This window comes from Microbacterium sp. BG28 (assembly GCF_034044005.1).
GTDB lineage: Bacteria > Actinomycetota > Actinomycetes > Actinomycetales > Microbacteriaceae > Microbacterium.
On record NZ_JAXCHA010000003.1, the window covers coordinates 112,278 to 168,716 of the forward strand.

General features: G+C 70.6%; 55 protein-coding genes (2 of these 55 running past the window's edge). 25 read left to right on the forward strand and 30 right to left on the reverse strand.

Going from position 1 to position 56,439, the window contains the following annotated elements:
* The 9 genes from SK224_RS11695 to SK224_RS11735 all read left to right on the forward strand — a co-directional run.
* On the forward strand, positions 1–401 hold the final stretch of the coding sequence (locus SK224_RS11695) for a transketolase (RefSeq protein WP_320434854.1). Its footprint begins 475 nt before the window's first position; only the last 401 of its 876 coding nucleotides appear in the window; the start codon falls outside the window, past its left edge; the stop codon is at positions 399–401.
* The gene (locus tag SK224_RS11700; protein WP_320434855.1) at positions 401–1,366 is read left to right on the forward strand and encodes a transketolase family protein; all 966 of its coding nucleotides are present in this window, start codon (positions 401–403) and stop codon (positions 1,364–1,366) included. The genes SK224_RS11695 and SK224_RS11700 overlap by 1 nt, the downstream gene beginning before the upstream one ends.
* A complete protein-coding gene (locus SK224_RS11705) occupies positions 1,363–2,445 on the forward strand; it encodes a zinc-dependent alcohol dehydrogenase (protein WP_320434856.1) in 1,083 nt (360 codons plus the stop codon). The genes SK224_RS11700 and SK224_RS11705 overlap by 4 nt, the downstream gene beginning before the upstream one ends.
* Positions 2,442–3,971: a sugar ABC transporter ATP-binding protein gene (locus SK224_RS11710; RefSeq protein ID WP_320434857.1), complete on the forward strand. Its 1,530-nt coding sequence runs from the start codon at positions 2,442–2,444 to the stop codon at positions 3,969–3,971. The genes SK224_RS11705 and SK224_RS11710 overlap by 4 nt, the downstream gene beginning before the upstream one ends.
* A 1-nt stretch (position 3,972) precedes the next feature.
* Positions 3,973–4,965, forward strand: a complete 993-nt coding sequence (locus tag SK224_RS11715) for an ABC transporter permease (protein ID WP_309733723.1) — start codon at positions 3,973–3,975, stop codon at positions 4,963–4,965.
* A gap of 79 nt (positions 4,966–5,044) precedes the next feature.
* Positions 5,045–6,025, forward strand: a complete 981-nt coding sequence (locus SK224_RS11720) for a sugar ABC transporter substrate-binding protein (protein WP_320434858.1) — start codon at positions 5,045–5,047, stop codon at positions 6,023–6,025.
* A 61-nt stretch (positions 6,026–6,086) separates the two neighbouring features.
* Entirely contained in the window at positions 6,087–6,869 is a 783-nt protein-coding gene (locus SK224_RS11725; protein ID WP_320434859.1) for an SDR family NAD(P)-dependent oxidoreductase, read from the forward strand.
* A gap of 8 nt (positions 6,870–6,877) precedes the next feature.
* A complete protein-coding gene (locus SK224_RS11730; RefSeq protein ID WP_320434860.1) occupies positions 6,878–7,774 on the forward strand; it encodes a sugar phosphate isomerase/epimerase family protein in 897 nt (298 codons plus the stop codon).
* A 91-nt stretch (positions 7,775–7,865) separates the two neighbouring features.
* Positions 7,866–9,353 carry a benzaldehyde dehydrogenase gene (locus SK224_RS11735; protein ID WP_320434861.1) on the forward strand — a complete coding sequence of 496 codons (1,488 nt, stop codon included), beginning with the start codon at positions 7,866–7,868 and terminating at the stop codon, positions 9,351–9,353.
* 51 nt (positions 9,354–9,404) lie between these two features.
* Here SK224_RS11735 and SK224_RS11740 read toward each other — a convergent pair whose 3' ends face one another.
* The 12 genes from SK224_RS11740 to SK224_RS11795 all read right to left on the reverse strand — a co-directional run bounded on the left by SK224_RS11740 (position 9,405) and on the right by SK224_RS11795 (position 24,320).
* Positions 9,405–10,457 carry an amidohydrolase family protein gene (locus tag SK224_RS11740; RefSeq protein ID WP_309733707.1) on the reverse strand — a complete coding sequence of 351 codons (1,053 nt, stop codon included), beginning with the start codon at positions 10,455–10,457 and terminating at the stop codon, positions 9,405–9,407.
* Entirely contained in the window at positions 10,454–12,208 is a 1,755-nt protein-coding gene (locus SK224_RS11745; RefSeq protein ID WP_320434862.1) for a thiamine pyrophosphate-requiring protein, read from the reverse strand. Before SK224_RS11745 ends, SK224_RS11740 begins: the two co-directional genes overlap by 4 nt.
* A complete protein-coding gene (locus SK224_RS11750) occupies positions 12,205–13,716 on the reverse strand; it encodes an aldehyde dehydrogenase family protein (RefSeq protein ID WP_320434863.1) in 1,512 nt (503 codons plus the stop codon). The genes SK224_RS11745 and SK224_RS11750 overlap by 4 nt, the downstream gene beginning before the upstream one ends.
* On the reverse strand, positions 13,713–14,519 hold the full coding sequence (locus SK224_RS11755) for an ABC transporter ATP-binding protein (RefSeq protein WP_320434864.1): 807 nt from the start codon (positions 14,517–14,519) through the stop codon (positions 13,713–13,715). Before SK224_RS11755 ends, SK224_RS11750 begins: the two co-directional genes overlap by 4 nt.
* Before the next feature lie 9 nt (positions 14,520–14,528).
* Positions 14,529–15,356, reverse strand: a complete 828-nt coding sequence (locus SK224_RS11760) for an ABC transporter permease (RefSeq protein ID WP_309733700.1) — start codon at positions 15,354–15,356, stop codon at positions 14,529–14,531.
* Positions 15,353–16,168, reverse strand: coding sequence for an ABC transporter permease (locus SK224_RS11765; protein ID WP_320434865.1), 816 nt, complete (start codon positions 16,166–16,168; stop codon positions 15,353–15,355). Before SK224_RS11765 ends, SK224_RS11760 begins: the two co-directional genes overlap by 4 nt.
* 42 nt (positions 16,169–16,210) lie before the next feature.
* Positions 16,211–17,230 (reverse strand): ABC transporter substrate-binding protein, encoded by a 1,020-nt coding sequence (locus SK224_RS11770; RefSeq protein ID WP_320434866.1) that lies wholly within the window; start codon positions 17,228–17,230, stop codon positions 16,211–16,213.
* A gap of 49 nt (positions 17,231–17,279) precedes the next feature.
* Positions 17,280–18,302 carry an amidohydrolase family protein gene (locus SK224_RS11775; protein WP_320434867.1) on the reverse strand — a complete coding sequence of 341 codons (1,023 nt, stop codon included), beginning with the start codon at positions 18,300–18,302 and terminating at the stop codon, positions 17,280–17,282.
* 133 nt (positions 18,303–18,435) lie between these two features.
* Complete coding sequence (locus SK224_RS11780; RefSeq protein ID WP_320434868.1) at positions 18,436–19,209, reverse strand: IclR family transcriptional regulator; 774 nt, start codon at positions 19,207–19,209, stop codon at positions 18,436–18,438.
* Positions 19,210–19,282: 73 nt separating this feature from the next.
* Entirely contained in the window at positions 19,283–20,380 is a 1,098-nt protein-coding gene (locus tag SK224_RS11785) for an NAD(P)-dependent alcohol dehydrogenase (RefSeq protein ID WP_320434869.1), read from the reverse strand.
* The gene (locus SK224_RS11790; protein ID WP_320434870.1) at positions 20,377–21,876 is read right to left on the reverse strand and encodes an aldehyde dehydrogenase family protein; all 1,500 of its coding nucleotides are present in this window, start codon (positions 21,874–21,876) and stop codon (positions 20,377–20,379) included. Before SK224_RS11790 ends, SK224_RS11785 begins: the two co-directional genes overlap by 4 nt.
* Positions 21,877–22,073: 197 nt before the next feature.
* Positions 22,074–24,320 (reverse strand): ATP-binding protein, encoded by a 2,247-nt coding sequence (locus tag SK224_RS11795; RefSeq protein ID WP_320434871.1) that lies wholly within the window; start codon positions 24,318–24,320, stop codon positions 22,074–22,076.
* A gap of 256 nt (positions 24,321–24,576) precedes the next feature.
* Between SK224_RS11795 and SK224_RS11800 the strand changes: the two genes are divergently transcribed.
* The 7 genes from SK224_RS11800 (at position 24,577) to SK224_RS11830 (ending at position 30,632) form a co-directional block, all read left to right on the forward strand.
* Positions 24,577–25,563 (forward strand): ABC transporter substrate-binding protein, encoded by a 987-nt coding sequence (locus tag SK224_RS11800; protein WP_320434872.1) that lies wholly within the window; start codon positions 24,577–24,579, stop codon positions 25,561–25,563.
* Between the two features lie 59 nt (positions 25,564–25,622).
* Positions 25,623–26,462 carry an ABC transporter permease gene (locus SK224_RS11805; RefSeq protein WP_320434873.1) on the forward strand — a complete coding sequence of 280 codons (840 nt, stop codon included), beginning with the start codon at positions 25,623–25,625 and terminating at the stop codon, positions 26,460–26,462.
* Positions 26,459–27,283, forward strand: coding sequence for an ABC transporter permease (locus SK224_RS11810; RefSeq protein WP_320434874.1), 825 nt, complete (start codon positions 26,459–26,461; stop codon positions 27,281–27,283). The genes SK224_RS11805 and SK224_RS11810 overlap by 4 nt, the downstream gene beginning before the upstream one ends.
* Positions 27,276–28,076, forward strand: a complete 801-nt coding sequence (locus tag SK224_RS11815) for an ABC transporter ATP-binding protein (RefSeq protein ID WP_320434875.1) — start codon at positions 27,276–27,278, stop codon at positions 28,074–28,076. The genes SK224_RS11810 and SK224_RS11815 overlap by 8 nt, the downstream gene beginning before the upstream one ends.
* A gap of 7 nt (positions 28,077–28,083) precedes the next feature.
* Positions 28,084–28,920, forward strand: coding sequence for a PaaX family transcriptional regulator C-terminal domain-containing protein (locus SK224_RS11820; protein ID WP_320434876.1), 837 nt, complete (start codon positions 28,084–28,086; stop codon positions 28,918–28,920).
* A gap of 930 nt (positions 28,921–29,850) precedes the next feature.
* Positions 29,851–30,234, forward strand: coding sequence for a hypothetical protein (locus SK224_RS11825; protein ID WP_320434877.1), 384 nt, complete (start codon positions 29,851–29,853; stop codon positions 30,232–30,234).
* A 44-nt stretch (positions 30,235–30,278) separates the two neighbouring features.
* Entirely contained in the window at positions 30,279–30,632 is a 354-nt protein-coding gene (locus SK224_RS11830; protein WP_320434878.1) for a hypothetical protein, read from the forward strand.
* 10 nt (positions 30,633–30,642) lie between these two features.
* Here SK224_RS11830 and SK224_RS11835 read toward each other — a convergent pair whose 3' ends face one another.
* The 8 genes from SK224_RS11835 to SK224_RS11870 form a co-directional block, all read right to left on the reverse strand.
* A complete protein-coding gene (locus SK224_RS11835; RefSeq protein ID WP_320434879.1) occupies positions 30,643–31,761 on the reverse strand; it encodes a DUF4232 domain-containing protein in 1,119 nt (372 codons plus the stop codon).
* Between the two features lie 41 nt (positions 31,762–31,802).
* The gene (locus tag SK224_RS11840) at positions 31,803–32,846 is read right to left on the reverse strand and encodes a hypothetical protein (RefSeq protein WP_320434880.1); all 1,044 of its coding nucleotides are present in this window, start codon (positions 32,844–32,846) and stop codon (positions 31,803–31,805) included.
* A 36-nt stretch (positions 32,847–32,882) separates the two neighbouring features.
* Positions 32,883–33,800 (reverse strand): alpha/beta hydrolase fold domain-containing protein, encoded by a 918-nt coding sequence (locus SK224_RS11845; protein WP_320434881.1) that lies wholly within the window; start codon positions 33,798–33,800, stop codon positions 32,883–32,885.
* Positions 33,801–33,802: 2 nt separating this feature from the next.
* Positions 33,803–35,335 (reverse strand): o-succinylbenzoate--CoA ligase, encoded by a 1,533-nt coding sequence (gene menE, locus SK224_RS11850; RefSeq protein ID WP_320434882.1) that lies wholly within the window; start codon positions 35,333–35,335, stop codon positions 33,803–33,805.
* Between the two features lie 50 nt (positions 35,336–35,385).
* The gene (locus SK224_RS11855; RefSeq protein ID WP_320434883.1) at positions 35,386–35,838 is read right to left on the reverse strand and encodes a MaoC family dehydratase; all 453 of its coding nucleotides are present in this window, start codon (positions 35,836–35,838) and stop codon (positions 35,386–35,388) included.
* 23 nt (positions 35,839–35,861) lie between these two features.
* The gene (locus SK224_RS11860) at positions 35,862–37,055 is read right to left on the reverse strand and encodes an acyl-CoA dehydrogenase family protein (RefSeq protein ID WP_320434884.1); all 1,194 of its coding nucleotides are present in this window, start codon (positions 37,053–37,055) and stop codon (positions 35,862–35,864) included.
* 3 nt (positions 37,056–37,058) lie between these two features.
* On the reverse strand, positions 37,059–37,946 hold the full coding sequence (locus SK224_RS11865) for an amidohydrolase family protein (RefSeq protein WP_320434885.1): 888 nt from the start codon (positions 37,944–37,946) through the stop codon (positions 37,059–37,061).
* 62 nt (positions 37,947–38,008) lie between these two features.
* Positions 38,009–38,935, reverse strand: a complete 927-nt coding sequence (locus tag SK224_RS11870) for an SDR family NAD(P)-dependent oxidoreductase (RefSeq protein ID WP_320434886.1) — start codon at positions 38,933–38,935, stop codon at positions 38,009–38,011.
* Between the two features lie 89 nt (positions 38,936–39,024).
* Here SK224_RS11870 and SK224_RS11875 point away from each other — a divergent pair, with 89 nt between their 5' ends.
* Positions 39,025–39,483, forward strand: a complete 459-nt coding sequence (locus tag SK224_RS11875) for a MarR family winged helix-turn-helix transcriptional regulator (RefSeq protein ID WP_320434887.1) — start codon at positions 39,025–39,027, stop codon at positions 39,481–39,483.
* A gap of 13 nt (positions 39,484–39,496) precedes the next feature.
* On the opposite strand, the gene SK224_RS11880 is transcribed toward SK224_RS11875, so the two are convergent.
* The 4 genes from SK224_RS11880 to SK224_RS11895 all read right to left on the reverse strand — a co-directional run bounded on the left by SK224_RS11880 (position 39,497) and on the right by SK224_RS11895 (position 43,477).
* Entirely contained in the window at positions 39,497–39,835 is a 339-nt protein-coding gene (locus SK224_RS11880) for an SH3 domain-containing protein (RefSeq protein ID WP_320434888.1), read from the reverse strand.
* A gap of 33 nt (positions 39,836–39,868) precedes the next feature.
* Entirely contained in the window at positions 39,869–41,092 is a 1,224-nt protein-coding gene (locus tag SK224_RS11885; protein WP_320434889.1) for an MFS transporter, read from the reverse strand.
* Positions 41,093–41,278: 186 nt separating this feature from the next.
* Positions 41,279–42,463: a 4-hydroxybenzoate 3-monooxygenase gene (locus tag SK224_RS11890; protein WP_320434890.1), complete on the reverse strand. Its 1,185-nt coding sequence runs from the start codon at positions 42,461–42,463 to the stop codon at positions 41,279–41,281.
* A gap of 261 nt (positions 42,464–42,724) precedes the next feature.
* On the reverse strand, positions 42,725–43,477 hold the full coding sequence (locus SK224_RS11895; protein WP_320434891.1) for an IclR family transcriptional regulator: 753 nt from the start codon (positions 43,475–43,477) through the stop codon (positions 42,725–42,727).
* Positions 43,478–43,650: 173 nt separating this feature from the next.
* Between SK224_RS11895 and SK224_RS11900 the strand changes: the two genes are divergently transcribed.
* The 6 genes from SK224_RS11900 (at position 43,651) to pcaC (ending at position 48,471) form a co-directional block, all read left to right on the forward strand.
* The gene (locus SK224_RS11900; RefSeq protein ID WP_320434892.1) at positions 43,651–44,412 is read left to right on the forward strand and encodes an IclR family transcriptional regulator; all 762 of its coding nucleotides are present in this window, start codon (positions 43,651–43,653) and stop codon (positions 44,410–44,412) included.
* A gap of 81 nt (positions 44,413–44,493) precedes the next feature.
* A complete protein-coding gene (pcaH, locus tag SK224_RS11905) occupies positions 44,494–45,312 on the forward strand; it encodes a protocatechuate 3,4-dioxygenase subunit beta (RefSeq protein ID WP_320434893.1) in 819 nt (272 codons plus the stop codon).
* A gap of 1 nt (position 45,313) precedes the next feature.
* Entirely contained in the window at positions 45,314–45,871 is a 558-nt protein-coding gene (gene pcaG / locus SK224_RS11910; protein WP_320434894.1) for a protocatechuate 3,4-dioxygenase subunit alpha, read from the forward strand.
* The gene (locus SK224_RS11915; RefSeq protein WP_320434895.1) at positions 45,861–47,300 is read left to right on the forward strand and encodes a lyase family protein; all 1,440 of its coding nucleotides are present in this window, start codon (positions 45,861–45,863) and stop codon (positions 47,298–47,300) included. The genes pcaG and SK224_RS11915 overlap by 11 nt, the downstream gene beginning before the upstream one ends.
* Complete coding sequence (locus SK224_RS11920; protein ID WP_320434896.1) at positions 47,297–48,076, forward strand: alpha/beta fold hydrolase; 780 nt, start codon at positions 47,297–47,299, stop codon at positions 48,074–48,076. Before SK224_RS11915 ends, SK224_RS11920 begins: the two co-directional genes overlap by 4 nt.
* On the forward strand, positions 48,073–48,471 hold the full coding sequence (pcaC, locus tag SK224_RS11925) for a 4-carboxymuconolactone decarboxylase (RefSeq protein WP_320434897.1): 399 nt from the start codon (positions 48,073–48,075) through the stop codon (positions 48,469–48,471). The genes SK224_RS11920 and pcaC overlap by 4 nt, the downstream gene beginning before the upstream one ends.
* Here pcaC and SK224_RS11930 read toward each other — a convergent pair whose 3' ends face one another.
* The 6 genes from SK224_RS11930 to SK224_RS11955 are packed head-to-tail and all read right to left on the reverse strand — an operon-like array spanning position 48,472 to position 55,341.
* Positions 48,472–49,440, reverse strand: coding sequence for a helix-turn-helix domain-containing protein (locus SK224_RS11930; protein WP_320434898.1), 969 nt, complete (start codon positions 49,438–49,440; stop codon positions 48,472–48,474).
* Between the two features lie 31 nt (positions 49,441–49,471).
* A complete protein-coding gene (locus SK224_RS11935; protein WP_320434899.1) occupies positions 49,472–50,128 on the reverse strand; it encodes a CatA-like O-acetyltransferase in 657 nt (218 codons plus the stop codon).
* A gap of 38 nt (positions 50,129–50,166) precedes the next feature.
* Positions 50,167–50,997: a DUF6671 family protein gene (locus SK224_RS11940; protein WP_320434900.1), complete on the reverse strand. Its 831-nt coding sequence runs from the start codon at positions 50,995–50,997 to the stop codon at positions 50,167–50,169.
* Positions 50,997–51,320: a DUF190 domain-containing protein gene (locus SK224_RS11945; RefSeq protein WP_320434901.1), complete on the reverse strand. Its 324-nt coding sequence runs from the start codon at positions 51,318–51,320 to the stop codon at positions 50,997–50,999. The genes SK224_RS11940 and SK224_RS11945 overlap by 1 nt, the downstream gene beginning before the upstream one ends.
* Positions 51,317–53,881: a DUF2309 domain-containing protein gene (locus SK224_RS11950; RefSeq protein WP_320434902.1), complete on the reverse strand. Its 2,565-nt coding sequence runs from the start codon at positions 53,879–53,881 to the stop codon at positions 51,317–51,319. The genes SK224_RS11945 and SK224_RS11950 overlap by 4 nt, the downstream gene beginning before the upstream one ends.
* Positions 53,881–55,341, reverse strand: a complete 1,461-nt coding sequence (locus tag SK224_RS11955; RefSeq protein ID WP_320434903.1) for a proton-conducting transporter membrane subunit — start codon at positions 55,339–55,341, stop codon at positions 53,881–53,883. The genes SK224_RS11950 and SK224_RS11955 overlap by 1 nt, the downstream gene beginning before the upstream one ends.
* A 78-nt stretch (positions 55,342–55,419) precedes the next feature.
* On the opposite strand from SK224_RS11955, the gene SK224_RS11960 reads away from it, so the two are divergent.
* Both SK224_RS11960 and SK224_RS11965 read left to right on the forward strand, forming a co-directional pair.
* The gene (locus SK224_RS11960; protein WP_320434904.1) at positions 55,420–55,728 is read left to right on the forward strand and encodes a helix-turn-helix transcriptional regulator; all 309 of its coding nucleotides are present in this window, start codon (positions 55,420–55,422) and stop codon (positions 55,726–55,728) included.
* A 313-nt stretch (positions 55,729–56,041) separates the two neighbouring features.
* A protein-coding gene (locus SK224_RS11965; RefSeq protein ID WP_320434905.1) for an alpha/beta hydrolase family protein crosses the window boundary here: on the forward strand, positions 56,042–56,439 show its 5' end (the start). It continues 1,501 nt past the right edge of the window; the window shows 398 of its 1,899 coding nt (coding positions 1–398); it begins with the start codon at positions 56,042–56,044; its stop codon lies off the right edge, out of view.

A 56,439-nucleotide genomic window follows, 5' to 3' on the forward strand; every position in this document is an offset into this window, starting at 1 on the left:
ACGGGGAGACCGGTGAAGGCTCGGTCTGGGAGGCGGTCATGGCCGCTCGCAGCAACCGCCTCGGCAACCTCGTCGCCTTCGTCGACCGCAACCGCCAGCTCATGACGAGCTTCGCGGAGGAGCGTGTCGCGTTCGAGCCCTACCCGGACAAGTGGCGAGCCTTCGGGTGGAACGTCGTGCACATCGACGGCCACGACATGGGTCAGCTGGTCGAGGCGCTCGACGCCCTGCCCGAGCCCGACAGTGAGACGCCCACCGTCATCGTCGCCGAGACCATCAAGGGCAAGGGCGTCGACTTCATGGAGCGCAACCTCGCCTGGCACGCCGGATCGCTCGGCGCCGCCGACCTCGAACGCGCCCTCGCGGCGCTCACCGCCTCGCGTGAGAAGGAGTCCGTCTGATGCCTGTGACCTTCACTTTCGGAGAGTTCTTGGGAGCGCGATCGGTGATCGGCTCGACGCTCGCGGAGCTCGGCGCCGAGTACGAGAACCTGTGGGTGCTCACGCCCGACATCGGGGCGACCCTCGTGGAGTTCCGCGACACGTTCCCCGACCGATTCATCGATGTCGGACTCGCCGAGCAGGCCTGCGTCGGGATCGCAGCCGGACTCGCCTACGACGGCAACATCCCCGTCGTGTCCGGCATGCTCCCCTTCCTCAGCATGCGCGCCCTCGAGCAGGTGCGCACCGACGTCTGCTATCCGAACCTTCCGGTCAAGATCATCGGCACGCACGGCGGGCTCGTCGGCAACGGCGGATCGACGCACTACGCGGTCGAGGACCTCGCGCTCATGTGCGCCTTGACCAACATGACCGTCACCTCGATCGGCGACCCGCTCATGGTCGGCGAGATCATCCGGCAGTCGATGACGATGCAGGGCCCCATCTACATCCGCCTCGCTGTCGGCAAGAAGGACAAGGTGCTCTATGAGCCGGGCCAGCACGATGTGCGCATCGGCAAGGGCATCGTTGCGCGCGAGGGCACCGACGCGACGATCTTCACGCACGGCACGACCGTCGCCCAGGCGCTGGACGCCGCGGACGAGCTGGCTGCGGACGGCCGCTCGGTGCGCGTGGTCGACATGTTCACGCTGAAGCCGATCGACGAGGAGCTCATCGTGCGCTCCGCGGCCGAGACGGGCGGCCGCTTCGTCGTGCTCGAGGACCACCTCGCTTACGGCGGCCTCGCCACCCGCATCGCCGATGTCGTGGCCGATCGCGGCATCCGTCTGACGGCGTTCGAGCGACTCGGTATCCCGCAGGTGTACGCCGGCTTCGGCGAGGACGAGCAGCTGCGCGACAAGTACGGCTACGGGCTGTCGGCGACGACCGCTGCGCTGCGTCGCGTGATCGCGGCCGAGGGGTGAGCGCCACCATGCGCACCGTCGCCGTCACGCGCATCGGCAACCTGCGCGATCCCGATGAGACCACCCGCGGCCGCATCGGCGTCGTCGACATGCCGCAGCCCGAGCTGGGCCCGGAGGATGTCCGCATCCGCGTCGCCTACGCCGCCATCTGCGGATCCGACCCGCACCTGGCCGAGGGCTTCTTCGGCACCGACGTCCCGATCGGACTCGGGCACGAGGTCTCCGGCGTCATCGAAGCATTGGGGGAGCGCGCCGGACGGGGCGGCCTCCGCGTCGGCGACAGGGTCGCCGGCAACTTCCTCCGCTTCTGCGGCTCGTGCCGACCGTGTCAGGACGGACGTCAGCAGTTCTGCGAGCACATCCAGGACTACAACCGCCCGGGAATGGCCGAGACGGTCACCTGGCACGAGTCGCAGGTCTACCGTCTGCCCGACGGCGTGAGCCTGCTCGAAGGATGCCTGCTGGAGCCCACCTCTGTCGCCGTGCGCATCGCCGACAAGACCCGCATCCGCGTCGGCGACCGCGTCGTCGTCTGCGGCGGCGGACCGATCGGGCAGCTCACGGTGCAGGTCATGGCCCGCTACGGTGCGACCGCGCTCACGATGATCGAGCCGATCGCCGACCGACGCGGGATGGCCAGACGGCACGGCGCGCAGTACACGATCGACCCGACGAGTGAGAACCAGGCCGCCATCGCGGACGAGCTCACCGAGGGCCGCGGCTACGACGTCGTCATCGACGCGTCGGGATCGACACGGGCCACCCGCGGCCTGCTCGATCTGGCCGCCAAGGGCGGCACGGTCATCTACGGAGCGATGTACCCGAGCGACTACGAGCTGCCGTTGAACATCTCGGACTACCTCTATCTGAAGGAACTCACGCTCACGGGCCTCTTCGTCTCGCCGTACGCGTTCCCTCGAGCGTTGAACCTGCTGCCCCACCTCGATCTGGCCGAGTTCACCCAGGCCGTCTTCCCGCTCGAGCAGGCCGCGGAGGCCTTCGAGGCGCACCTCACCGGGCGCTATCCGAAGGTCATCATCGCCTGCAACGACGAGGCCCGGCTCGGAGGACTGTCATGACCACCGCATTGGAACGGGAAGCGGCACAGGTGGAGACGGCTCCCGCGCTCGAAGCGCGCGACATCGTCAAACGCTTCGACGGGGTCCACGCCCTGAAGGGCGCGCGCCTGTCCGTGCTCCCCGGCGAGATCCACGCCCTGCTCGGCGAGAACGGCGCGGGCAAGTCGACGCTGATCAAGGTCGTGACCGGACTGTACGCCCCCGACGGCGGCACTATCCTGCGCTCGGGTGCGGAGGTCGAGTTCCAGAGCGTGCGCACCGCCCGCGGCGAGGGGATCGTCGCGCTCTACCAGGAGCTGTCCATCATCCCGTCGCTGACGGTGGCGGAGAACATCCTGCTGGGTGAGCAGACGCCGCGCCGTGGGGGCGTCGTGAACTGGCGCGAGCTGCGCCGGCGTGCGAAGGAGCAGCTGGACAGCATCAACCAGCGCATCCCGCTGGGCAAGCTCGCGGGCGACCTGTCGCCCGTGCAGCAGACGATGGTGGCGTTCGCCCGTGCCCTCGCCACCGACGCGCGCGTGCTCATCCTGGACGAGCCGACCGCGTCGCTCACGGACACCGAGATCACCGACCTGTTCGCGGTGCTGCGATCCCTGCGCGAGCGGGGCGTCGCCATCGTCTACGTCTCGCACCGCCTCGAAGAGGTCTTCGAGCTGTGCGACCGGCTGACGATCATGCGCAACGGCGAGACCATCATCACGAAGGATGTGGCCGACTCGCACATCGACGAGGTCATCTCCCTCATGGTCGGCCGTGAGGCGGGTCAGCTTTATCCCGAGCGCGGCTCGGGCGGCGGAGACGTCGTGCTGCGCGTCGAGGGACTGACCGGCCGTCGCGTGCAGGATGTGTCGTTCGAGGTGCGTGCCGGCGAAGTCCTCGGCATCGGCGGGCTGGCCGGCGCCGGACGCAGCGAGCTGCTGCGCATCCTCGCCGGAGCGCAGAAGCACCAGGCCGGCACGATCACGGTGGGGGAGAAGACGCTGCCGCGTTCGCCGGGGGTGGGCCGTGCGCTCGCCGCAGGCATCGCGCTCGTTCCCGAGGAGCGTCGCAGCCAGGGCGTGATCCTGGGTGCGTCGATCCAGGACAACATCACGATCGCGAACCTCTCCTCGGTGAGCTCCGTCGGCGTCGTCTCCCAGGCCCGCATCGCCGACATCGCCCGTCGCGGCATGTCGGACCTGCAGATCAAGGCCCGTAGCCCCCGCCAGAGCGTGGGGGAGCTCTCGGGCGGCAACCAGCAGAAGGTCGTCCTGGCCAAGATGCTCGAGCGTCAGCCCGCCGTCCTGCTCATGGACGAGCCCACGCGCGGGATCGACGTCGGCACCAAGGCCGAGATCTACCGCCTCATCCGCCGCCTGGCGGCGACCGGCACCGCCGTGATCGCCGTCAGCTCCGAACTCCCCGAGCTCATCGGCATGAGTGACCGTGTCGTCATCATGCACGAGGGCCGAATCTCCGGACAGGTCGCCGCGGCAGAGGCCGACGACGAGCTGCTCCTCTCCTACTGCTACGGAAAGTCAGAGTGACATGGCCACCACCACGGACCCCACGCTCACCACGCGCAGCATCGTGACCGCGCGCGCCGAGTCGTTCGGGCGCATCTTCCTCCACGGCGGCACCGTCGTCGCCCTCATCGTGCTCGTCATCTTCTTCTTCGCGATGCGACCCGATGTGTTCCTGACCTTCACGAACGTGAAGAACATCCTGTACCAGGTCTCGATCCTCGCGATCATCGCCGGGGCGCAGACCATCGTCATGGTCGTCGGCGACTTCGACCTGTCGGTGGGCGCCACATCGGCGCTCGCCGGCGCGGTCGCCGCATCCATGATGATCAACGGCGTCCCCGTGACCGTCGCTGTCGCGGTCGCGATCCTGGTGGGCCTGCTCGTCGGGCTCGTCAACGGCTTGCTGATCGCGTACGTGAATCTCTCCGCCTTCGTCGCGACACTCGCCACGATGACGTCCGTGGTGGGTCTCGCCTACCTCGTGACCGCGGGGACGACACTGTTCAACCTGCCGCCGGAGTTCAACTCCATGGGGCAGGGGAAGCTGTTCGAGATCCCGATCCCGGTCTACATCGCGATCGTCATCTCGCTGCTGCTGTGGTTCGTCCTGCGCTTCACCACGATGGGCCGGCGCTGGTACGCGACCGGCGGCAACGTCGAGGTCTCGCGCCTGTCCGGCATCAACGTGCGTCGGGCCCGGCTCATCGCGTTCACGGCGGCCGGAGCGATCTCGGCGCTCGGCGGCGTGCTGCTGGCGGCACGTCTCGGCAGTGCGAGCGCCGTGCAGGGCAGCGACAACATGATGTTCTCCGTCGCCGCCGTCTTCCTCGGCATGACGGTCGTCCGTTCGGGTGCCGCGAATCTCGGCGGCACCATGGTCGGCGTCGCGATCATCGGCGTCATGAGCAACGGTCTGAACATCCTGGGCGTCAACGCCTATGTCCAGCAGGTCGTGACAGGCCTCATCATCATCGCCGCGGTCACGCTGTCGTCGCTGCGTCACCGCGAGCGCTGACGCTCCGCATCCACTTTCCCGAAGCGGTCGCCCCACGACCGTGCACCATCACAACGCCACGAACACAAAGGAGTAACACGTGCGCACATCATTCAAGGCCCTCGCGGCCGTGGCCGCTGCAGCGGCCCTCGTCCTGACCGGATGCTCATCGGGCGGCTCGGGGGGCGGCGGTGACGACACCTTCAAGGTGATCGCCTTCACCTCGGGCAACCAGACGCCGGTGGGTGCCTGGTGGGTCAAGGCCGTGCAGGAGAAGGCCGACGAACTCGGCTGGGACCTCACGGTCATCCAGGGCGACTTCGACTTCCAGAAGATGAACCCCGCGGTCGAGAGCGCCATCGGGCAGGGCGCCGACGCGATCTTCGACGGTTACACCGACGTCGCCTCGATCGGCTCGATCGTCACCGCCGCCAAGGACGCGAACATCCCGATCTTCGCGATCGACTCCGCGACCGAGGAGAACGACGCGTTCGCGATCAACGTCACCGCCGATCAGCAGGGCATCGTCGATCAGACCGTCGGGGCGCTGGATAAGGCGCTCGGAGGCCTGAAGGGCAAGAACATCATGGTGATCGGGCACGACCCGCACCCGGGCATCCGGCTGCGGGCCAGCCTCGCCGAGAAGGCGCTGACCGCGGCGGGCGCGAACATCGCCGGCGGCGACATCCAGAAGGTCGCCTCCCCGGCGACGGGACGCACCGAGGCGCTGTCGCTCGTTGCGGACTACCTGTCGGCGAACCCCGGCGGCCTCGACGGCGTCTGGGTCGGTTGGGACGACGCGGCGCTCGGCGCCGCCCAGGCCGTCAGCGAGGCGGGCTCGAAGGCGAAGGTCACCGGCGTCGACGCGACGAGCGAGGCGATCGCCGCGATCAAGGCCGGTGGTCCGTTCCTCGCGACCATCGAGCAGCCCTGGCCCAGCATCCTCGACACGGTCGTGGGTGACATCGAGGCCTACCGCAAGGACGGCACGCTGCCCTCCTCCCGCTTCGACGCGGTCGCCACGACCCTCGTGACCGTCGACAACGCGGACAGCATCACCCCCTCCGACAAGCTCGGTTGACCCTTCGGGGCGGGGTGCTGAGAGCGCCCCGCCCCACCCCAGACATGGATGGAGGTCGCACATGCGACTGGAATCGAAGACCGCCCTCATCACGGGTGGCAGCAGCGGCATCGGTCGCGCGACCGTCGAGAAGTTCCTCCGCGAAGGCGCGAAGGTCATGATCGCCGACGTCGACCTGGCGCGCTCCGACCAGGTCGTCACGGAGCTCGAGGCCCTCGGCTTCACCGGCTCCGTCGCAGCCGTGCGCACCGATGTCTCCCGCTATGAGGATGTGGAAACCGCCGTCGCGCGGACCGTCGAAGTGTTCGGCTCGCTCGACGTGATCTTCAACAACGCGGGCATCGCGGGTGGCAAGCCGCTGCTCGAGCATGACCCCGCGGTCGACTACGAGCCGATGATCCGCATCGATCAGAACGGCGTCTACTACGGCATCCTCGCCGCGGGCCGGCAGTTCCGGAAGCAGGGGACGGGCGGCGTCATCATCAGCACGTCGTCGATCTACGGCCAGCAGGCGGCGGAGCTCTCGTTCTCGTACAGCGCCGCCAAGGCCGCGGTCATCTCGTTCACCCGTTCCGCGGCGTACGAGCTCGCGCAGTACGGCGTCCGCGCCGTGGCGATCACGCCGGGGCGGGTCGGAACCCCGATCATCAACCAGTTCAGCGAAGAGCTGCGGGCGACGTTCGCCGCCGAGCAGATGCGCAACACCCTGACGGCTCCCGAGGAGATCGCGGATGTCGTGGCGTTCCTGGCTTCGGACGAGGCGAACGCCATCAACGGCACCGTCGTGAGCGTTGACGACGGCTACTCGGTGTTCAAGCAGCGGCTCGACCTGCCGGTGTTCTGAGGCGCGTCGTGGACCTCGACCTCGCGTGCCACCTCTCGGCGATCACGCACGAGCTGGCCCCGGCGCAGCTCGTGCCGGTGCTGCATGATCTGCGGGAGATGGGTTACCGACGTGCCGTGCTGCCGCCGCTGGATGCCGCCTCGACCGACGCGGACGCCCTCGCGGATGCGTTCGTGCGCACCGGGATGCTGCCGATCGCCATGTGCGGGCAGACGCCGGACGCCGATGTCTCCTCGCCCGACGCCGACGTGCGTCGGGCGGGGGTCGAGCTGCTGCGTGCGAGCGTGCGGTTCGCCGAGCGGCTCGGAGCCGACCAGCTGAACGGGGTGCCGTACGGGCTCTTCGGGCGCCCGTCCGAACCCGCCGACCCGGCGCTTCTCGCCGAGAGCGCGCGGGCGGTGGGAGCCGTCGCCGATGAGGCGGCCCAACGCGGCGTCCAGATGACCTTCGAGGTGCTGAACCGCTACGAGGAGGCGGCGATCAACACGGCCGCCCAGGCCATGGACTACATCGCGGCGAGCGGCTCGGCCCACCTCGGGGTGCACCTGGACAGCTTCCACATGGCGATCGAGGAGGCGGATGCCGTGCAGGCGGTCCGCACCGCGATGCCGCGGCTGCGCTATCTCGAGCTCGGCCAGTCCGGCCGCGGTCCGTTGGAGAGCGGCGCGGTGGACGTGCCCGCCCTTGTGCGGGAGGCGCTGGATGCGGGCTACCGCGGCCGGTGGGGCGTGGAGGCGTTCTCGCGGCCGCTGGCCGGGGGCGCGGCCGACGTGCTCTCGATCTGGCGCACACCCTACGCGGACGGCCTCGCGCTCGCCCGAGACGCGATCGGCGTCATTCGCCGGGGATGGGCGGAGAGCATCCCCGGCCGCAGATCCCACCGCCTGGCCCGCGCGACGGGCTGAAGCGGGAGCACCCTCCCATTGCGCGCGGACCCCGCGTCGCTCAGGATGTATTCATACGTATAGGGCAGGGAAGCCCGGAAAGGTGACACCGATGTCGACCGCAACGCAGGACACCGCCACCCTGATCGATCCCGACGTCTTCGCCGGGCGCATCTACATCGACGGTGAGTGGGTCGAAGGCGGGGGAGGCGCCACCGCCTCCATCGAGCCCGCCACCGGTGCGACGCTCGTGCAGGTCGGCATGGCGGATGCCGCGGATGTCGCACGCGCCGCCGCATCCGCCGCACGTGCGCAGCAGGAGTGGGCGGCCATGCCGCATCCGGCCCGTGCGGCCGTGCTGCGTAAGGCCGCACAGCTGTGGGAGCAGCACGCGGAAGAGATCATGGGCTGGAACATCCGCGAGGTCGGTGCCATCCCGCCGCTGGCCGGTTTCGCCCTGCACGTGACCGCGGCCGAGTGCTACGAGGCGTCGTCGCTGCCCTCGGCGCCGCTGGGCACGATCCTCTCCAGCGAGGAGCCTCGTCTTTCGCTCGCGCAGCAGATTCCCGTGGGCGTCGTGGGCGTCATCTCGCCCTTCAACGTCCCGCTCATCCTCGGCATCCGCGCTGTCGCGCCGGCGCTCGCGCTCGGCAACGCCGTGCTGCTCAAGCCCGACCCCCGCACGGTCGTGACCGGCGGTGTCTCGATGGTGCGCATCTTCGAGGAGGCGGGCCTGCCCAAGGGCATCCTGCAGCTCGTCCCCGGCGGCGCCGAGGTCGGCGAGGCGATGGTGGCCGACCCGCACGTGCGCGTCGTCGCCTTCACGGGGTCGACGCGGGCGGGTCGCGCCGTCGGCGAGCTCGCCGGACGTCACCTCACTCGCGCGCACCTCGAGCTCGGCGGCAACTCGGCCTTCCTCGTGCGCGAGGACGCCGACGTCGACCAGGCGGTGAACCTCGCCACGTGGGGCGCCTTCCTGCACCAGGGGCAGATCTGTATGACCGTGGGTCGGCACATCGTGCACGAATCGCTTTTCGAGGAGTACGTCGCGAAGCTCGCGGCGAAGGCGGACTCGATGGTCGTCGGCGACCCGGCGGCGGGGCAGGTGCACCTCGGACCCCTCATCGATGAGACGCAGCGGGACCGCGTGCACACGCTCGTGCAGGACGCCGTGGCCCAAGGCGCCCGCCTCGCGGCCGGCGGTACCTACGAGCAGTTGTTCTACCGCCCGACCGTGCTGGCGAACCCGCCGAAGGATGCGGCCGCGTACTGCGACGAGGTGTTCGGTCCCGTCGCCTCGGTGGTCTCCTTCGCGACCGACGACGAGGCCGTCGAGCTGGCCGCCGCGACCGACTACGGTCTGTCGCTCGGCATCGTCAGCCGCGACGCCATGAAGGCGTACGACCTCGCCAAGCGCATCCCCACCGGCATCGTGCACATCAACGACCAGACGGTCAACGACGAGGCGAACGCGCCCTTCGGCGGCGTCGGCGCCTCCGGTACCGGATCCCGCCACGGCGGTGCACAGGCGAACATCGACGCCTTCACCGAGACCCGCTGGATCACGATGCGCCGCGAGCCGGGACAGTACCCGCTCTGATACCGACGGATGCGGGCGGTCCCTCCACCGGGGGCCGCCCGCATCCGCGTGTCAGAAGGTCAGGTTGAAGACCCTGCGTGCGGTGTTCTCGAAGAAGTCGGCCTTCTCCGCATCCGAGATCGGCAGAGCGTCCTGCGCCGCGACCTCGTCGGCCTCGAACTGATACGGATAGTCCATCGCGTACATCACACGGTCCGGACCCGTGACCTCGCGGGTGAACAGGATCGCCGGCTCCCAGGGCATCCCCGAGGTGGTCAGCCAGATGTGGGAGCGGAAGTACTCCGAGGGGCGCTGCGCGAGCGGCTTGATCGCCTCGTAGCGTCCGGAGGCGACCTGCTTGGCATGCATGTGATCGATGCGGTGCAGCCAGAACGGAAGCGCCTCGCCCAGGTGCCCGACCACGAGCCGCAGACGCGGATGGCGATCGAAGACGCCCGACGTGATGATCCGGAGCAGATGGAGCCCTGCGCTGGCACCGAAACCGAGGATCGCGCCGTCGAGCCCGGCCTCGCGATAGGGGGCGATCATGGCGTTCGGGGGTGTGCCGGGATGCAGATACAGCGGCACGTCGAGATCCTCCAGCTCACGCAGCAGCGGCGCGAAACGCGGATGGTCGAGGTGGTCGCCGCGCACGTGATCGTTCAGCATCAGGCCCTTCAGCCCGTGTTCCCCGACCGCGCGGCGCAGTGCCGCGACATCCGTCGCGGCATCCGTGAACGACACCGTCCCCAGCCCGGAGAAGCGCTCCGGCCGCGCCTGGCAGATCTCACCGAGCCGTGCGTTGGCGGTCTCGGCCAGCGCCACGGCCTCATCGGCGGGAAGCACCTGGGTTCCCGGCGAGGTGAGGGCGAGCACCTGGTGGTCGATGCCGGTCGCATCCATGTCGGCGATGCGTCGCTCGGCCGCGTCCTGCAGGCGCTCCACGACCGCGCGCGGCTGCGGGTGAGGGGAGTTCAGGAAGTAGCCCATCAGGCTGTTGAAGCCGACGTCGTCCAGGTCGCGGCGCGCGAGATGGTCGCGGTACAGCGCGATCGCCTCGGGCGGCGCCCAGGCCTCCTCCGTCGCGATGCGCAGATACGGCGGGCGGTGTGCGTCGGCGTTCATGGAAGGGAGATCCTCTCTGCGGCGGCAGCCGGCTCGTCGATGTCGTGCGTGGAGATGTCCGGCAGGCGGACGGCGACCGTCGCCGCCACGCCGCCGTCGACGTGGCCGAGCGCCGTGCGCAGGGTGTCCTCCAAGTCGTCGAAGTCGGTGACGGTGGCCGCCCAGCCGCCGCCCGCGGCGCGAGCGATACCGGGCAGGTCGGCCTCGCGGCCGAGCCCCACCCAGAATCGTTCATCGCGCTGGGCGACGCCGTCCGGATACTGACGCACGGCGTTGCGCCTGGTTGCGTTCCAGCCGCCGTTGTCGAGGATGACGGTGAGCGTCGCGAGTCCGTAGCGGGCGGCGACGGATGCGGCGGAGGAGGGTGCGCTGAAGTAGAACGTGCCGTCGCCCACGATGGTGACGACGCGTCGGCCGGGGTCGGCGAGCTTGACGCCGAGGGCCCCGCCGCCCGCCCAGCCGAGAGATGTCCCCCGGTTGCCGAACACCGTGCCTGGCAGGGTCCGAGGCAGGGACCGCCAGATGTCCGGCGCCGCCGTGATGGCCTCGTTGACGACGATCGTCTCCGCGTCGATCAGCCGCGACAGGGCGGCGCCGACGCTGCCCGCCGACAGGCGCCGCTCGGCGACGTCCGCCGCGATGCGTTCGTCCCGCTCGGCGCGGGCGCGGCGGGCCTCGGCCGCCACGCTCTCGCGGCGGGTCCGGGCGGCGTGCGCCTGAGCGGCATCGGGCGTGTGCTCCAGCAGCTGGTCGAGGAACGTGACCGCGTCGGCGCGGATGAGCGCCTCGGCCGGCAGGTACCAGAGGGGGATGCGCTCCTGGAGTGGGTCGTCGCCCACCACGAAGATGCGCGCGTCGGGGTCGGGGTGCACGGCGGCGGGGATCCACGGGACGTCCGCGTCCAGCGCGATCAGGACGTCGGATGCCTCCACCGCTGCGGCGGGGGTGTCGCCCAGGTGCAGGGGGTGATCGTGCGGGAAGCTCAGCACCTCCGCGTTGTACTCGACGACCCCGATGCCCCATCTCTCCGCGAGCGTCACGAGGCGGGCGACCGCATCCCGGTCCCGGCCCACGGAGGTCGTGACGATCGTCGCGCGGGAGGCGCCCGCGAGCGCGTCGACGACCGAACGGACGGCATCCGCGCCGGCGGCGGCGGGTGCGATGCGCGGCCAGCGCTCGACGGCGGTCGCCGGAGCCGTGGCTCTCTGGGCGAGCACTTCCCGCGCGGCCGTGAGATACACAGGGCCCGCCGGGCTGCTGCGCGTGAGCTGCAGGGCGCGGAGCACGACCTGCGGAACGTTCGCCGCGGTGCGCAGGTCGTACGACCATTTCGCATACGGCCGCACGAGCGCGTGCTGGTCGGGCACGTCCTGGAGGAAGGTCACGTGGGTGTCACGGCCCCCCTGCTCCTCGCCCTCGAGCGTGTAGGGCGTGAGTCCCGCGAAGATCAGGACCGGCACGCGAGCGCGGGCCGCGTTGTGCACCGCGCCGCCGAGATTCGCCGTTCCCACATCCGTGTGGACGAAGACCGCCTGCGGGCGTCCCGTGGCGAGGGCATAGCCATGGGCGGCGCTCAGCGCCGTGTATTCGTGCGGGCAGACGATGACCCGGGGGACACGCTCGCCGCGCGCGCGATCCGCGGCGAGCGCCTCGATGAGCGCCGGATGGTCGCTGCCGAGGTTGGCGAACACGTGCTCGACGCCGGCCGCGCGGAGGGTGTCCACCAGCATGGCGGCGGCGGTCGTCGTCATGAGCGACGTCCGGTGAGGACGTGACCGTCGACGCTGTGGAAGCGGAGATACTCGTCGATCCCGTGGGGCGAGCCCTCCCAGCCCATCCCGCTCTGCTTCCAGCCGCCGAAGGGGATCCAGCGCGAGCCTTCGGGCGAGAACAGGTGGCTGTTCACGAAGGTGACCCCGGCTTCGATGTCGCGGGCCACGGCCGCACTCGCGGCAGGATCGCTCGACCAGACGGATGAAGCCAGGCCGAAGGGGGTGTCGTTGGCCCAGGCGACCGCCTGCGCGACGTCGTCGTAGGCGACCACCGGCAGCACCGGTCCGAACTGCTCGTCCCGCACGAGCTCGTCCTCCTGGCGCGCGTCTGTCACGAGGTGGGGGAGCAGGAAGTGGCCGCCGTCCCAGTCGCCCTGCGACACCGGACGGCCCAGCTCACGTACCTCGCGGCCCGCCGCGCGGGTGCGTTCGACGATCCCGCGCACGCGCTCGAGCTGTGCGGCGTTGTTGAGTGGGCCCATCGTCGTCTCCGGATGCAGCGACTCGCCCACCCGCATCCCGTCGATCCGCTCCGCCAGAAGCGCGGAGAGCTCCGCGTGCTGCCCGCGCGCCACGTAGACGCGCTTGACCGCGAAGCACACCTGGCCGGCGCGTCGGTACGCGGAGGCGACGATCCCCTCCGCAGTGCGCGCCAGGTCCGCGTCCGCCAGCACGATGGCGGGATCGTTGCCGCCCAGCTCCAGGTGGACGGGCTTCAGCGCGGTCGCGGCCCGCGCCAGCACGTGGCGGGCGGTCTGTCCGCCCCCGGTGAACGACACCTTCCCGACCCGCGGGTCGTCTATCAGGGCCTCGACGGCGGCGGCCGTCCCGTTGACCACCGACACGACACCCGGGGGGAAGACGGCGCCGACGAGGCGCGCGAGCACCGTCACCCCCAGCGGAGATGTGGGCGACGGTTTGACGATGACGGCGTTGCCGGCGGCGATCGCGGGCGCGATCTTGTTGGCGGTGAGCACGAGCGGGGCGTTCCACGGCACGATGCAGCCGACCACCCCGAATCCTCGGCGCTCGACCCGCACGTAGGCGTCGTCGGCGCCGCGGCGATGCAGCTCTGGTTCGAGGCGCTCGGCGACGGCGTCGGCGATGGCACGGAACACGGTCGCGGCGGCGCCGGTCTCGGCGCGGACGGTCGCGAGCGGCGATCCGTTCTCCCTGGCCGTCAAGACCGCCAGGCGATCGGCGTGCTCGTCGATCACGTCTGCGGCGCGGCGCAGCAGGCGTTCGCGATCCGCGATGTCGGAGCGGGACCAGGATGCGGCCGCGTGCGCCGCCGCATCCACCGCCGCGGTCACCTCGGCCGCGCCGCCGTCGAAGACGACGCCGACGGTCTCTGCGACGCGTGCGGGGTTACGCACCTCGATGCGCGCACCGCCCGTGCGCTCCTCTGCGTCGATGAGGTGCCCGAGCTCGACGGGGCTGTGCGCGTCGACGACGGGGAACGCCGCGACGATGCCGGGGCCGCTCACGAGAGAGCCCCCGCGGACGCCGGCATGACGAGCGAGAGGAGATGCGCGCGAAGTTCCAGGAAGTCTTGACTGGCGCGGGTGCGCACCTGGTCGCGGGTGCGACCGAGGGGCACCGGAACGACCTCGCGAACCACGCTCGGATTCTTCGAGAGCACCACGATCCGGTCGCTCAGGTAGATGGCCTCGTCGATGTCGTGCGTGACGACGACGACCGTGATCCCGAGTTCGTTGCGCACCCGCAGGACGAGATCCTCGAGGTCGAACCGGGTCTGCGCGTCGACCGAGGCGAAAGGCTCGTCCATGAGGAGGAGCTCGGGACGGTACGACAGGGCGCGGGCGATGGCGACCCGCTGCTGCATGCCTCCCGACAGCTCCCACGGGTACTTCTTGCCCACGTGCGCGAGGCCCACGCTCTCCAACACCTCCTCCGCGCGTCGCTCGCGTTCTCGTCGCCCCACGCCGCGGGCGGCGAGAGGGATGGCGACGTTCTTCGCGTTCGTCATCCAGGGGTAGAGCGAGCGGCTGTAGTCCTGGAAGACGAGGCCGAGCTCGGCGGGCACGTCGGTGAGGCGGTCGCCCTCGAAGCGCACTTCGCCGCCGCTGGGAGAGGCGAGCCCGGAGATGCAGCGCAGCAGTGTCGTCTTGCCCGCGCCGCTGGGGCCGACGATGCAGACCAGCTCGCCCTTGGCGACCTCGAAGCTGACGTCGGCGACGGCGGTGTTGGCCTGATCGGTGCCCTCGTTGTAGGTCTTTCGTAGTCCTTCGACCTCGAGGACGGGCACGGGGGATGTGGGGTGGGACATCGATCCTCCTTAGGATCCGTTCGCCGCCCGCGAGCGGTAGTACCAGCGCAGCGCGCGGCGCTCGACGACGACGAAGAGGTAGTTCAGGACAGTGCCGAGCAGCGCGAGGACGAGGATGCCGGTCCACATCTTCACGATCGCGAACTCCGCCTGTGCCTGCAGGATGAAGTAGCCGATGCCCGAGCGGGCAGCGACCATCTCGCTCACGACCATCAGCACGATGGCGATCGTCAGGCTTGCCCGCATCCCTGCCGCGATCTGCGGTGCGGCGGCGGGCAGCACCACGCGGAAGAACGTGCGGATCCCGCCGAGGCGCAGCACGCGTGCGGTGTCGAACGCCGTGCCCGAGATCCCGCGCATGCCGTCCAGCGTGTTCAACAGCGTGGGCCAGATGGAGCCCAATGCGATGAGCGCGATCTGCCGCATCTCGCCGATCCCGAAGATCGCGATCATCGCCGGAAGCAGAGCCGGTGCGGGCAGGACGTAGAGGAAGTAGATGAGCGGGTTCGCCGCCTGGCGCACCCGTCGCCACCGCCACAGCACGGTGCCGCCGACCAGACCGATGACGACGCCCGCGAGGTAGCCCAGGACGAGGTTCCGCACGCTGGCGATGAGGTTCGTCCACGCCCCGTAGACGACCCACTGGTTCCAGGTCTCCTGCACGATCCGCGACAGCGGAGGAAAGAACGGCGACGTGCTGCCGGCCGAGACGAACCACCACACCGCGATCAGGACGACGGGCAGCCACAGCGCGAGCAGCACCCCGACGAGGCGGGAGGCGAACGGACCCGAGCGGCGGCGCGGCACGGGAACGGTGCTGGTGGTGAGCCGGCTCATGCGCGCGCCCCCTTCGCCTCGAGCCGCATGTTGCGCTGCGACTCGTGCCAGTGCATCAACCGCTTCTCGATGAGGAAGAACGCTCCGGTGAGGGCGATGCCCAGCAGTCCCGCGACGATGATGTACGCGTACATCGTGGGGTAGGCGCTCACCCCGGCGTTCTCGGCGAGCAGGATGTTGCGCCCGACGCCCGCGGCGCCGCCCACGATCTCCGCCACCACCGCCAGGATGAGCGCCTGCGCCGAGGCGATCCGCATCCCGGTGACGAGGTACGGCGACGCGCTCGGGATGCTGACCACGAGGAAACGCCGGATGCCGCGCACTCCGAGCGCCTTGGCGGTGTCCGCCACGACGGGATCCATCGAGCGCACGCCGTAGATCACCTGGATGACGAACGGCCAGAACGCGGCGAAGCAGATGAGGAAGACCTTCATCGGCAGCGTGGAGCCGGCGACGAGGATCACCAGCGGCAGTACGGCGATCGCGGGGATCGCCTTGAAGGTCTCGATCACGGGTGCTGCGCTCTGGCGGGCGATGTCGCTGTGTGCCAGCGCTGTGCCCACGACCAGGCCCAGGGTGATCGTGATGACCATGCCGAAGAACCAGCCGATGAGCGTCGCCCCCACGGCGGACCACAGCCGCGCCGTCGTGAGCTCCTGCAGGAGAGCTGCGATCGAGTCCGTCATGGACGGGAACTGCGTCGGACTCACCAGTGCCGTCGATGTCGCCAGCTGCCAGGCGGTGAGCACGATCGCCACGGCCAGCAGCGGCAGCACTACGGCGAGGCCGCGCTCGCGCGCTGCGCCCCTCATCCGCCGCCGCCCTCACGGGTGGGGAAGGAGTGCGACGTCACGTCAGTTCTCCAGCGCGCCGGGCCAGACCACCGAGTCGACGTCCAGGTTCTTCAGGGCGTCGGTCAGGGACTGGTCGGTGCCGAACTTGACGAGCAGGTCGCGCGCCGTCTCGAATCCGGTGACCGTCAGGTGCGGGTCGCCGCCGATGTTCCAGCGCGCGGCGGCCGCCTGCGCGGCGGTGACGCCCATCCCCTTCTCCAGCGCGGAGCGGGCCGCATCCTCGTTCGCCGATGCGCCTTCGATCGACTCGATCATCGCGTCCGAGAACGCTCGCACGGTCTTCGGGTTCTGGTCGATGAAGGACTGCGACGTGTTGAAGAGCGTCGTCGCCGCGCCGTTGAAGATCTCGCGGTTGTTGTAGCCGAGCGTCACGCCGCCCGCCGAGAGCGCATCGGCCGCGAACGGCCACTGCATGACCGCCGCGTCGACATCGCCGTTGGCGAGGGCTGCCGCCATCTGGCCGAAGGGCATCTGCACGAGCTCGATCGAGCCCGCATCCACGCCCTCGCGGCTCGCCAGCTCCCACAGCGTCAGCGTGTTGTGGGACGAGAGTCCCACGGTGGCCACGCGCTTGCCCTCGAGATCGCCGTAGTCGGTGATCCCGGAGGTGGGCGAGGCGATCGTGATCGTCCCCTCGTCGTCGGGCTGGATCTGCCCCTCGATCGTGGACACCGCGCGCAGCGGGATGCCGTTCGCGTTCGCGGTGAGCACGTGGACGACGGTGGCGAAACCGAAGTCGTAGGTTCCGCTGGCGACACCGGAGACGATGGATGCGACGTCCGTCTGCGGGGTGATCTCGAGCGTGAGCCCGTGCTTCTCGAAGATGCCCTCCTCGATTCCGTAGTACAGCGGTGCGAACTGCGAGGACGGGTTGATGGCGATGGTCAGATTCGCCTTCTCCGGAGCGCCTGTCTCGTCACCGCCCGCGGGTTCGGCGGCGCCCGCGCAGGCCGCGAGCGAGAGGGTCATGAGTGCGGCCGCGGCCAGGGCGGCGGTCCGGCGGAGGGTCAGGAACGTCATTGTCTGCCTCTTTCTGTGTGAGCGGAAGCTCGGTCGGGTGGTGCGGGTGTTACAGCCCCAGCAGACGCGACACGTTGCCGTGGTAGATCTCGGCCCGGTCGGCGTCGTCGATGATGTCCATCTCCTCGAGGTTGGCGATCGTGGAGCGGATGTATCCGGGACCCTTCTCGGGGTCGAACGGGGTGTCGCTGGCGAAGAGCGTGTGATCGACGCCGAAGAACTTGATGGCGGTGCGCATCGCGTCGCCGGCGCCGAAGTACGCGGTGTCGACGTAGAAGCGGCGGAACGCGTCGATGGGGCGCTCGGTGAGGGGATAGCCCGCGATGTCCTCCGCCTGATCGGCGGGGGTGCGCGAGCCCAGCTGGTCCCAGCCGGGCCCGATCCGGCCCGCGAAGTGGGGGATCATCGCGCCGCCGTGATGGATGAGGATCTTGATGTCGGGCAGGCGCTCGAAGACCCCGGAGAACACGAGCCGGGACATGAACGCCGACAGGTCGTACTCCCAACCCAGCGTCCACCAGATCTCGAACTTCGAGCGCGCCTCGGTCTTGTAGTCCGACCAGCTGGAGTCGCGGCAGGGGTGGACCTGGATCATCTTGTCGCCGCGTGCGGCGACCGCCTCGTAGAACGGGAAGAACCGCTCCTGGTCCATCGGGCCGCCGTTGACGTGCGTGTAGATCTGGACGCCCACAGCGCCCAGCTCGTCGAAGGCGCGCTCCGCCTCCGCGATCGCGGCGTCGACGTCGCTGAGCGACACCGCGGCGCAGAACCCGGCGAAGCGGTCGGGGTTGTCCCGGGTGAGCTCCGCCATCCCGTCGTTCGCGATCCGCGCGAGCTCCACCGTCCGCGCCGCGGGTCCGAGATCCTCCAGCGGCGGTGCCGCCGAGTTCACGATCTGCCGGTAGTCGGGGCCGAACTCGTCCATGATCCGGAACCGCTCGTCCATGTCCACGAGGGCAGGGACACCGCTCACCCGCTTCTGGATGTTGCGCGCCACGGGGCTGTCGTCGATGGCGAAGAGTCGCTTGGCGTACTCGGCCGGCAACAGGTGGCAGAAGGCGTCGATCTTCATCGGCTCGGATCCTCTCTCGCCGGCTCACCTCGTCGTGGCCGGAACGCGAGCAAGCCAATCCTCGTCGCCGGGAGCGGGCAAGGGCGCGCGGGGGCGGATTCCGTCCTGCGGAATCCGGGCAGGTGCGCGGGGCTCACCGGGCCAGGTCGCCGCGGATCGCCGACGCGCACGCGCGCAGCTCGACGACCAGCTCCCGCATCCGCTCCGCGCCCAGACGCGCACTGGGGGCGGACATCGCCACCGCGGCGATCGCGCGTCCGTCCCGAGCACGCAGCGGCACGGCGATCGCCGACAGCCCCTCGCTGCTCTCCTGATCGTTGACGGCGAAGCCGCGCATCATCACGAGCGGGAGCTCCGCCATGAGCTGGGTGAAGGTCCGCGTGTGCGGGGTCAGCCGGCGCAGGCCCCGCGGGTACAGGGCGCGCAGCTCCTCGCGGGACAGCTCGGCCAACAGCACCTTGCCTCCCGACGTGGCGTAGGCGGGCAGCAGGGCGCCGGTCAGCACCTGTGTGCGCACCTGCTGGTCCGCCTCGAAGCCCGCGACGAAGCGCACGGAGTCCCCCTGTCGGACCAGGAGATTGACCGTCTCGGAGATCCGCTGGCTGAGTGCCTTGAGGTGGGGCTCGCCGGCGGCGCGCAGGTCGATGGAGCTGGTGCTGTGCACCCCGATCTCGATCAGCGCCGGCCCCACGCGGTAGACCTTCGAGATCCGGTCCTGGGTGACGAAGCCACGGGCGGCGAGGGTCGTCAGCAGACGATGTGCCGTGGATGCGGCGACGCCCAGGCGCGCGGCGGCCTCGGTCACGCGAAGTTCAGGCCGGTCGCCGAGCAGCAGCAGCAGGCGCAGCGCATGGTCCACCGAGGCGAGGGCGGGTGGGGGAGGTGGTTCCGATGTCGTCATCGACATCGGAACATCGTATGCGCGCCAGCGGATGCGGGCGGGCTTGTCGGTTGCGCGCCCGCATCCGTGCGCTTGAGTGTCAGTAGACGATGACCGGCTTGACCGTCACGCCGCGGTGCATGTCGGCGACAGCCTGCGCGATCTCGTCGAGCGTGTACGTCTTCTCCAACAGCTCCAGCGGCAACCTGCCCGCGCCGTGCAGACGGGCGAGTTCCGGGATGAGCTGCTGCGGCAGCGTGTCGCCCATCGTCACGCCACGCAGCACCTTCCCGGTCAGGATCCCCTGAATATCCACCGGGATCTCCGTGCCGGGAGGGGGTGCACCGCACACGAGCACCGTGCCGCGGATGGCGGCGGCATCCAGCGCGCCTCGAGCCACACGGGGGTTCGCGGTCGTGTCGAAGCTCAGGTCGATACCGTGCCCGCCGGTGATCTCGGCGAGGCGGGCCGCGACGTCCTCGGTGCCGGCGTTGATCGTGTGGGTCGCGCCGAGCCGCCGGGCGAGCGCGAGTCGCTCGTCGACGAGGTCGATCGCGACGAGCGCGGCGGGTTCGCGGTGCACCGCCGCCATGATCGCCGACAGCCCGACCGCGCCGGAGCCGTAGACGGCGACCGTGTCGGCGGGGGTCGGATCCAGCACGTTCCACATCGACCCGAAGCCGGTCAGGATGCCGCAGCCGAGCGGTGCGAGCACGGTGAGGTCGGCGTCCGCATCCACCGCGACGAGGGAGCGTTCGTCGGCGATCGCGTACGTCCCGAACGAGGACTGCCCGAAGAAGTGGCCGGCCACCGGGACGCCGTCGTGGGTGATGGTGCCCGAGTCGTCGGGGCGCATCATGCCGAAGAGGTTCCGCACCTGCCAGGTCTCGCAGTAGGCGGGATGCCCGCCCGCGCATCCGCTGCACGCTCCGCACGAGGTGAAGCTCAGCAGCACCTTGTCGCCGGGTGCCACGGAGCCCACACCCGCCCCGACCTGTTCGACGACGCCCGCGCCCTCGTGCCCGATGACGCCGGGCGAGGGGAACGGGATGCCGCCGGCGATCACGCCGAGATCCGTATGGCACAACCCCGTCGCGACGAGCCGCACGAGTACCTCGCCGTGGCCCGGTGCCCCGTACTCCACATCCTCGACGCGCAGCGCGCCATCCTGGAGAACAGCCGCGCGGCCCGCGGTCACGCCGATGCTCCCGTCTCGAGGTTGAAGACGATCGAATGGGTGCGCTGGTACGAGGCCATCGCCTCGGGTCCGTTCTCGCGCCCCCAGCCGGAGGCCTTGACGCCGCCGAACGGTACGGAGGGATCGAGCAGCGCCCAGCCGTTGACCCACGTGATGCCCGCATCCAGGCGCGCGGCCACGCGGTGCGCCTTGGCGAGGTCGGCGGTCTGGATGCCGGAGGCCAGGCCGTACGGCGTCGAGTTGGCGAGGACGATGGCTTCATCCTCGGTGTCGAAGGGCTGGACGGTCAGGACGGGGCCGAAGACCTCCTCGGCCACGACCTCCGCGTCGTTCGGTACGTCGGCGATCACGGTCGGGCGGTAGAAGAAGCCGCCGCCGAGATCGGCGCGCTCGCCGCCCGTGACGATGCGCGCTCCCGCCCGGCGAGCGCGCTCCACCATCGCCGCCACCTTCTCGAGCTGGGTGGCGCTGGTGAGCGGACCGATGACGGTCCCCTCATCCGTCGGGTCGCCGAACGGCACATGGGGAAGAGCATCGGCGAGGATGCCCAGCACCGTGTCGTAGAGCGGGCGCTGAACGAGGAGCCTCGGGCCCGCCATGCAGAACTGTCCGGAGTTGAACACGAATGCCGAGATCACCGTGTTGATCGCGCTGTTCAGGTCCGCATCGGCGAACAGGATGTTGGCCGCGTTGCCGCCGAGCTCGGCCGTGAACGGCTTCAGCGTGCGCCCGGCGATCGCCGCCGCGTGGGCGCCGATCTCGGTGGATCCGGTGAAGGCGACTTTGTCGACCTCCGGGTGGCCGACCAAGTGGTCGCCGAGGGATGCGCCGGGACCCGTGACGACGTTGAAGACGCCGTCCGGCACGCCCGCCTCCTGCAGGATGTCGGCGATCATGAGGGCGGAGAGGGGGGTGTCGCTCGCGGGCTTGTGGACGATCGTGTTGCCGGCGATCAGGGCGGGAGCGATCTTGGAGCTGGAGAGGATGAGAGGGAAGTTGAACGGCGTGATGGCCGCGACCACTCCGATCGGCTCCCGCTTCACATAGGCGTGGGTGTTGCCGGTCGTCTCTCGTACGTCGCCGTCGAGATGGTGGCCGAGGCTCGCGTAGAACTCGTAGAGTTCCGCGGCGTTGTTGACGTCGATGATGCGCGCGAACGTGATGGGCTTACCGACATCCAGGCTCTCCGCCTGCGCGAGCTCCTCCGTTCGCTCGCGCATGAGCGCGTACGCGCGCTGCAGGATGCGGGCGCGTTCCCGACTCGACAGACGGGACCAGACGCCGGAATCGAAAGCGGCCCGCGCAGCGCCGACCGCGTCATCGACGTCGGCGGTGGTGGCCCGAGCGACTTCGCCCACCTTGCGGCCGGTGGCGGGGGAGACGACATCCATGACGGCGCCGTCGGAGGCGTCGCGCCAGACGCCGCCGATGAACAGCTGCCCCCGTGTGCGCTCGCCGGTGCCGGCGACGGTGGATGCGGGATGGGTGAGGGTCATGAGGTGCTCCTTCGGTGGGTGAGGTCAGGCACGTGCGTCGACGAAGCCCGGCGAGTCCTCCGGGGGGAGCGCACACGGGTTCTGGCTCATGTTCCGGTCTTCCTTGATCCGGGGAGTCGGCGCGCGGCGACGGCTCCGTGACGACGATGTCTGACGCTCAGTGTCGATCGGCGCTCGGAGTCGCGGTATCCGTAGAACTACGTAACCTCGCCCGTGACCGCCGCCCGGGTGGACTCGAACCACGCCGCGATCTGCGCACGGGAGCCGAAGCCGAGCTTGGTGAGGATGCGCTGCACGTGCGTATCGACGGTACGCACCGACAGCACGAGTCGATCGGCGATCTCGCGATTGCTGAGCCCCTCGTGGATGCCGGCGGCGACCTCTCGCTCCCGCTCGCTGAGTCCGCCCGCAGCGCCGCGGGCGGATGCCGCGAACGACACCGCCTCCGCCGGGGTCAGGCGCTCCCCGACGGCGGCGGCGCGCTCGAACGCGCGGCCGCCGAGGCGTGCGCGCACCTGGGCGACGCATCGCTCGTGGTGGGCCGCCATCTGCGGGCCGTGCACCGCGATGTCGGAGCCGACGCGGCGCCAGCGGCTGCGGGCCGCCCCGAGCAGCACGGCGGAGCGCTCGGTGGGCGAGCGTGCCGCGTCGATCCAGCTCAGCAACTCGAGCACGAGGCAGTCCCCGACCGGATCATCGATGCCGTCCTCCGCCCGCAGCGACTGCCGCGCCTGCGCCTCCGCGAGATCGAGCTCACCGTCGCAGAAAGCCGCCAGCGCCAGAGACCACAGCGCGAGTGAGCGCATCCACATCTCGCCGATCGCCTCGCTGTGTCGCACGGCCGCCTCGGCCGAGGTTCCCGCACCTCGCTCGCCGAGGTGGCTTCGTGCCGTCGTGAGCTGGAACTGTGCGAGCAGCGCCTCCTCGGCCAGACCCGCGCCGAGGGCGTCGCCGATCGAGCGCTCGAAGTCGATCACGGCCGCCGCCGGATCTCCCGAGAACAGGGCGTGGGTCCCACGCCACCGCTGGAACTCGACCGTGAACACGCCGCGGTCCGGTTCTGGAACGGACGCAAGCAGTGCCTCGGCGGCGCGGAGATGGATGTCGGCCTCGTCCAGATCTCCCTGCAGCAGGCACAGCCATGCCGCCGTGATGGAGCCCCGCATCCGCGGCACCGCGCCGGCGCCGGGCAGCGCCAGCACACGCGTCGCCCACGCGCGCCCCTCGGGCAGGAACCCTCCGACGCCCCAGTGGTAGCGCAGCGCGGCGAACAGCGCGAGCGCCGTGTCCGCCCCCACCGTCGTCGCGGTGCTGAGCGCCGCGTGCAGCTCGGCCCGGTCGGCGCGCTGGGCCGCGATGATGCGCGATTGGTCGGGGCCGTACCACCGTGCGTCGGCGGCGTCGGCGAGGCGGCGGTAGTGGGCCAGATGGCGGTGCAGCAGAAGCGGCCACACGCCGTTCTCTTCCGCGCGCTGGCGTCCGTAGGCGCGGATGGTCTCGAGCATGCGGAAGCGCCCGCTCTCGCGGTCGGCCTCGATGACCGATTGCGTGACCAGATCGTCGACCACATCCACGATCGCAGCTTCGGTGAGCTCCGCCACCGATGCCGCGGCCGCGAGATCGAAGGGGCCCCGGAAGACACTCAGGGCCTCCCACGCCCGGCGCTGCTCGGGCGTGCACAGTTCATAGCTCCAGTCGACGACCGCTCCGAGCGTGCGCTGACGAGCGACGGCGGAGCGGGAGGCGGCCCGCAGCAGTGTGAAGCGCGACGACAGGCGTCCGTTGAGCTCGGACAGCGGCAGCGAGCGCAACCGGGTCGCCGCCAGTTCGATCGCGAGCGGCAACCCGTCGAGCGCGCGGCAGAGCTCCTCCGCCACCGGGTGCTCCTGCTCGGACAGGGCGAAAGATGCATCCGCGGCGCGCGCACGCGCCAGCAGCAGGGCGAGGGCGTCGGAAGGGTGAGAGGCGTCGTCGGTGAGCGACAGCGGTGGCACGGCGAAGACCCGCTCGCCGTCGACGTCGAGCCGGCGCCGGCTCGTCGCGAGGATGGTCAGTCGCGCAACCGCATCCAGGAGTTCGTCGGCGAACGCCGCCACCGCGTCGATGAGGTGCTCGCAATTGTCGAGCACGACCAGAGACGGCGTGTCGGAGAGGACGTCTGCGAGGAAGTCGAGCGGGTCGCGGGCGGAGTGCTCACCGAGGGGTAGAGCCCGCGCGACGGCGAGGGGAACGCGCCGCGCATCCTGGAGACTGTCGAATCCGACGAACCAGGTGGTCACCCCGGCTGCGGCGGCGAACTCGTTGGCTGCCCGCGCCGCCAGACGCGTCTTCCCGACGCCGCCCACGCCCGTGAGCGTCACCAGACGGCCAGTGCGCAGCAGCGTGCCGATCGTGTCGAGCTCGACTCTGCGGCCCACGAACTCGCTGCGCGGCTCGGCGATCATCCAGACCCCTTCGTCTGCACCGATTATGCATCCCGCTGAATGGAGCGGGCTCGGGAAAACATGAACTGACGACCGACACGGATTCAACGAAACGCAAACGGGCGTCACGATTCTCTTGACTTTCACCCGCTGAACCCCGCACCATGAGGGGGTCAGCACGCTGCGGTGCCGACGCGTCGGGGGCTCGAGGTGCTGACTCCGCGTGACGGATGCTTCGCGTTGGCGTCCTGCTTACCCGTCACTGAGAGGCACTTCGATGAAGAAGACCCTTGCCGCCGTCGCTCTCGCAGCCGTGGCCGCTCTGACCCTGTCCGGTTGCACTGATTCCGCCGCGCCCGCCACGTCCCCCTCGGGCGACTCCACCGCAGGAGGGGGCGAGATGCGCCAGGTGCGCGTCGCAGCTCTCCCCATCGCCGAGACGGGCGCCCTGTGGGCGGCCATCGACGCGGGCATCTTCGAAGACCACGGCCTCGACGTCGAGGTCGTCCCCGCCCAGGGCGGCGCGCAGGCGATCCCCGCGCTGCTCAGCGGCGACATCGACTTCGCGATCGGGCAGCCCATGGGCCCGATCCGCGCCGCTCTGCAGGATCTCGGCGTCGTGATCTTCAGCAACTACGCCTCCAGCCACGCCGACGGCGCAGACGTCAACTCCGTCGTCGCCCTCGGCGACTCGGGCATCACGAGCCCTGCCGATCTCGCCGGCAAGCGCGTCTCGGTGAACAGCATCGGCGCCGCCGGTGACCTCACCATCCGCAAGGCCGTCGACGACGCCGGCGGCGACTCGTCCACCATCCAGTTCGTCGAGGTCGCCTTCCCGGACGTGAAGGCTCAGCTCGAAGCGGGCAACATCGATGCCGGCTGGGTGCCCGACCCCTTCCGCGGGCTCATCGTCTCCGGCGGTGGCGTCGACGTCGTCTCGCCCTACCAGGCCACCATCCCCGGACTGACGGTGCTGACCAACTTCACCACGCAGGAGAAGATCGACGCCGACCCGCAGCTCGTCGCCGACTACGCGGCGGCGATGGCCGAGGCGCAGCAGTACGCGACCGACAACGAGGACGCCGTGCGCGCCGCGATCGTAAAGAACCTCGAGATCCCGGAGGCCGCAGCGGCCAGCATCACCCTGCCGAACTTCACCTCCGACCTCGGCGACGCCGGCATCGAGAAGCTCGCAGCCCTCGCTGTGCAGTACAAGTACATCGACGCAGAGCCCGACTTCACGAAGCTGATCCAGCCGCAGTGATCCCGAGCGGGGGATGCGGCACGCGCCGCATCCCCCGCATCCCCTCCGGAAGGCCCCCCATGACCCTCGCTCCGCCTGCGCCGGTGCACACGTCGACGGTCGTCGTACCGCGTCGTCGACGCCGACGCTCGTTCCGGGCTCCGCTGCTCGGACTGCTCGGTGTCGTCATGTTCCTCGGCGCCTGGCAGCTCGTCTCCGCTGCCGGGCTCATCAACCCCTCGCAGCTGCCCTCGGCGGTCGACACCTTCACGCGCCTCGGCACGATGGCGGGCGACCTCGAGTTCTGGCGCAACGTCGGGCGCACTCTGACCGCATGGGCGATCGGTCTCGCGATCGCCTCAGTCCTCGGCATCCTCCTGGGCGGGCTCATCGGTCTCGTCCCGATGCTGCGGCGGGGAACCAACACCACGGTGGAGTTCTTGCGCCCCATCCCCTCGGTCGCCCTCATCCCGCTGGCGATCCTGACCTACGGCATCCAGATCCCGGCCGCGCTCGTGATCATCGTGTATGCCTGCTTCTGGCAGGTCTTCGTGCAGGTGCTCTACGGCGTCGCCGACATCGACACGGTCGCCCGCGACACCGCGCGCAGCTACGGCCTCACGCGCGCCGCGCAGCTGCGCTCGCTCGTGCTGCCCACCGCGCTCCCCTACATCTTCACCGGGCTGCGGCTCGCCGCATCCGTCGCCCTCATCCTGGCCATCACCGCCGAGATGACGATCAGCAACCCGGGTCTCGGTCAGGTGATCATCAAGGCGGCCAGCAACGGCAACATCGCCACGGTCTACGCCGTCGTGATCGTGACGGGTCTGCTCGGCCTCATCATCAATCTCGTCTTCCGTGTGCTCGAGCGCCGCGCGCTCGCCTGGCACCAGTCGGTGCGAGGGGAGGAAGTGCTGTGACTCTGTACACGAGCACCGTCCGCACGCCGCCGCGCGCGCCGCGCGTCTGGGCGCGGCTGGCCACGAGCACGGCGTACGCGCTCGCCCTCCCGATCGTCCTGCTGATCATCTGGGGAGTGTGGGGCACCGTGGCTCCGGGCAAGTTCTTCCCCGCGCCGGGGCGGATCGCCGAGGCCTTCGTCAAGACCTGGGTCGGGCCGGCGTTCCTCACGGACGTGGTGCCGAGCCTGACGCGCCTGGCCCTCGCGATCGTGCTGGCGATCGTGATCGGCGTCGCCGTCGGAACCCTCATCGGCCTCACGCGGTGGCTGCGCGAGCTGGCCGAGCCGATGCTGGAGTTCTTCCGCGCGATCCCACCGCCCGTGCTGATCCCGGTCTTCGTGGCTCTGCTGGGCGTGACCGACAACATGAAGATCGTCGTGATCGTCTTCGGATCGTTGTGGCCCGTCCTGCTGAACACCGTCGACGGCGTGCGCGGCACGGACTCGGTCATGACAGAGACGGCCAAGTCGTTCTCGCTTACTCCCGCGGAGCGTCTGTTCTCGCTGGTGCTGCCGGCGGCGAGCCCGCGCATCATGGCGGGGGTGCGTCAGACGCTGTCGGTCGCGCTGATCATGATGGTGATCTCCGAGATGTTCTTCTCCTCATCGGGCCTCGGGTTCCAGATCGCCTACTTCCAGCGCAACTACCTCATCGCGGAAATGTGGAGCGGCATCGTGCTGCTCGGCTTGGTCGGCATCGTCCTGTCGGTCATCTTCACCATCGTCGAGCGCAGGATCCTGCGCTGGTACCACGGAATCAAGGAGGTCGAGCGTGCCTGAGACGCTCCTGCAGGTCGAACACCTGAAGAAGGTCTACGAGTCCTCGACGGGCGTCGTGGAAGCGATCGGCGACATCGACTTCTCGATGCGCCGGGGCGAGCTGGTGTGCATCGTCGGCCCGTCGGGATGCGGCAAGACGACGCTGCTCAAGTGCATCTCGGGTCTGCTGCGCCCCACCGCGGGAAGCGTCGTGCTCGACGGCCAGCAGGTCACGGCGCCGCCGCCCAACATGGCACTCGTGTTCCAGGAGTACGGGCGCAGCCTGTATCCGTGGCTGACGGTGCGCGGCAACGTCGAGCTGCCGCTGAAGCACAAGAAGCTCTCGAAGAGCGAGCGCAACGCGCTCATCGACGACGCGCTGCTCGCTGTCGGTCTCGACCACGCCGCCGACAGCTACCCGTGGCAGCTGTCCGGCGGCATGCAGCAGCGCGTCGCGATCGCGCGCGCCGTCGCCTACCAGCCCGAGGTGCTCATCATGGACGAGCCGTTCGCGGCCGTCGATGCGCAGACGCGCGCCGACCTGGAGGACCTCGTGCGGCGCCTGCACCTGGAGCGCGGCATGTCGATCCTGTTCGTGACCCACGACATCGACGAGTCGGTCTACCTCGGCGAGCGCGTCGTCGTGCTCTCGAAGTCGCCGACATGGGTGCAGGAGGATCTCGTGATCGACCTCGCGCCCGAGCGCGACCAGATCACGACGCGCGCGCTGCCACGCTTCACCGAGCTGCGCACGCACGTGTACGAGCAGATCCAGCGTGCCAAGCGCGGCGAGGCCGTCCGTCCGGCCGCATGATATGTCGGTGACATCGGTGCAATCCCTCTCGCGGGAGGTCGAAGCGACCCAGCGTGCGCCGCAGCGCCTGCTGCTCGCCCTGCTGGGCGAACTCCTCGAGCGCGGGATCTCCCGACCCGTGCGCGCGAGCTTCTATCTCGACGTACTCGAGAGCGCGGGGGTCGCGGCTCCGACCACGCGGGCGGCCCTGGACCGGATGGCCGTGACCGGGCTGCTCTCCCGCGCGCGGGTCGGTCGGGGCGTCGAGTTCGCCCTCACGGATCAGGGGCGTGCGGTGCTGGAAGAGGCGTCCGAGCGCGTGCACTCGCCGCATCCGTTCGATCCGGTCGGCAGCGGATGGACGCTCGTGACCTTCACGGTGCCGGAGGACCAGCGCACGCTCCGCCACCGCCTGCGCGCCGCGCTCGCGTGGGAGGGGTTCGCCGCGGTGCGCGACGGACTGTGGATCGCCCCGGGAGAGGTCGATCTGGTCGCGGCCCTCGGTGGCCTCAAGGAGGAGCTGCCGGCCGGCGCGGTGATGGCGTTCCGCGCGCGGGACCTCGCCGCGTTCCCGGTGGCGGATGCCGCACGCACCGCGTGGGATCTTGCCCGCATCCGTGCCGCGCACGAGCGCTTCGCCATGGAGTGGAACACGGCCGAGACGATCGAGGCCCCGCCGCTGGCGGCGCTGACGATGCTCGTCGCCGACTGGCTGGAGCTGCTGCGCAGCGACCCGCGCCTGCCGTTCGACTACCTCGGTGAGGACTGGCCCGCCCAGCGCACCACGGAGATCTACCGCGCCCGCCGGGCCGCCTGGTCGGCGGCCGCCGCGGACGCGCTGACCGCCGCCCTCCCCGGCCACTGACGCCCGGCGTCGGTGCGGGCCGCGGGTCTGCCGGTCTGCAGCACAGCTCAGCCAGGACGGCCCGGGTCGGTGCGTGGTGCTGTCGACGGGGCTGGTTCTGGCTGAGTTGTGCCCGAACTCCTGCAGACCGCGGCCGGCTCGGGGTTCATCGGGGGTCGGTGGTCGGTTCTGCAGGAGTTTGGGTCGGGTGTGCGGTGGGCACAACGGGTCTGTGGCACGGCTCAGTCGGAACCGGTCGGGGCGGGATGGGGTGCTGTCGGTGGTGTCGGTTCTGGCTGCGTCTTGCCGGAACTCCTGCAGGGCCTGCCAGGTGGTGGGTTGCCCGGGTGCTGGTGGCCGGTTTTGCAGGAGTTGGGGCGCGGAGTGCGCCGTCGGATGCGGGAGAAGTGACACCATTGCGGCACCGGCATCCGCCCGGCTGTCGAACCAGGGGGCTTCTCGTGTGGTCGGAGAACTCGAAGATCGCCGCGATGATCGTTGTCCTTGTGCACAGCCTCACTCTCTGGGTACTGGTTCCGGTGGGCTTCGTCGCGTGGCTGGTCTTCGTTCCCTTCACGTTCCCGCGTCCCATTCGGCTGGGGGCGTTCTTGGGGTGGCTGGTCTTCAATGAGGGCGTCTTCTTTCAAAGGGTCCTGTTTCGTCCGTTGTTCAGGTCACCGCTGAGGTGGCTCGGACCGCGGGAGATGCGTGACGGGAAGCACCGCATCAGCTCTCATGATCTGTTCCTGATTCCACCGTTCTGAGGGCCGGCATCCGGCGCGCATCAGACGAATGCCCCGCCCGCCGCGTGAGTCCGGGGGCGGCCGGGCCGCGGGTCTGCTGCACAGCGCAGGCGGAGTCGGCCGGGTCGGTGCCCTGTGTTGCGGGTGGTGTCCGATGCGGCTGAGCCGCGCCCGAGGACAGTAGCCTGACCATGCGGGAGGAGGAGTGATGAGCGAGTCCGAGATCACGGTGACGCCACTGAACGCGCAGGTCGTGCTGTTCGCCTCGGAGGGTGCGGAGTTTCCGGAGTGGGTGACGGGTGAGGAGCCGGCCGTTGCAACCGACTCCGCGATCATGGTGGCGACTCGAGAGGACCTCGCCGGAGACGTCACAGTGCGTGTACTGGTCGACGAGGTGGCACCACAGGGCGAGAAGGTGTTCGAGCGCACTCTGTCCCTGCCGACGAGGTCGGTGCGTTTCGGAAGCTTCCTCTCGGGCGAGCTCGCCGAGATCCAGCTGCCGGATGCGGGGGCGTACGCCGCACAGGTCTATGTCGACGACCCGGCCGCAGCGTCGGCCGTGCTCGTGCTTCTAGATCGGCGCGAGGGCTGAGCAGACCCCCTGGTCACCTCGCCGATGGCGGGTTACCGTGGAACATGGCGCTCTATCGCTGGCGGCGGGCGCTCATCGCCGCGATCGTCCTCGGCGGCTTCGGCCTGTACTGGGCATCCATCGCCTTCGCGTGGCGGATCCCGCTGTGGGCGGTGATCCTCGGCGCGGTCCTTGCTCTGGGCGCGGTGTCACTCCTCTCGCTCCGACCCCGCCGTAGGAAGAAGGTCGAGAGCGAGGCTCTCTACGCATCCGACCCCTACAGCGACGCGTACCTGGGTCGCACCGCCCCGACGCACCCGCATCGCGACACGAAGCCCACGTCGCAGATCGGAGGCGCACTGCCCGTCGATCCGCTGGCAGACGCGATCGACCAGGAGCCTGGGCGAGAGCAGCGCTGAGTCCGAGCCGTCAGGGCGTCGCGCCGGGTGCCTGCCATGCGGTCACGGCGACGGCGGTACCGGCGACCACGTCGAGCTCGACCGGCCAGGAGCCGCGCGTCTCTCCCGCGACGACCGCCGCCCACAGCGTGCGCGCGATGGTTGCGCCGTGGGTGGACTGGGCATCCCAGCCGAGGTAGGCGACCGCGGAGGAACCCGCCGGAACGACGACGGATGCGGGGCCCGGATCGGTCGCCATGAAGGAACCGCCGTGCTCGATCGTGGTGTCGAGCAGATGACCGTTCTGGTCGCCGAACGCGATGTCGGGATACCCCTTGATCGTGCACGGCGCATCGGAGAAGTTCATGAGCTCGAGGCGGAGCCCGCGGTGCCCGGTCGCCGCGTCGGGCTCGCCCTTCAGAATCATCGCGCGATCCGGAGTGCAGCCGTCCGCGCCCGTCACCCCGGCGCCCGCGGCGCGCTCCGGAACCGGGTCGCCCTCCGCCTGTGGGTCGGGCGGAATCGAACCGTCCGCCGGAGCCGGCTCCGCGGCGGCCTGGTCGGCCCGCACCTGGGCCTGCGACGCCTCGTCGCCCAGCGTCTGCGTCGCGACGAGCAGGATGAGTGCCGCGACTGCAGCTGCCACGGCCAGTACCATGCGACGGCGCGACGGGCCCTGCGCTGCCGCGCCGACGGCATCCCGTCGCGACAGGTGGGACGTGAGCAGTGCCGGCAACCACCCGTAGAGCAGTCCCCAGTACGCACCGATCGCGGCTCGGCTCCCGAGATCCACGGCCCACAGGGCCCACCCGTGGGTGAAGAGGGTGCCGAAGACGAGCTGCGCGTCGATCGTCATTCCGGTGACGGCGCCGGCGCTGACGACGGCGAGCCAAGTCGCGGCGAACGACCCGTGGCGCACGACGTGCAGGATCGCCGCGACGCACGCGGCGACGGCGACGGCGGCGATGAGAGGGGAGAGCAGGGACCACGGGGCGGGCCACGACCAGACATACGGGCTCGGCGTCGGCAGCACCGCCTGCTGCACGCGCTGCAACGGCGTGAGCGACGCCGCCGCTGCCAGCCCGACGACGAGCAACCACAGGACGCCGGCAGCGCCGCCTACCAGCCAGATCCTGTGCGATGACCGCATCCGTCCTCCCCCTCGGTCGCGGCGCGACCCCCTCACGGAGCCTAGACCGACGAGCTCGGCGTCCACTCCGCACTGTTCACGGCGCGCTCCCACTGCTCGCGCGGGCCGTCCGTCTCGCGGGCGGAGCCGGTGAGCCAGATCGTGGAGTCCGGACCCCAGCCGGCGATGACCGAGGCGTACTCCTCATCGATCGGGATGAGAGTGGTCGCCGCGGACAGATACCCCAGTGCCGTCAGGTGCACCGCATCCCAGCGCTGAGCGACGCGCTCCCAATCGGGGATGAGCCAGCGCCCGTCGCGGTCGGTCACGCGGAACCAGTCGTGCCGTCGCGAGGCGGTGACCTCCATCGGGTACTCGCGACACAGCCGCGCCCAATCCTCCGCAGAGCGGATCTCGAGGACCTCGCCGCGGCCGGCGACGGGGATGACGGTGGCGACCGTCCACCCCATCGGGTCCTCGACCATGTCGAGCGCGGCGAGCGGAGTCCCTCGGCTCGAGAGCAGCTGTTGCGGCACCGACCACCACGTGCCCGACCAGTTCGCGCGCGGATCGGTCGGGCGCTCCCGCGAAGATCGCCGCTCGTCCTCGCGTTGCTCCATCGTCCACCGCTCGAGGATCTCGGCGGCGTGCGGTGCGATCGGCGCGCTCTCCGACGCCTGGCACCACTGCACCGTCCATTGGCGTACCGCGGCGGATGCGGTCAGCTCCGGCATCAGTGCGACCAGGCGTCTCGCCACGGTGGTCAGCGATGTACGCACGGAGGGCAGCGCCGCGACGACGTCGGTGCCGTCGGGCTCCTGCCAGTAGCGCGCGATGTCCACCGACGCGGCCAGCGCCGCCCGCGCGATCGCGGGGGTCACGGCGGTCACGTCGGCGCTCTCGATCGCATCGGCCACGTCGAGGTCGGTGAACGACGGATCCTCGGTCTCGTCGCTCCCGAAACGCAGCAGCGTCCCCGGATGCGGATCCCGCTCGCGAGCGAGCCAGAACACCTCGCTCGCGACCGACTCATCGACGCCGGTCATGCAGTTCAGGCACCATCGTCGACCCCGCGGGCCGCGGAGCAGCTCGTCGTGCACGTCCATGATGAAGCCAGCTTGCCCCACGCAGCGGTCGGGTGCTCAGCTCTGCGCGGCGCGGATGTGCTCGGCGATGCGCAGGTAGTTCTCCCGGGCGAGAGCGTCGTCGCCGCCGTCGTAACCGTGGTCGGCGCCCTGGACCTGCCAGAACTGCGCCAGCGCCCCCACGTGTTCGAGCCGCCGGGCGTAGCGCTCGTCCTCGTCGCGCAGGATGTCGTCGGATGCGGCGATGACGACGGCCGGGGCGATGCCCGTGAGATCGGCGGTGTCGGACGCGCTCGCCGGCGAGACGAGCGGATCAGCACGCGCTCGAGGATCGGGCACGTAGGAGCTGTCGAAGACCTCGGACATCCAGGGTCGCAGGAGGGGCTTCGCGAGGGGCGAGTGCTTCTCGGCCGCGGGGACGGTGAGATCGAGTGGCGGGTAGTGCAGCACCTGGAGACGGATGCGCGGACCGCCCGCATCCAGCACCTGCCGTGCGACCGCGGCGGCGATCGCTCCGCCCGCGCTCTGCCCGCCGACGGTGAGCCGTGTGGCGTCCCATCCCTGCGCGTCGGCGTTGTCGATCGCCCACTGCACGACTCGCATCGCCTGGTGGACCGCGGTCGGGAACGGATGCTGGGGCGCGACCGCGTAGTCGACGTCGATCACCACGACGCCCGCCCGGCTCGCGATCGCGCGGCAGAGCGCGTCGTCGCCGTGCAGCTGGCCCAGGATGTAACCGCCCCCGTGGAAGTTCACGTGCACGCCGGGGCTGGCCGCCGCATCCGCCGCGCGATAGATCACGGCGGGCGCGGGCGGGTCGGCAGGGATGATGAGCTCACGCCGGTCGGCCGCGAACTCCGGAAGTCGCTCGCGCGGGTCGACTCCGCCCGCCTGCGCCGCCATCATGCGCGGCATCGCCTTCTGCAGCCGACGCGCGACGAATCGTGCGACGGCGGGACGCGACAGGAGCGACACGATCAGTGCCGCCGGCCGAACAGCTCGCGCAGCGCGGCCTTGCGGACCTTGCCGGACGCGGTGCGCGGAAGATCTTCGACGACCACCACGTTCTTCGGCAGCTTGTACCGGGCGAGCACGCCGTCGAGCTGGGTGCGCACGGACTCGGTCGTGACCTCAGCGCCCTCCTTGACGGTCACCACGGCCCACGGGACTTCACCCCACCGCTCGTCGGGAACCCCGATCACGGCGACCCCGGAGATCCCGCGGATGTCGTTGATGAGGTTCTCGACCTCGGCGGGATAGATGTTCTCTCCGCCGGAGATGATCATGTCCTTCAGTCGGTCGGAGATGAAGAGGTAGCCGTCCTCATCCAGGTAGCCGAGGTCGCCGGAGCGGAACCAGCCGTTCTCGCGGAACGACGCCGCGGTCTCGTTCGGGAGTCCGTGGTACCCCGGGAACACATTGGGCCCCGCGATCTCGATCTCTCCCACGACGCCGGGGGGTACGGCATTGCCCGCGTCGTCGGTCACGCGCACGTCGGTGAAGAAGTGCGGCAGGCCGACGCTGCCTTGCTTCGCGCGGGTCATCGCCGGCGCCAGGGAGGTGGCGCCGGGGGAGGTCTCGGTCATCCCGTACCCCTGCGAGAACGAGAGGCCGCGCGCCTCGAAGGCGTTGAGGATGCGGGTGGGCACCGCCGAGCCGCCGCACGTCAGCTTCTGAAGGCTCGACAGATCCGTCGTGGGCCAATCGGCGTGATCGGCCATGAGCTGATACGTGGTGGGCACGCCGCTGAGCATCGTGATGCGGTGGCGTTCGATCAGCATCAGGGCACGACCGGCGTCGAACCCCTTCTCCAGCACGAGGGTCGCGCCCTTGAGGACGACCGGCAGCGCGCCCATGCCGAGCGAGGCCACATGGAACAGCGGTGAGATCATCAGCGCGATGTCGGTCGAGACCACGTCGTAGTCGACGATGCAGTTCAGCGCGACCCAGGTGAGGTTGCCGTGGGTGAGTACGGCGCCCTTCGATCGGCCGGTCGTGCCGGAGGTGTAGACGATCGCGGCCGGGTCTTCATGCGTGACCTCCGTCGTGCCGACGGAGGCGCCGTCGGCATCGCGTACCAGCGCGGCGAGACCCGGATGGTGCGAGATCCCCTCACCGGTCAGGATGACCTCGCCGATGGATGCGGCCTCGATCCCCGGGATGATGCGCTCTGCGAACTCCGGGTCATGAATGAGCACCCGGGCGCCGGAGTCGGTCAGCACGTGCTGGATCTCGGGTGCCGCCAGCCGCGTGTTGACCGGCACGAACACGGCGCCGAGCCGGGCGCACGCGAAGAGCACCTGCAGGAACGCCGGGCTGTTCTCGCCGAGGTAGGCCACCGCATCCGCCTTGCCGATGCCGCGCTCGCGCAGCACGGCCGCCGTGCGATCGACAGCGTCGGCGAACTCGCCGTACGACAGCGTGTCGCCGCCGTCGACGATGATCGCGGGCTTACCGGGGCTCTTCAGTCGTCTCTTGGTGATCCAGGATCCCAGTCCGTGATCATGCATCGTTGCATCCTCGTGATGGTGGGTTCGGGGCAGAGCCCCGTGGGGAGGGGTCAGGCGTAGAAGCGGTACAGCCCGCGAGCGACGACGGCGGGCTTGGCGGCGCCGTCGATCTCGATCGTCTGGTCGACGGCGAACTGGTATCCGCCGGGCACCTCGGTGACCTCGGCGATGACGGCACCGCCGCGGATGCGGGCGCCCACGGCGACGGGCGAGACGAAGCGCACCTTGTCGAGGCCGTAGTTCACCTTGGTGCTGACGCCCTCGAGATCGAACAGCTCGGACCAGAACTTCACGGTCAGCGAGAGCGACAGGAAGCCGTGCGCGATCGGACCGCCGAAGGGACCCCCCTCGGCGCGCTCCGGGTCGACGTGGATCCACTGGTGGTCGTCGGTCGCGTCCGCGAAGAGGTTCACCCGATCCTGGGTGACCTCGAGCCAGTCGGTGAAGCCGAGGTCGGTGCCCGCGAGGGACGCGGCGTCGGCGTAGGCGGCGGTCGTGGTCATGGTGGGTTCCTTTCGGTGGATGTTCAGACGAAGGCGGACGAGCCGGTGAGCCCGCGCCCGACGATCAGGGCGGTCATCTCGTGCGTGCCCTCGTAGGAGTAGACGGCCTCCGCGTCGGCGAAGAATCGTGCGGCGCCGTGCGCGAGGAGGATGCCGTTGCCGCCCTGCACCTCGCGGGCGAGCGCGACGCTCTCACGCGCGAGGCGCGCGGTCTGCATCTTGGCCAGCGCCGAGTCCTCGTCGCGCAGCACGCCCGCATCCTGCCGGGCGGACAGGCGCGTCACGATGCCGAGGGATGCGGTGAGGTTGCCGAGGATGCGGGCGAGCTTCTCCTGCACGAGCTGGAAGCCGCCCAGCGGTGAGCCGAACTGCTCGCGTTCGCGCACGTATCCGACCGCGGCGTCCAGGGCGCCGGCTTGGAGGCCCGTCGCGATCCAGGCCACATCCGAGCGCAGCGACCGCAGGATCTCGGCCACGTCGCGCCAGCTGTCGACCCGCTGGAGCCGAGCGCTCTCCTCCACGCGCACGCCCTCGAGGCGGATGTCGAAGTTCTGCATGGGCCGCAGCGACACCTTGCCCTCGATACGGGTCAGCGTGACGCCGGGCGCATCCCGGGGCACGAGGAACGCCTTGACCTCGCCGTCGTCGGCGGCGCGCGCGAACACGACGAGCACGTCGGCGGTGTCGGCGCCCCCGATCCATCGCTTCGCACCGTCGATGACCCAGCCGTCGCCCTCGCGGGTCGCGGTCGTGGCGAGACCGCCGGCGATGTCGGAGCCGTGGTCGGGTTCGGTCAGGGCGAAGACGCCCCGCAGTGCGAAGCTGCGGATGGCGTCGTCGAGCGCGGCGACCTGTTCGGGCGAACCCCCGCGCCGCACAGCGGTGCGGAACAGGCCGGACTGCGCGTTGTACGCCGTCGCCACCGACACGTCGGTGCGGGCGAGCACGAACGCACGGTAGCCGGAGAAGACGGAGGATGCGGCCTCGGCGGGTTCCACTCCGACCGGTTGCATGAGATCGAGAGGTGCGAGGGCGTCGAGGACGGCGGCGGGCAGCGTCGCGCTCTCCCACGCGGCGGGCAGCAGCGGGGCGATCCGGGTGCGCAACGTGTCATCGAGGCGTGCGAGGGCGGCGCGGGCACCCTCGCTGAGCATCGCCTCGGCGTACCCGAGCGGATCGTGGCCGAAAGGCGCTTCGCTGCGCAATCTCGGGTTCATGGGCTATCCGAGTCCGAGCAGACGCACGGCGTTGTCCTTGAGGATGCCGGGCATGACGGCGGGCTTCATGTCGATCTGCTCGACGTCGCGCAGCCACCGATCGGGAGTGAGCAGCGGAAAGTCGGAGCCGAACAGGATGCGGCTCTTCAGGAACGAGTTGGCTGCGCGTACGAGCTGCGGCGGGAAGTACTTCGGGCTCCAGCCCGAGAGGTCGATCCAGGTGTTGTGCTTGTGGGTCGCGACCGAGATCGCCTCGTCCTGCCACGGCACCGAGGGGTGGGCCATGATGATCTGCAGGTCCGGGAACCGGGCTGCGACCGTGTCGAGCAGCATCGGATTCGACAGCGCGAGGCGGAAGCCTCGACCGCCCCGCATGCCCGCGCCGATCCCCGTCTGCCCCGTGTGGAAGAGCGCCACGACACCGGCCGACTGCAGCGTCTCGTACAGCGGAAAGTACTGCTCCTCGCTCGGATCGAAGCCCTGCACCGTGGGGTGGAACTTGAAGCCGCGTACGCCGTAGTCCTCGATCAGGTGTCGCGCGCGATCGATCGCGGTCTGCCCCTGACGCGGGTCGACGGAGCCGAACGGGATGAGCACGTCGTTGTTGCGCGCCGCGCCCTCCGCGATCTCCTCGCTCGACAGTGCCGCATGTTGCAGTTCCGTCTGCGCATCCACGGTGAACACCACGGCGGCCATGGAGCGCTCGCGGTAGTAGGCCGCGACCGAGTCCAGGTCGGGGCGACCGGCATCGACGCTGAAGTACGCGGAGGCGGCCTCGGCGAGATCCTCGGGAAGCGAGGAGTGGCCGTGCGCGTCGACCTCGATGTGCACATGCACGTCGATCGCTGTGATGGCGGACAGGTCGATCGCGGGTTCGTAGCGCGTGGTCATCGGCGTTCCTCGTCGTTGGGGATGCGTGGTGCGGGGGTCCGGGCTACCCGGACCCCCGTGTCTCAGGGGCGGGGGCGCTGCAGCTCCTCCGGCAAGGCGGGGAAGCGCTCGCCGACCGACTGCAGGTTGTCGCCGACCAGGTCGGCGAACTCCGACTCCAGGGCTTCGGCGCTCCAGCCGCCCTCACGGTATGCGGTGACCACGGGCTCCGGGTGCGACCAGAGTTGGATGCGGTCGCCGCCGACGCCGATCGCCTGGCCGGAGACGTTCGCCGCAGCATCCGAGGCGAGGAAGGCGATGACGCCGGCGACGTCGTCGGAGGTTCCGAAGCCGAGGTCGTGGCGGTAGAAGGCGGGCATGGGCTCGCCCGCCTCCTCCGCCTCGACCGCTGCGGCGAAGTAGGGCAGGGTCGCCGTCATGGCGGTGGCGGCCACCGGGATCACGGCGTTGGCGGTGATGCCGGCCTTCTTGAGCTCGAGCGCCCAGGTGCGCACCATGCCGACGATTCCGGCCTTGGCGGCGGCGTAGTTGGTCTGGCCGAAGTTGCCGCGCTGCCCGGTGGGCGAGCCGATGCAGATGATGCGACCCGCGATCTCGTTCTCGCGCATGTAGGTGGCCGCCTCGCGGACGCACGTGAAGGTGCCGCGCAGGTGCACGTCGATGACGGTGTCGAAGGCCTCGTCGCTCATCTTCCAGAGCACCGTGTCGCGCAGGACCCCGGCGTTGGTGACGAGGATGTCGAGGCGGCCGTAGGTGTCGACGGCCGTGCGGACGAGCTCCTTGGCCGTCTCCGACGGGCCCACGGGAGCGACCACCGCGACAGCCTGCCCCCCCGCGCGCTCGATCGATGCGACCGCCTCGGCGGCGGTGGCCGCATCCACGTCGTTGACGACGACGCGTGCGCCCTGCCGGGCGAGCTCCTGGGCGTAGGCGAGGCCGAGGCCGCGGCCGGATCCGGTGACGATGGCGACTTTGCCGTCGAGGGACATGGGGGACTCCTTCGTTCGTGCTCTCATTGAAACGGGACTAGTTGAAATTGTCAATTATTGTTCCCCGCACCTTTTGTTAGGATCTGCCTATGGCGAAGAGCGACGCAGCTGCAGCGCAGTCGGATGCGCGCGCCCGGCTCACCGACGACGTCAGCTTTCTGCTCGCTCGCGCCAACGCGCTCTCGCTCGCCGCGGGGAATGCTGCGCTGGCGGCTCTCGGGCTGAAGGTGCGGTCGTACTCGGTGCTGGCCCTGGCCTGCGACACGGCGGCGGGCCCGTCGCAGCGGGAGCTCGCGGAGTTCCTGCGCCTCGACCCCAGTCAGGTCGTCGCCCTCGTGGACGACCTGCAGCGTCGGGGTCTCATCGAGCGGCGGCCGGACCCCGCCGACCGCCGGGCCAACGTCGTCGTCGCGACCGCCGACGGCCTGGCCCTCCACGCGCGTGCACTGGCCGCCGCCGAGGCCGCCGAGCGCGACCTGCACGGAAACCTCTCCGTCGCCGAGCGGGCGCAGCTGGCCGAGCTCCTCCGCCGCATCGCCTTTCCGTGAGCGCGGGATGCGGCTAGCCGCGTGCGAGCACGCGGTCCGGCACCCAGCCCTCGCGACCCGCGGTGTCGCGGCACCACGACCAGCCGCTCTCAGTGTCTTCGGTGAGGATCTCCACCACATCGCCCGTGCGCGCGGCAAGTTCGGTGGTGTCGTAGCCGGTGCGCACGATCCCCGCCGCGCCGTCGATGTCGATGTGCCGCGCCGGCACCCACCCGCATCCGGTCGCCGCGGTGACGAACACGAACGCGGGCCACTCGGTGTCGCGTTGGCCGACGGCCACCCGGTCTCCGGGGTGCACGATCAGCGGGGCGCGGTCGGGGATCTCGTGGTCGGCGGTCAGCTGCGCACGCATGACGTCAGCGTCGCACGTGCCGCCGACATCCGCTCAGCGGCCCTCGAGCACGTACCTTTCGCGCCCGACCGAGACGCCGACCACGCACTGTCCGACGAGCACGGCGATGTAGAGCAGCAGTGGCGCGGTCCATCCGCCGTCGAGCGCGTGGAGGGCTCCGAAGGAGATGGGTCCCGCGGCGGCGAGCAGGTATCCGACCGACTGGGACATCCCGGAGAGCGCGGAGGATGCGGCGGCGTCCCTCGCGCGCTGCGCCATCAGGGTCAGCGACATGCTGAGCGACGCCCCCGCCGACAGGCCCGAGACGAGCGCCCACGCCGTCAGGAGCTGCGGCGCGAGGATCATGCCGATCGCGGCCGCGATCGCGAGCAGGGGCAGCGCAGCGGGCACGGCCCGGCGCAGGCGCCCCTGCAGGGCGAACGCGACGGCGAACGAGCCGACGACACCGAGGATCTGGTACAGAGCGACGTCGATGCCGGCGGCCACAGGGGACTTGCCGGTCGATGCGGCGAGCGGGGCCATCCACGTCACGAGCATGTAGAACGACGCGGACTGCGCTCCCATGTATGCGGCGATCTGCCACGCGAGGCGGTCGCGCCAGATCCCCGTGCTGCGCGAGACACCCGGTGCCGAAGGGGTCGGCGTCGCGACCGGCGTGCGCCCGTGCTGCGCCCACGCCCACAGCGCGATCGTGAGCGGGAGGAGTGCGGCCGTGGCGGCCAACGCCACGCGCCACCCGGCATCCGGGTCGCCCACGGCGTGCGAGATGGGCACGACGACGGCCGAGGCGATCGCTCCCACGCCGCCGAGGAGCGCCGTGTACATGCCCATCATGACCGGCACGCGCCCCGGAAAGTCGCGCTTGATCACCGCCGGCATGATCACGTTGGCGACGGCGAGGGATGCGCCGATCAGGCCGGTTCCGAGCCACAGGTTGGCCTCCGCGCCCGGCAGTGACCGCCACGCCGTCCCCGCCCCGAGCGCGATGAGGGCGCACAGCAGCACACGCGACATCCCGAACCGGCGTGACAGGCCGTGGGTCAACGGCGAGACGATCGCCCAAGCGAGCAGGGGCACCGCGGCGAGCGAGCCGAGGGCTGCCGTCGTCGTGCCGAGATCACCCGCGATCTCCTCGAGCAGCGGTCCGACACCCGTGATCGTCGCGCGCATGTTGGCGGCGATCAGCGCCACGGCGATGAGCAGCAGCAACGCCCGTCCGCGTCGGCTTCCGCGCTCGCCGGGGGTCTGGATGCTCACGAGAACCGGACTCTACCCTGCCCGTCGGCGGCCGCAGCGCCCGCTTCCGCGCGGCGGATGTGCGCGGGGCGGTGCGACGTATGCACGGCGCGTGGTGCGGATGGGTGGCTCGTGGGGTGTGTGGGGTGGTGTGATGGGGGTCGTTCGTGCGGATGTCGCGGTACCCGGAGGGTGCGCCCGCGCGGGTCAGGCGAGGCGGGTCTCGAAGGGCCAGCCGGTGTACGCCTCGGCGAGGTAGGTGCGGCCCGCATCCGAGTCGATGATCGAACGGAGCTCGCCGAGCTGCCGCCGGCGGTCGAAGTCGGAGGCGTCGGGGGTGCGGTGGAGCATGCTGGTCATCCACCACGAGAAGTGCTGGGCCTTCCAGATCCGCCGCGACGCCGTCTCGGCGAAGGCGTCGATCGGCCGTTCGTCACCGGAGAGCAGCAGTGCGCGCAGCGCGATGTCGAGCAGCACCACGTCGGCGACCGCGAGGTTCATGCCCTTCGCACCCGTCGGCGGGACCGTGTGTGCGGCGTCGCCGATGAGCGCGACGCGGCCGCGGCGCAGCTCGCCGGCCACGAAGCTGCGGAAGCGCAGCACGTCGCGCTGGAAGATGGGTCCCTCGTTGAGTGTGGTGCCCGGGACGCGCGCCTGCAGCGCGTCCCAGATCTGCACCTCGCTCAGGACGTCCGGGTCGGCCTCGGGGTCGCACTGGAAGTACATGCGCTGCACCGTGCTGCTGCGCTGGCTGATGAGGGCGAATCCCGCATCCGAGTTGCTGTAGATGAGTTCCTCGGAGCTCGGCGGCGCCTCGCAGAGGATGCCGAACCACGCGAACGGGTATTCGCGGAACGTGCCCGCCGCGGACCCGCCGAGCGTCTGGCGGACGATCGAGCGCGAGCCGTCCGCGCCCACGACGAACTCGGCCTCGATCTCGACGCGCTGACCGTCGGCATCCTCGCCGATGACGCGAGGCCGATCGGATGCGACGTCCGCCACGGCGTCGACGCGCACCCCGAAACGCAGATCCTGGCCGGCGGCGAGCCGCGTGGCGACGAGATCCTTGAGCACTTCGTGCTGCGGGTAGAGCCAGACGCTGCGACCGGTCAGGGCGGGGAAGTCGATGCGGTGGCCCTCGCCGTCGAAGCGCAGCTCGATGCCGTCGTGCCGGTTGCCGTCGCTGAGCACGCGCGTCGATGCGCCGCTGGCGACGAGCAGATCCACGGTGCCCTGTTCGAGGATGCCGGCGCGGATGGTCGTCTCGATCTGCTCGCGCGTGCGGGAGTCGACGACGACCGACGCGATGCCGGCGTCGGCGAGCAGGTGAGAGAGCAGGAGTCCGGCGGGACCGGCGCCGACGATGGCGACACGGGTGCGGATAACGGTCATGGCGTCTCCTTCGACGACGGGCCTGTTGATGCTGCCGACCAGTGTGCCCCGCGCTCCCGCATCCGCCGCACACTATCCCGTTGAATGGGACTCGCTGGACGCTGCGCTTCTTCCGCTCGAGTTGCGTCGCATGTGCGCACCTGCGACACCTTTGCGCGGATGCGGCAGGGGAGAACTGTTGCGGATGCGAAAGAGCGTGGCGGGCGCGAGTCGGGCAACCGCCGCGCCCCGGACGCCGGCCCCGACGCCGCCCGCGGGTGTTCAGGTGCGGGTGCCGCGCAGTCCCGCCTCGATCTCTGAGGCCGCCGTCCGCAGCGGCGCGAGGGCGCGCTCTGCGTCCGCGTCGCGCGGCAGCACGACCGAGAGTGCCGCGATCACCTCGCCCTCCTCGCGCAGCGGCACGGCGACGCCCGTCGACACCGACTCGATCGAGCCCGGCGCGATCACGTACCCGTCGCGCCGGATGCCGGTGAGGATCCGGCGCAGCTCAGCCGCATCCGTCACGGTCTCGCGGGCCACGCGTCGCAGGGGAGCGTCGAGCACCCGCTCGCGAAGGGCGGCGGGTGCGTGCGCGAGCAGGACGAGCCCCGCGGACGACGCGTGCAGCGGGAGGCGGCCGGCGATGCGGGTGATGTTCGCGCCCGCATCCGGATGCGAGAGGCGCTCGACGAACAGCGCCTCGTCGGCCTCGAGCACGGCCAGCTGCGTGTGCTCGCGCACGACGTCCTGCACGGCCGACATCGCCGGAAGCGCCGCTTGCCGCAGCCGCAGCGCCGTCGAACCGCGCAGCGCCAGCTCCCACAGGTGCATGCCGATGTGGATGCGGCGTTCCTCGTCGCGCTCGAGCAGCCCCTCCGCGACGAGGTCGTCGACGATGCGGTGCGCGGTGGATGCGGGAAGCTGCGCGCGCCGGCCGATCTCCGCCGCAGTCTGCACCGTGCGGTCGGCGGTGAACGTCTCGAGCACGCGCACGATGCGTGCCGTCATCGAGTCCCCGCTCGGCGAGTTGGCCATGCCGCCACCATCTCACGCATCGTCCCCGCATCCGTGTCCCACTTTCTGCAGGTCCCCGTCGCGCATGTCCCACTTTCTGCAGGTTTGGGGGTCGATTCTTGCGGCAAGTGGGACATGCACTGCGGCAAGTGGGACATGCGCCCGCGCGGCACCCCCGCGGCTAGGGTGAGGGCATGGCGGATGGCGTGCTGCGTCGGGCGATGGCGCTCATGCGGGCGTTCGACGAAGACGCCCCCGAGCTCACCGCCGTCGGGCTCGCCGAACGCGCGGGCCTGCCCCTCTCCACGGTGCATCGCCTCCTCGCGCAGCTCATCGGCGAGGGCCTCGTCGAACGCACCTCGGCGCACACCTACGCCGTCGGAGCGCGGATGTGGGAGCTCGGTGAACTCTCGCCTCTGGCACTGCGGCTACGCGAGCAGTCGCTGCCGCACCTCGTGCGGCTGTACGAGGCGACGGGGGAGAACGTGCACCTCGCGGTGCTCGAGGCCCCGACCCCGCCGGAGGGGGTCGTGCTGTTCGCGGGCCGGATCACCGGGCGTGCCTCGGTGCCGACGCTCGGGCGAGCCGGCGGGCGACACCCGCTGCACACGACGGGGGTCGGCCGCGCACTGCTCGCCACGTGCGACGAGAGCTGGCTCGACACGTACCTCGCAGCCCCTCTCGTGCCCGAGACGCGGCACTCGATCACCGACCCCGACGTGCTGCGTGCCGACATCGTGCTCACCCGGCGCCGTGGCTACGCCGTGACCCGCGAGGAGATGACGCTGGGTAACATCTCGGTCGCCGCCGCTCTCGGCACCATCTCCGGGCTGCCGGCCACCGCGCTCGGCGTCGTCACGCACCTCGACGGCGCCGACGAGAGACGTCTCGCCCCGCTGGTCGTGCAGGCGGCGAAGGATCTGACGAAAACGCTCCGAGGATCAGATTCTCACTGAATGAGAATCACGGCGGTCGGATGCGGCTCGCCGGTGCAACCCTGGACACCCCACCCGTGTGACGTCGAAGGAGACGGTTCCATGTCCACCCCTCCGCCCCAGGCTGCGGCTCCCGAGTCGCTGTTGGCCTCGGCCGACATGCCCACGCAGTCGAAGATCAACCAGGAGATCGCCGAGGCGCACGCGGATGCCGCGCGCCGCGTGGCCGCCGGCGAGGACGTGCCCACCACGCTCTACGACTTCGCGCCGTACCGCTCGAGCCTGCTGCGCCACCCCACCAAGAACCCGCGGCTGGTCGACCCCGAGACCATCGAGCTGTTCTCGCCCGCCTACGGTCAGCGAGACGTCGCGCAGATCGAGTCCGATCTGACGCTCCAGCACCGCGGTGAGCCGCAGGGCGAGCGCATCACCGTGACGGGCCGCCTGCTCGACAGCTGGGGCCGCCCTCTGGCCAACCAGCTCGTCGAGATCTGGCAGGCCAACGCGGCCGGCCGCTACATCCACCAGCGTGATCAGCATCCGGCTCCGCTGGATCCGAACTTCACCGGCGCCGGTCGCACCATCACGGGCGACGACGGCGGCTTCACGTTCACGACGATCAAGCCCGGTCCGTACCCGTGGAAGAACCACATCAACGCCTGGCGCCCCGCCCACATCCACTTCTCGCTCTTCGGCGGCGGCTTCACGCAGCGCCTGATCACGCAGATGTACTTCCCCGGCGACCCGCTGTTCGCGCTCGACCCGATCTACAACACCATCCGCGACCAGCGCGATCGTGATCGCCTCATCGCCGCCTACGACCACGACCTCACCGTGCCCGAGTTCTCGATGGGCTACCGCTGGGACATCGTGGTCGACGGTCCGGATGCCACCTGGTTCGAGCCCGAGGGAGAGCACTGAGATGTCCGAAACCACGCGCCTTCCCGCCACCTCCGGCCAGACGGTCGGACCCTTCTTCGCTTTCGGTCTCGAATACCCCAAGATGCACGAGGTCGTCTTCCCGCACTCCAGCGGCGCGATCGTGCTGTCGGGCACGATCTACGACGGCGGCGGGGCTCCGATCCCCGACGCCGTGATCGAGATCTGGGGAGCAGACACCGACGGCACCATCTCCCGCGCGCGCGGTGCACGACGCCGCGACGACCACACCTTCACCGGCTTCGGCCGCAGCTTCACGACGGATGAGGGCGCGTACGACTTCTGGACGCGCAACCCCGGTCCGATCGACGGCAAGGCGCCGTTCTTCGCGGCCGTCGTCTTCGCTCGCGGGCTGCCGAACAAGCTGCACACCCGCATCTACCTGCCGGACGACGAGGAGCTGCTCGCGGCAGACCCGCTGCTCGCCTCGCTCGAGCCCCACGAGCGCGCTACGCTCATCGCGACGCGCACGCCTGAGGGTGATCTCACCCACGACATCCACCTGCAGGGCGAGAAGGAGACCGTTTTCCTTGCCTTCTGACGAACCCGGGGCGCCCTTCACGGATGTGGGGCTGCTCTCCCCGGTGACGGTGTCGCAGGACGCCCTCGTGGCCGATGACGCCGTGGCTGCTGCCCTCGTGACCGCCGAAGTCGCGCTCGTGCGCGCGTGGGCGGCCGTCGGTGTCGCTCCGGATGCGGTCGCCGCGGCCGCATCCGAGGAGTTCGGATGGTCCGGGGGCGGCACATTCGTCGACGCCGATTGGCTCGACACCGCGCGGCTGGCGAGCGCGGCCGTCGCGGGCGGGAATCCCGTCATCCCGCTCATCGCCCGGCTCGACGATCGCGCGTCGATCCAGGTGCGTCCCTGGCTGCACCGCGGCGCCACGAGCCAGGACATCCTCGACTCGGCACTCATGCTGGTCTCCCGGCGTGCGGGGCTGCGCCTGCTGGGTGTGCTGCGGCAGGTCGAGGCGCAGCTCTCCGGGTTCGCCGTCGTCCACCGCGACACGGTCGCCGCCGCTCGCACGCTGACACAGCATGCCGTGCCGACCACCGTCGGTGCCCGCGCCGCGGGGTGGTTGCGCGGCGTCACCCGCGCGCGTGTCCGACTCGGCGACGCCGTCGGGCAGCTTCCCGCGCAGCTGGCAGGCGCGGGCGGCACCCTCGCCTCCTTCGTCGAGATCGGCGGCACGGATGCGGCGTCCGCCCTCCCGTCCGCGTATGCCGCAGAGCTCTCGCTCGCCGCCCCCGACGCGCCGTGGCATGTCTCGCGCTGGCCCGTCACCGAGCTCGGCGATGCGCTCGTGCAGGCGATCGACGCGCTGGGCAAGCTCGCCACGGACGTCGCGACCGGCTCGCGCACCGAGATCGGCGAGCTCGCGGAGGGCGTCGGCGGCGGGTCGAGTGCAATGCCCCAGAAGCGCAACCCCACCGCCGCCGTGCTCGTGCGCTCGGCGGCGCTTCGTGCACCGCAGCTGGGGGCCACGCTGCACCTCGCGGCCGCGCTCGCCGCGGATGAACGCCCCGACGGTGCATGGCACGCGGAGTGGCCGACGCTGCGGGAGTTGCTGCGTCTCGCGCTCGGTGCCGCCGAGACGACGCGCGCGCTCGTGACCGGACTGCAGGTCGACGAAGACGCCGTCGCCCGCGTGCTCGCCGTGACCGACGGACTGCTGGTGTCGGAACGGCTGTCCCTCGTGCTCTCGCCCGTCATCGGATCCGACGAGGTGCGCCGCATCGTCGGTGCTGCGACCGCGGGCGGCGACCTCCGCGCGCTCGTGCGCGAGGCGCTCGAGGCGGCGCTGGACCGGGTGCCCGGTGCGCCGCATCCCGCCGACGACGTCGACGCCCTGCTGGATCCCGCCGCCTACACGGGACTCGCGGGCGCGCTCGTCGACCGGGCTGTCGCCGACGCGCCGGCGGATGCCGCGCGCGAGAGCATCGAAGCGCCGACGGAGGAACCTGCATGACGCAACCCGCGATCGCCCTGACCGAGCCGACCGGCCCTGCCGACGCGCCGCTGGTCGTGCTCGGCCCGTCGCTCGGCACGTCGACGATCCTGTGGGAGGACGTCGTTCCTCTCCTCGTGGACGACTACCGGGTGGTGAGCTGGGATCTTCCCGGCCACGGAGCTGCGCCTGCTCCGACCGCGCCGTTCACCGTCGCCGAGATCGCCGATGCCGTCGCCGATGCCGTCCGGTCGATCGGCGGCGACCGCATCCTCTACGCGGGTGTGTCGCTCGGCGGCGCGACCGGACTGGAACTGCTGCTGCGTCACCCGGGTCTCGTGCGCGGCGCGGCGATCGTCGCTTCCGGCGCTCAGCTCGGCGATGCGGCGAGCTGGGACGAACGGGCGGCCCAGGTACGCGCGCAGTCCACGTCATCGGTGATCATCGGCTCGGCGCAGCGCTGGTTCGCCCCGGCCTCGATCGAGCGTCGCCCTGAGCTGAGCGGGCGGCTGCTGCACGCGCTGCAGGATGCCGACGACGAGGGGTACGCCAGGTGCTGCGAGGCGCTCGCCGCCTACGACGTGCGCCCGCGGCTGGGTGAGATCGCGGCTCCCGTCCTCGCGGTCTTCGGACGCGAGGACCAGGTGGCGCCCGAGGCGAAGAGCGTCGAGATCGCCGAAGGCGTGCGCGACGGACGGGTGGCTGTGATCGAGTCCGCCGCGCACCTGCCACCCGCCGAACAGCCGGAGCAGACCGCATCCGTGCTGGGCGAGTTCTTCCGCGAGGTCGCGCGATGAGCCGGCCGAGCGGTGGGGGCCGCAGCGACGAGCAGCGATACGACGACGGGATGCGGGTGCGCCGCGAGGTGCTCGGCGACGCCCACGTCGATCGCGCCGTCGCGGGCACGGTGCCCGAGACGGCCGACTTCCAGGACCTCATCACGCGCTACGCCTGGGGCGACATCTGGTCGCGCCCGGGTCTGGCCCGTCGCGACCGCTCGATCGCGGTGTTGACGGCGCTCATCGCTCTCGGCCACCACGACGAGTTCGCGATGCACGTGCGCGCCGCGCAACGCAACGGGCTGACGCGGGACGAGATCGTCGAGGTCGTGCTTCAGTCGGCGATCTACTGCGGCGTGCCGGCGGCGAACACCGCGTTCCGCATCGTCAAGGACGTCTTCGCCGAGGAGTGATCAGTCTGCGGCGCCGGGCTGTCCCTGCCGCTGCAGGTCGGCACGGTATCGACGCGGCGACGCGCCGTAGCGACGCGTGAAGGCGCTCGAGAGGGTGGCGGGATCGGGGAAGCCCCACCGCGCGGCGATCGTGCCGATGCTCTCGCGGGCGTGGGCCGGGTCGACGAGTTCGTCGCGGATGCGCTCCAGCCGGCGCTCGCGCACGAGACTCGACACCGTCACGCCGTTGGCGGCGAACACCCGCCGCACCGCGCGGGGCGACAGCTCGTGCGCGTGGGCGATCCGACCGGCGTCGAGCTCCGCATCCTGCAGGTGCTCCTCGACCCACAGCACGAGCGAGTGGAACAGCGAGAGCACGGTCGCGGTGCCGGGTTCGCGGCCGTCGGCGAGCACCGCGTGCACAGCGGCGACGAGCGCATCGGCGACATGACCGGCGGCAGCGTCGGAAGGCTGCGAATCCGGTGACGCCAGCGCCGACATCACCGCGCGGAGCAGAGGTGTCGAGCCCAGCGGGGTGAGGTCGGCCGCGAGCAGCGTCGTGAGCTCGCCGTGGCGCAGCGCCAGGACGGAGGTCGGAATGCGCACGAGCAGGTACTCGTGCGCACCCGGGGAGCTGAGGCGGTAACCGTGGGCGCCGGTGTAGAGCACGACGTCGCCGGGCCCGAGCTCGACCGTGCGCTCGTCCTGCGAGACGCTCATCGATCCCGAGACGAGGTACCCCACCACCACGCCCTGCCATTGGCGTGACGTCTCCCACGGCGAGACCTCGACGGCCCCGCCGGCGACGAGGGCGACCTCCAACGCGCCGAGCGCGAAGCTCGCCCGCACCGAGGGCGGCTCGCCCGTCATCCCCGACACGATGATGACGTCGTCGTTGTCCCGCGCGTCCTTCTCGGCGGATGCGGGATTCAGCCACCCGTAGACGAGGTCGGACCCCTGCGGGTCCTTCGACTCCTCGTGTGGCACCATGATGTGCCCATTCTGCCGGTCGCGTCGGCTTTCAGTCGGTCACCCAGTCGGGGTGGGCGAGGAGCTCGCGGAACTCGTTGACGAGCCGCGCCGTGTGGAATCCGTCGGCGACGGCATGGTGGATCTGGACAGCGAGGGGGAGGAGCAGGCGCCCCTCACGCTCGACGTACCGGCCGAGCGTGAAGATCGGGGCCAGGTGCTGCGAGCCGCCGTCGATGTTCAGGGTGAACCCGGTGAAGGAGGTCCAGGGCAGGCTCGAGACATCGAAGCTGTTGGGCGGCGGCGCCCCCTGCGGGAAGAACTCCGTGGTTCCGGCGTGCTCGGCGATGACCCGTGCGGCGGCGTCATGGAAGGCGGCATAGTCCGCATCGAAGGGCGTCCAGACGCTCGCGAAGGTCTCGCGTTCGGCGTTGAAGATCGTGAAGGAGGGATGCGTCCGCCCCCATACGGCCGGTGCGCCGGCATCGTCCCGCGTTGTCCGGAACTCGTCGTGACGGTTCACGAGGAGGGCGAGCGCCCAGATCTGCGAGATGTAGGTGCGCCGCCCCGTCCGTCTCACGGCGGCCGCGAACTCCGTCGCGTCGACCTCGACGGTGATCGCGTACGTGCACGGCACGGTGCGGAGGTAGTGCTCGAAGTGCTGGCGGCGCGGCCACGTCTCGAGATCGATCGGTTGCGGCGCGTCCATGCATCGATCGTCTCAGCTCGTGGACCCCGTCTCCATCCTCACGGGTTGCAGACCTCGCACGACGCGGGGTCGGCGCTCGTCACGGCCCGCGGGCGTTCACGGCGCTCGGGGCACGCGGCGCAGCTGTCCACATCCGCTCGCACCCGTGAGGTGCGTGCCCCGCAGGCAGCGCAGCGGAGCCCGCGCACGACGTCGACGGGACCGAATCCCGGGGTCTCGCAGGCGGGGCATGGTGTCCGCAGGCGCGCCGCCATCACCCATCCCAGGCGCCGGAGCGTGCGTCGGCGCTCAGGGTTCATGTGCGCCCGGAGGTCGGGTTCGAGCCCCATCGGTCCGTGGCGCAGCAGCGCGAGGACATCCTCCTCGCGCTGCAGCCCTTTGTGGATCCGCCCCTCCGCGCGCACGACGACGCCCTGGTGCGGGAAGCGGACGCGCGCGAGATACCGCCGCGCCTCGTCGGCGTCTGCGACGACCTGCGCGGGTGCGACGCGCGCGTACGAGCGGATCGGATGCGGCACGCGGATGCCGCGGTCGAGGTCGACGAACATCGCGAGCTCCTCGTGTGCGACCGGCCCGAAGCCCCCGAACGCCATGGCGTACGACGCCTCGGTGGCGAGTCCGAGCGGGGTCCCGAGCTCGGCCGCCGCCGCGATCGCCTTGGCCGCCGCCGCATCGGTGGGACGGAGCGCCCTGGGCACATCTCCGGTGAACGTGCCGAGGGCGTCGGTGTCGAGGTCGACGGTGGGGCGCACCTCCGCATCCAGCCAGCGGCGGAAGGCGGGGGCGAACGCCGACTCCTTCCCGTGCAGCGTGCCGATCGCGACCGTCGTCCCGGCGTAGGGCGAGTTCGCGAACCGGGCCGCTGCCATCACGCGAAGTAGTCGGGGCGGCTGACCGCCGTCGGGGAGACGAACATCACGCCCGAGGTGCGATCGAGCAGCGGTCGGATGCCCGCGATGATGGCGTCGGCGCGCTCCTCGGCGACGACCGTGACGAGCAGGGTGAGCGCGTCGTGGTCATTGAAGAGCAGGCGCCCGCCGCGCATGCCGTGGTGGCCGAGTCCTGCGACGCCGGTGATCGCGGTGTACCCGCGGGCGCCCAGTGCCTGCATGAGCTCGACGACCTCGGTGACGTCGTCGCTCGCGACGACCACCTCGATCTTGGTCATCGGAGTCAGAGTGGAAAGGGTCATGAACGGTTCTCCTTCTTGCGGTCTTCCTCGTGCTCGGCGGGCGCGCCGAGACGGTCTTCCAGCGGCGGTTCGGGCTCGCTCTCCCACCCGTACGTCCCGAACCGCACCCAGCGGGCGGTGTCGTGCTCCCGTGCGCGGAGTGTGATCCAGCGGTTCATCACGAGGGTGCGCACCACGTCGGACGACTGCACGATCTTGTTCACCCGCGCCAGCGGCGCCTGCACGAAGACCTGCAGGCGCACGGGCTCATGCCGAGGGTCGAGTCCCACCCCGACCGACTGCCAGGGCAGACCGATCCGCAGGTCGCCGCCGTAGCCGGAGAGCACCCCGACGGTCCCGACCACGTTGTGCAACGGCTTCGGTCCCGCTCCGAAACGGTCGGGAGCGGTGGTCGAGACGCCGTACTGGGCGTTGATCCACTGGGCCACGATCATCGGCGCGGTCAGGATCGTCTCCAGACCCGCCCCGTCGGGATCGGCCTGCGCGTCGTAGCTGTGCAGGAACGCGCGACGACCGAGGTCCATGCCGGCGGTGATCGAGCGCGGTCCGACGATGAAAGCGGCGTTGCCGACGAGGCCCCACTCCGGATAGGCCTCGGCCCAGTCCGCCGCCCGGCGGGTGGTGTCGTTGCGTGCCGCGGTGTCGTCGGGGTCGCGCAGGGCGCCAGGGAGCGCGGCGGAGCGGTCGACGGTGTTCGCCGCCCGTGCGGTCTCGAGGTGTGCGGCGAGCTCGAGCAGAGCCTTCTCGTGCGTCGCCGGGACGCGCCACGGCTCCAAGAGCGTCACCTCGTCGGTGACGGTGTCCATCTGGGCAGCGACGAACAGCGTGTCGTCGGGGATGCGGATGCCGCGCGCAGCGAGTCCTGCTCGCGTCGCCGGATCGTTGAAGATCATCGCGGCCGCGCGGGCGTTCGGCTCCCCCTCGTGTCCGCCGCACGCGCCGCACTGCAGGCTCGACGCGAAGGGGTTGTTCGAGACGGACGCGCCGTGGCCCGTCAGCAGCACGATCGGCGCGAAGCCGTCGACGAGGCCCATCATCCGCAGTGCCGTCTCGGCATACAGCACGCGCTCGTCGAGGCTGAAGACCACATCCGCGTCGACGTGCGTGGCGGGCTTCGCGCGCTCGATCGCATGACGCACCTTGTGCCATGCGGTCGGCGCGATCGTGCGCGCCAGCATCGCGGCACCGAGCAACCACCCCGACGCCTCGGCGAACGCGTACGGGGCGACGGGGGAGTCCTTCAGCACGTGGGCCGCGTGTCCCCGCTCGCCGGCCGCGATGCGCTGCCGGCGCCACCGGTCGATCTCGCCCCGTTCGATGGACGATTCGGTGATCGCCACGCGCGGCGTCAGCAGGACGGGGCACGACGCGACCTCGGGGGATCCGTCGGCGGGGCGGAAGGCGATCGGCACCGCGAAGAACCCTGCGAAGCCGAGGGTCTCCACCTCTCCCGCTGCCTCCAGATGCCGGCGGAAGCTCTCCGAGCGCGTGTCGATGCAGAAGACCGCCTGCGCGAGCGGCCGCCGGGTCGGCGCGAGGTCGCGCAGCACCGGAGCTGCGGGCGGGGTGAGCTGTCGCACGGCGCCCCGCTCGTAGGCCTCCTGCCAGACCGCGAGTCGGGTGAATTCGTCCGCGAGCGACAGGATGCGGCCGAGGGTCGTGCGTACGCGCGGGTGGGACGCGTCGGCGGAGAGCGCGGCAGCGACCGCGTCGATGCGTGGATCGTCCGGTGATGCAGCGGGCGCGGATGCCGGAAGCTCTGCGTCTGCGGGCAGCAGGAGACGCTCCAGCGTGGCGCGGATCGCGACGAGGGAGGTCAGATCGACCGATCCCGAGGTCGCGGCGGTCTGGCGTACGAGGGCCGACCAGCCGGGCTGGGCGAGAACATGTGCGCGGATGAACTCCTGCGCCCGCTCACCCTCCAGGCTCCAGCGTGTCAGCGCCGCGTCGATCGCCCCCGCCGGCTCCGCGGGTGTGCGGCGGATGCCGCTGCGCACACGGCGGGGAAGCGTCGGGTCGAGCGTCGCCAGGCGCCGCCACGAGTTCCACATGCCCTCGCCGCGCACCGGAGCCGACCAGGAGGGGGATCCGAGCACCGCGGCGAGCCACCGGGCGGTGAGGTCGTCGACCCGTGCCTGCACTCGCGGCGAGAGCACGCCGGCGGGAGTCGTGAGCGTTGCACCCGCATCCGGTGCCGGTGGGGAGGCGAGCAGGTCCCGCACCAGGATCTCGCCCACGATCGTGAGCAGGTCGCCCACGGCCACGGGGTCCGTGGAGCGCGCCTCCGGCACCGTGAACCGGAGTGCGGCGACGAGGTCGTCGTGAGAGATCCGACCCTGTGCGTACAGGTCCCGGAAGCGCTGCTCGGAGAATGTCAGCAGCACGCCGTGCTCCTCGGCGATCCGCCGCATCGCCTCTTCGTGATCGAGGTCCTCGTAGCTCGCCAGGGGGTTGCGGGCGATGAACGTCTCGAGGGGGAAGTTCGGGGCGATCGCCCGTCCGGAGGCTGAGACCCAACCCCGGATCGTGGCGTGCCGTTGCGGTGGTGCGGTGGTGGTCATCAGAGTCTCCCGTACTCGAGGGGGCCGAAGGGTGCGGACGTGGATGCAGCGGTGCGGCGCGTGGGCAGGGGCGGTCGTCCCCACGAGAACGCGAAGGCGAACACGCGGTCGGCGACGGGACCCGTTCCGCGGGCGATGACCCCGAGGATGCAGGCGCTGGCGAAGAGCACCGCCGCGAAGGCGATCGGCAGGGTGTCGCCCGTCGCCTCGGGGGCGAGTGTCTCGGCGGCGGGGAACACGATCGCGACATAACCGACCGCCGCGAGGGCGACGGCGGCGATCCAGGCCGCGCGCACCCCTGCGGCGGCCGCGCCGGCGCCGACGGCCGCTCCCGCGACGACCGCGGTCGCGACCACGAAGAGCAGCAGGACGGATGCGGGATGGTCGAGAGCGCCGGTCGCCACAGCGGTCCCCGCAGCAGCCGCGAGCACGACCACGGCACCGGCGACGGCACCGCTCCGGGAACGCTGCGGGGGTGCCACCGTGCGCTGGGCGAGCTCGCGCTCGAGGGCGGATCCGGCGCCGAGGAACAAACTCGCCTTGAACAGTGCGTGACCCATCACGTGGAACACGGCGACGCCGAAGGCGCCCATCGCGCAGGCCACGAGCATGAAGCCCATCTGCGCGGCCGTGGACTGCACGAGTCGTCCTTTGACGTCGGGGCGGGTGAGCATCGCCACGGTGGCGACGAGCATCGTCGCACCGCCGGCGACGCCGAGTACCCAGGGCCCCGCGGAGGACGCCACGGGTGCGAACCGCAGGAGCAGCAGCGCGCCGCCGTTCACGAACCCGGCGTGCAGGAGCGCTGAGACCGGGGTGCTCGTCGCGGCGGTCGCCGGCAGCCAGCCGTGGAAGGGGAACGAGCCGGCTCGGGCGATCGCCGCTGCCGCGACGAGAATGCTCACGGCCGCCGCGGCAGCGCCGGTCAGCTCGCCGAGGGCGGAGAAAGCTGTCGAACCGGTCATCGCGATGGTCAGGCCGACCGCCGCCCACAGCGCGCCGTCGCCGACGAGCAGCGCCCATGCCGTGCGTCGTGCCGCGAGGCGCGCCTGCGGGTGCGCGCCGCCGGTGCGGATCAGAGCGATCGTGCTGAAGGTCGCGAGCGTCCAGCCGGCCGCCATCAGGAGCGCGTCCTGAGCCGCGATGCTGGCGACCGTGCCCGCGGCCGCCAGCGCCGAGAGGGCGAAGAACGCGCGGGCGCGGGGGTCGCCGCGCAGGTTGCGTGCCGCGTAGAGCTGCACCACGGCCGTCAGCGTGGTGACGAGCAGCATGAGCGCTGCGCCGGCGCCATCGCGACGCCCGACGATGGCGTCGATCGTCACGATGGCGGCGGCGACGGCGGCCAGGGCCACCGCCCAGGGGGTGAGCGAGCCGGGTGTGCGGCGGGGCGAGGCCGGAAGGAAGGCGACCGCGGCGGCGGCGACCAGTGCGGCGGTCGTGAGCGAAGCGAGCGGGGACATGTGCAGGACAATACCGGTAATGAAATGCAGGTGTCAAAGTGCAGGAGTAGGAAAGCAGGTATTTCATAACCTGTTGCTGTGCCCCGCTATGCTGAGCCGATGGGCCAGTGGACGTTCCTCACGAATCACGCCCATGTGCTGATCTACGTCTCCCGCGATCCCGGCGCCCGAGTGCGGGAGATCGCGGATGCGGTCGGTATCACCGAGCGCACGGCGCACGGCATCCTCACCGACCTCGTCGATGACGGCTATCTGCGCCGCATCAAGGAAGGGCGACGCAATCGCTACGAGTGCGTCGAGAACCTGCCGTTGCGCCATCCGGTCGAGAGCGACCACCGGATCGGCGAGCTCCTGCGCGCCCTCGGCGGTCTGACGCCTTCGAGTTGACTCCCGTGAGTTGACGCTCCGCCGTCGGCCCGGCGGCCGGCGTCGGCGCAGTCACGCTCGGCTCCGAGACCGGTCCGGCGTGCGCGTCGCAGGGTCATCGTTTGGTTGCCTCCATGACTCCCAAGTTGCCTGGGAAGAACCGATGTGCAGCAAATGAAGCAAATGTGAGCCAGAATGATGTGCGCGCATGCACATCGGTGCAGAACGACATCGCGGCCCGTTCTCGGTGTCGCCGCATCCCTACACTCCGAGGCAGGCCGGACCCGAATGAGCCCGCCCGTCCTCCTCGCACACAACAAGGAAGTTGGTTTCGATGTCCTCTCCCCGATCCCTCGTGAGGCTGTGGTCGCTCTTCGCGATCGCCGTCGCTCTCGTGCTGGCCGGCGGCGCCACGGCCGCCCTCGTGCAGACGTCGGCGGGTTCCGTCCAGGTGCGTGACGTCACGTTCACCGGCACCGCGGGCACGAGCGTCTCCGGGCTGCTGTACGTGCCCGCCACGGCCACCCCCGAAACGCCCGCGCCCGCGGTGCTCGCGGTGCACGGCTACGTGAACTCGCGCGAGATGCAGACGGCGAATGCGGTCGAGCTGAGCCGTCGCGGCTACGTCGTGCTCGCGCTCGACCAGGCCGGGCACGGTCGTTCGGACGCGCCCGCCTTCGGCAACGGGTTCAATGGACCCGCGGGCCTCGCCTACCTTCGGGGTCTGGACAT

Bases quoted from the DNA above. Each gene is read 5' to 3' on its own strand.
- SK224_RS11700 (WP_320434855.1), top strand. From the start codon at position 401: ATGCCTGTGACCTTCACTTTCGGAGAGTTCTTGGGAGCGCGATCGGTG.
- SK224_RS11710 (WP_320434857.1), top strand. From the start codon at position 2,442: ATGACCACCGCATTGGAACGGGAAGCGGCACAGGTGGAGACGGCTCCC.
- SK224_RS11715 (WP_309733723.1), top strand. From the start codon at position 3,973: ATGGCCACCACCACGGACCCCACGCTCACCACGCGCAGCATCGTGACC.
- SK224_RS11725 (WP_320434859.1), top strand. From the start codon at position 6,087: ATGCGACTGGAATCGAAGACCGCCCTCATCACGGGTGGCAGCAGCGGC.
- SK224_RS11735 (WP_320434861.1), top strand. From the start codon at position 7,866: ATGTCGACCGCAACGCAGGACACCGCCACCCTGATCGATCCCGACGTC.
- SK224_RS11740 (WP_309733707.1), bottom strand. From the start codon at position 10,457: ATGAACGCCGACGCACACCGCCCGCCGTATCTGCGCATCGCGACGGAG.
- SK224_RS11745 (WP_320434862.1), bottom strand. From the start codon at position 12,208: ATGACGACGACCGCCGCCGCCATGCTGGTGGACACCCTCCGCGCGGCC.
- SK224_RS11755 (WP_320434864.1), bottom strand. From the start codon at position 14,519: ATGTCCCACCCCACATCCCCCGTGCCCGTCCTCGAGGTCGAAGGACTA.
- SK224_RS11760 (WP_309733700.1), bottom strand. From the start codon at position 15,356: ATGAGCCGGCTCACCACCAGCACCGTTCCCGTGCCGCGCCGCCGCTCG.
- SK224_RS11765 (WP_320434865.1), bottom strand. From the start codon at position 16,168: ATGAGGGGCGCAGCGCGCGAGCGCGGCCTCGCCGTAGTGCTGCCGCTG.
- SK224_RS11770 (WP_320434866.1), bottom strand. From the start codon at position 17,230: ATGACGTTCCTGACCCTCCGCCGGACCGCCGCCCTGGCCGCGGCCGCA.
- SK224_RS11775 (WP_320434867.1), bottom strand. From the start codon at position 18,302: ATGAAGATCGACGCCTTCTGCCACCTGTTGCCGGCCGAGTACGCCAAG.
- SK224_RS11780 (WP_320434868.1), bottom strand. From the start codon at position 19,209: ATGTCGATGACGACATCGGAACCACCTCCCCCACCCGCCCTCGCCTCG.
- SK224_RS11790 (WP_320434870.1), bottom strand. From the start codon at position 21,876: ATGACCCTCACCCATCCCGCATCCACCGTCGCCGGCACCGGCGAGCGC.
- SK224_RS11795 (WP_320434871.1), bottom strand. From the start codon at position 24,320: ATGATCGCCGAGCCGCGCAGCGAGTTCGTGGGCCGCAGAGTCGAGCTC.
- SK224_RS11800 (WP_320434872.1), top strand. From the start codon at position 24,577: ATGAAGAAGACCCTTGCCGCCGTCGCTCTCGCAGCCGTGGCCGCTCTG.
- SK224_RS11805 (WP_320434873.1), top strand. From the start codon at position 25,623: ATGACCCTCGCTCCGCCTGCGCCGGTGCACACGTCGACGGTCGTCGTA.
- SK224_RS11825 (WP_320434877.1), top strand. From the start codon at position 29,851: ATGAGCGAGTCCGAGATCACGGTGACGCCACTGAACGCGCAGGTCGTG.
- SK224_RS11830 (WP_320434878.1), top strand. From the start codon at position 30,279: ATGGCGCTCTATCGCTGGCGGCGGGCGCTCATCGCCGCGATCGTCCTC.
- SK224_RS11835 (WP_320434879.1), bottom strand. From the start codon at position 31,761: ATGCGGTCATCGCACAGGATCTGGCTGGTAGGCGGCGCTGCCGGCGTC.
- SK224_RS11840 (WP_320434880.1), bottom strand. From the start codon at position 32,846: ATGGACGTGCACGACGAGCTGCTCCGCGGCCCGCGGGGTCGACGATGG.
- menE (WP_320434882.1), bottom strand. From the start codon at position 35,335: ATGCATGATCACGGACTGGGATCCTGGATCACCAAGAGACGACTGAAG.
- SK224_RS11855 (WP_320434883.1), bottom strand. From the start codon at position 35,838: ATGACCACGACCGCCGCCTACGCCGACGCCGCGTCCCTCGCGGGCACC.
- SK224_RS11860 (WP_320434884.1), bottom strand. From the start codon at position 37,055: ATGAACCCGAGATTGCGCAGCGAAGCGCCTTTCGGCCACGATCCGCTC.
- SK224_RS11865 (WP_320434885.1), bottom strand. From the start codon at position 37,946: ATGACCACGCGCTACGAACCCGCGATCGACCTGTCCGCCATCACAGCG.
- SK224_RS11870 (WP_320434886.1), bottom strand. From the start codon at position 38,935: ATGTCCCTCGACGGCAAAGTCGCCATCGTCACCGGATCCGGCCGCGGC.
- SK224_RS11875 (WP_320434887.1), top strand. From the start codon at position 39,025: ATGGCGAAGAGCGACGCAGCTGCAGCGCAGTCGGATGCGCGCGCCCGG.
- SK224_RS11880 (WP_320434888.1), bottom strand. From the start codon at position 39,835: ATGCGTGCGCAGCTGACCGCCGACCACGAGATCCCCGACCGCGCCCCG.
- SK224_RS11890 (WP_320434890.1), bottom strand. From the start codon at position 42,463: ATGACCGTTATCCGCACCCGTGTCGCCATCGTCGGCGCCGGTCCCGCC.
- SK224_RS11895 (WP_320434891.1), bottom strand. From the start codon at position 43,477: ATGGCCAACTCGCCGAGCGGGGACTCGATGACGGCACGCATCGTGCGC.
- SK224_RS11900 (WP_320434892.1), top strand. From the start codon at position 43,651: ATGGCGGATGGCGTGCTGCGTCGGGCGATGGCGCTCATGCGGGCGTTC.
- pcaH (WP_320434893.1), top strand. From the start codon at position 44,494: ATGTCCACCCCTCCGCCCCAGGCTGCGGCTCCCGAGTCGCTGTTGGCC.
- pcaG (WP_320434894.1), top strand. From the start codon at position 45,314: ATGTCCGAAACCACGCGCCTTCCCGCCACCTCCGGCCAGACGGTCGGA.
- SK224_RS11920 (WP_320434896.1), top strand. From the start codon at position 47,297: ATGACGCAACCCGCGATCGCCCTGACCGAGCCGACCGGCCCTGCCGAC.
- pcaC (WP_320434897.1), top strand. From the start codon at position 48,073: ATGAGCCGGCCGAGCGGTGGGGGCCGCAGCGACGAGCAGCGATACGAC.
- SK224_RS11930 (WP_320434898.1), bottom strand. From the start codon at position 49,440: ATGGTGCCACACGAGGAGTCGAAGGACCCGCAGGGGTCCGACCTCGTC.
- SK224_RS11935 (WP_320434899.1), bottom strand. From the start codon at position 50,128: ATGGACGCGCCGCAACCGATCGATCTCGAGACGTGGCCGCGCCGCCAG.
- SK224_RS11940 (WP_320434900.1), bottom strand. From the start codon at position 50,997: ATGGCAGCGGCCCGGTTCGCGAACTCGCCCTACGCCGGGACGACGGTC.
- SK224_RS11945 (WP_320434901.1), bottom strand. From the start codon at position 51,320: ATGACCCTTTCCACTCTGACTCCGATGACCAAGATCGAGGTGGTCGTC.
- SK224_RS11950 (WP_320434902.1), bottom strand. From the start codon at position 53,881: ATGACCACCACCGCACCACCGCAACGGCACGCCACGATCCGGGGTTGG.
- SK224_RS11955 (WP_320434903.1), bottom strand. From the start codon at position 55,341: ATGTCCCCGCTCGCTTCGCTCACGACCGCCGCACTGGTCGCCGCCGCC.